This window comes from Burkholderia sp. SIMBA_062 (genome assembly GCF_046534765.1).
GTDB classification, from domain to species: Bacteria; Pseudomonadota; Gammaproteobacteria; order Burkholderiales; family Burkholderiaceae; genus Burkholderia; species Burkholderia ambifaria.
Map to the genome: position 1 here is coordinate 1 of NZ_JAWRYD010000042.1, position 56081 is coordinate 56081.

54 protein-coding genes and 1 pseudogene (1 of these 55 running past the window's edge) are annotated in these 56081 nt (G+C 68.8%); 28 read left to right on the forward strand and 27 right to left on the reverse strand.

Going from position 1 to position 56081, the window contains the following annotated elements; genetic code table 11:
- Positions 1–166 precede the first annotated feature (166 nt).
- The gene (locus SB786_RS31200; protein ID WP_006762342.1) at positions 167–487 is read right to left on the reverse strand and encodes a DUF3579 domain-containing protein; all 321 of its coding nucleotides are present in this window, start codon (positions 485–487) and stop codon (positions 167–169) included.
- A 411-nt stretch (positions 488–898) separates the two neighbouring features.
- On the opposite strand from SB786_RS31200, the gene argF reads away from it, so the two are divergent.
- On the forward strand, positions 899–1828 hold the full coding sequence (gene argF, locus SB786_RS31205) for an ornithine carbamoyltransferase (RefSeq protein ID WP_410730824.1): 930 nt from the start codon (positions 899–901) through the stop codon (positions 1826–1828).
- Between the two features lie 120 nt (positions 1829–1948).
- On the opposite strand, the gene murB is transcribed toward argF, so the two are convergent.
- Positions 1949–2998 (reverse strand): UDP-N-acetylmuramate dehydrogenase, encoded by a 1050-nt coding sequence (gene murB / locus SB786_RS31210; RefSeq protein ID WP_410730825.1) that lies wholly within the window; start codon positions 2996–2998, stop codon positions 1949–1951.
- Positions 2999–3134: 136 nt separating this feature from the next.
- On the opposite strand from murB, the gene SB786_RS31215 reads away from it, so the two are divergent.
- On the forward strand, positions 3135–3620 hold the full coding sequence (locus SB786_RS31215; protein ID WP_006762345.1) for a YajQ family cyclic di-GMP-binding protein: 486 nt from the start codon (positions 3135–3137) through the stop codon (positions 3618–3620).
- 84 nt (positions 3621–3704) lie between these two features.
- Here the strand turns inward: SB786_RS31215 and plsY are convergent, their stop codons facing one another.
- Positions 3705–4343: a glycerol-3-phosphate 1-O-acyltransferase PlsY gene (gene plsY, locus SB786_RS31220; protein WP_410730826.1), complete on the reverse strand. Its 639-nt coding sequence runs from the start codon at positions 4341–4343 to the stop codon at positions 3705–3707.
- Positions 4344–4525: 182 nt separating this feature from the next.
- On the reverse strand, positions 4526–5017 hold the full coding sequence (gene ybaK, locus SB786_RS31225; RefSeq protein ID WP_012364550.1) for a Cys-tRNA(Pro) deacylase: 492 nt from the start codon (positions 5015–5017) through the stop codon (positions 4526–4528).
- 264 nt (positions 5018–5281) lie between these two features.
- Here ybaK and SB786_RS31230 point away from each other — a divergent pair, with 264 nt between their 5' ends.
- Complete coding sequence (locus tag SB786_RS31230; protein WP_410730827.1) at positions 5282–6850, forward strand: class I adenylate-forming enzyme family protein; 1569 nt, start codon at positions 5282–5284, stop codon at positions 6848–6850.
- 69 nt (positions 6851–6919) lie between these two features.
- Here the strand turns inward: SB786_RS31230 and xerD are convergent, their stop codons facing one another.
- The 3 genes from xerD to queG all read right to left on the reverse strand — a co-directional run bounded on the left by xerD (position 6920) and on the right by queG (position 9654).
- A complete protein-coding gene (xerD, locus tag SB786_RS31235; RefSeq protein ID WP_410730828.1) occupies positions 6920–7888 on the reverse strand; it encodes a site-specific tyrosine recombinase XerD in 969 nt (322 codons plus the stop codon).
- Entirely contained in the window at positions 7885–8355 is a 471-nt protein-coding gene (locus tag SB786_RS31240; RefSeq protein ID WP_410730830.1) for a methylated-DNA--[protein]-cysteine S-methyltransferase, read from the reverse strand. Before SB786_RS31240 ends, xerD begins: the two co-directional genes overlap by 4 nt.
- 63 nt (positions 8356–8418) lie before the next feature.
- Entirely contained in the window at positions 8419–9654 is a 1236-nt protein-coding gene (queG, locus tag SB786_RS31245; protein WP_410730831.1) for a tRNA epoxyqueuosine(34) reductase QueG, read from the reverse strand.
- A gap of 17 nt (positions 9655–9671) precedes the next feature.
- On the opposite strand from queG, the gene tsaE reads away from it, so the two are divergent.
- Positions 9672–10223 (forward strand): tRNA (adenosine(37)-N6)-threonylcarbamoyltransferase complex ATPase subunit type 1 TsaE, encoded by a 552-nt coding sequence (gene tsaE / locus SB786_RS31250; RefSeq protein WP_410730832.1) that lies wholly within the window; start codon positions 9672–9674, stop codon positions 10221–10223.
- Positions 10205–11734, forward strand: a complete 1530-nt coding sequence (locus SB786_RS31255; protein ID WP_410730833.1) for an N-acetylmuramoyl-L-alanine amidase — start codon at positions 10205–10207, stop codon at positions 11732–11734. The genes tsaE and SB786_RS31255 overlap by 19 nt, the downstream gene beginning before the upstream one ends.
- Positions 11735–11786: 52 nt before the next feature.
- Here SB786_RS31255 and SB786_RS31260 read toward each other — a convergent pair whose 3' ends face one another.
- The gene (locus SB786_RS31260; protein ID WP_410730869.1) at positions 11787–12665 is read right to left on the reverse strand and encodes an EamA family transporter; all 879 of its coding nucleotides are present in this window, start codon (positions 12663–12665) and stop codon (positions 11787–11789) included.
- A gap of 254 nt (positions 12666–12919) precedes the next feature.
- Here SB786_RS31260 and SB786_RS31265 point away from each other — a divergent pair, with 254 nt between their 5' ends.
- Both SB786_RS31265 and trxA read left to right on the forward strand, forming a co-directional pair.
- Positions 12920–13801, forward strand: a complete 882-nt coding sequence (locus SB786_RS31265) for a pirin family protein (protein ID WP_410730834.1) — start codon at positions 12920–12922, stop codon at positions 13799–13801.
- Positions 13802–13853: 52 nt separating this feature from the next.
- Positions 13854–14702: a thioredoxin gene (gene trxA / locus SB786_RS31270; protein WP_410730835.1), complete on the forward strand. Its 849-nt coding sequence runs from the start codon at positions 13854–13856 to the stop codon at positions 14700–14702.
- A 108-nt stretch (positions 14703–14810) separates the two neighbouring features.
- Here trxA and tcdA read toward each other — a convergent pair whose 3' ends face one another.
- On the reverse strand, positions 14811–15668 hold the full coding sequence (tcdA, locus tag SB786_RS31275; RefSeq protein WP_011657760.1) for a tRNA cyclic N6-threonylcarbamoyladenosine(37) synthase TcdA: 858 nt from the start codon (positions 15666–15668) through the stop codon (positions 14811–14813).
- Between the two features lie 127 nt (positions 15669–15795).
- Here tcdA and pdxH point away from each other — a divergent pair, with 127 nt between their 5' ends.
- From pdxH to SB786_RS31290, 3 genes are all read left to right on the forward strand, one after another.
- On the forward strand, positions 15796–16440 hold the full coding sequence (gene pdxH / locus SB786_RS31280; RefSeq protein WP_410730836.1) for a pyridoxamine 5'-phosphate oxidase: 645 nt from the start codon (positions 15796–15798) through the stop codon (positions 16438–16440).
- A gap of 133 nt (positions 16441–16573) precedes the next feature.
- Positions 16574–17794, forward strand: a complete 1221-nt coding sequence (locus SB786_RS31285; protein ID WP_410730837.1) for a class I SAM-dependent methyltransferase — start codon at positions 16574–16576, stop codon at positions 17792–17794.
- Positions 17795–17817: 23 nt separating this feature from the next.
- The gene (locus tag SB786_RS31290) at positions 17818–19143 is read left to right on the forward strand and encodes a DUF72 domain-containing protein (protein WP_410730838.1); all 1326 of its coding nucleotides are present in this window, start codon (positions 17818–17820) and stop codon (positions 19141–19143) included.
- A gap of 49 nt (positions 19144–19192) precedes the next feature.
- Here the strand turns inward: SB786_RS31290 and msrA are convergent, their stop codons facing one another.
- Positions 19193–19753 carry a peptide-methionine (S)-S-oxide reductase MsrA gene (gene msrA / locus SB786_RS31295; RefSeq protein WP_126228397.1) on the reverse strand — a complete coding sequence of 187 codons (561 nt, stop codon included), beginning with the start codon at positions 19751–19753 and terminating at the stop codon, positions 19193–19195.
- Between the two features lie 569 nt (positions 19754–20322).
- Between msrA and SB786_RS31300 the strand changes: the two genes are divergently transcribed.
- The 3 genes from SB786_RS31300 to SB786_RS31310 all read left to right on the forward strand — a co-directional run bounded on the left by SB786_RS31300 (position 20323) and on the right by SB786_RS31310 (position 23175).
- Complete coding sequence (locus SB786_RS31300; protein ID WP_410730839.1) at positions 20323–21729, forward strand: selenium-binding protein SBP56-related protein; 1407 nt, start codon at positions 20323–20325, stop codon at positions 21727–21729.
- Positions 21726–22391, forward strand: coding sequence for a hypothetical protein (locus SB786_RS31305; RefSeq protein WP_410730840.1), 666 nt, complete (start codon positions 21726–21728; stop codon positions 22389–22391). Before SB786_RS31300 ends, SB786_RS31305 begins: the two co-directional genes overlap by 4 nt.
- 274 nt (positions 22392–22665) lie before the next feature.
- Complete coding sequence (locus tag SB786_RS31310; RefSeq protein ID WP_410730841.1) at positions 22666–23175, forward strand: flavin reductase family protein; 510 nt, start codon at positions 22666–22668, stop codon at positions 23173–23175.
- On the opposite strand, the gene SB786_RS31315 is transcribed toward SB786_RS31310, so the two are convergent.
- The gene (locus SB786_RS31315) at positions 23162–23662 is read right to left on the reverse strand and encodes an Lrp/AsnC family transcriptional regulator (RefSeq protein WP_006477992.1); all 501 of its coding nucleotides are present in this window, start codon (positions 23660–23662) and stop codon (positions 23162–23164) included. The two genes, SB786_RS31310 and SB786_RS31315, sit on opposite strands and share 14 nt — an antisense overlap.
- A 130-nt stretch (positions 23663–23792) precedes the next feature.
- Between SB786_RS31315 and kynB the strand changes: the two genes are divergently transcribed.
- The 3 genes from kynB (at position 23793) to kynA (ending at position 26721) form a co-directional block, all read left to right on the forward strand.
- A complete protein-coding gene (gene kynB / locus SB786_RS31320; protein ID WP_410730842.1) occupies positions 23793–24434 on the forward strand; it encodes an arylformamidase in 642 nt (213 codons plus the stop codon).
- A 25-nt stretch (positions 24435–24459) separates the two neighbouring features.
- Positions 24460–25713: a kynureninase gene (kynU, locus tag SB786_RS31325; RefSeq protein WP_410730843.1), complete on the forward strand. Its 1254-nt coding sequence runs from the start codon at positions 24460–24462 to the stop codon at positions 25711–25713.
- A gap of 81 nt (positions 25714–25794) precedes the next feature.
- Positions 25795–26721, forward strand: a complete 927-nt coding sequence (gene kynA, locus SB786_RS31330) for a tryptophan 2,3-dioxygenase (protein ID WP_034177043.1) — start codon at positions 25795–25797, stop codon at positions 26719–26721.
- Between the two features lie 21 nt (positions 26722–26742).
- Here the strand turns inward: kynA and SB786_RS31335 are convergent, their stop codons facing one another.
- The 4 genes from SB786_RS31335 to mdlC all read right to left on the reverse strand — a co-directional run bounded on the left by SB786_RS31335 (position 26743) and on the right by mdlC (position 32451).
- Positions 26743–28140, reverse strand: a complete 1398-nt coding sequence (locus SB786_RS31335; protein WP_410730844.1) for an MFS transporter — start codon at positions 28138–28140, stop codon at positions 26743–26745.
- Positions 28141–28404: 264 nt separating this feature from the next.
- On the reverse strand, positions 28405–29349 hold the full coding sequence (locus SB786_RS31340) for a ketopantoate reductase family protein (protein WP_410730845.1): 945 nt from the start codon (positions 29347–29349) through the stop codon (positions 28405–28407).
- A gap of 13 nt (positions 29350–29362) precedes the next feature.
- Entirely contained in the window at positions 29363–30814 is a 1452-nt protein-coding gene (locus SB786_RS31345; protein ID WP_410730846.1) for an aldehyde dehydrogenase, read from the reverse strand.
- Between the two features lie 29 nt (positions 30815–30843).
- On the reverse strand, positions 30844–32451 hold the full coding sequence (mdlC, locus tag SB786_RS31350) for a benzoylformate decarboxylase (RefSeq protein ID WP_410730847.1): 1608 nt from the start codon (positions 32449–32451) through the stop codon (positions 30844–30846).
- Positions 32452–32550: 99 nt separating this feature from the next.
- Here mdlC and SB786_RS31355 point away from each other — a divergent pair, with 99 nt between their 5' ends.
- The 4 genes from SB786_RS31355 to SB786_RS31370 all read left to right on the forward strand — a co-directional run bounded on the left by SB786_RS31355 (position 32551) and on the right by SB786_RS31370 (position 37736).
- Entirely contained in the window at positions 32551–33471 is a 921-nt protein-coding gene (locus SB786_RS31355) for a LysR family transcriptional regulator (protein ID WP_410730848.1), read from the forward strand.
- A gap of 175 nt (positions 33472–33646) precedes the next feature.
- A complete protein-coding gene (gene dalD / locus SB786_RS31360) occupies positions 33647–35041 on the forward strand; it encodes a D-arabinitol 4-dehydrogenase (protein WP_410730849.1) in 1395 nt (464 codons plus the stop codon).
- A gap of 131 nt (positions 35042–35172) precedes the next feature.
- The gene (xylB, locus tag SB786_RS31365; protein ID WP_410730850.1) at positions 35173–36654 is read left to right on the forward strand and encodes a xylulokinase; all 1482 of its coding nucleotides are present in this window, start codon (positions 35173–35175) and stop codon (positions 36652–36654) included.
- A 125-nt stretch (positions 36655–36779) separates the two neighbouring features.
- Positions 36780–37736 carry a sugar-binding transcriptional regulator gene (locus SB786_RS31370; protein WP_410730851.1) on the forward strand — a complete coding sequence of 319 codons (957 nt, stop codon included), beginning with the start codon at positions 36780–36782 and terminating at the stop codon, positions 37734–37736.
- Between the two features lie 136 nt (positions 37737–37872).
- Here the strand turns inward: SB786_RS31370 and SB786_RS31375 are convergent, their stop codons facing one another.
- From SB786_RS31375 to SB786_RS31410, 8 genes are all read right to left on the reverse strand, one after another.
- On the reverse strand, positions 37873–38982 hold the full coding sequence (locus tag SB786_RS31375; protein ID WP_410730852.1) for an ABC transporter ATP-binding protein: 1110 nt from the start codon (positions 38980–38982) through the stop codon (positions 37873–37875).
- Positions 38983–39049: 67 nt separating this feature from the next.
- Positions 39050–39763 carry an HAD family hydrolase gene (locus SB786_RS31380; protein WP_410730853.1) on the reverse strand — a complete coding sequence of 238 codons (714 nt, stop codon included), beginning with the start codon at positions 39761–39763 and terminating at the stop codon, positions 39050–39052.
- Positions 39760–40611 (reverse strand): carbohydrate ABC transporter permease, encoded by an 852-nt coding sequence (locus tag SB786_RS31385; RefSeq protein WP_410730854.1) that lies wholly within the window; start codon positions 40609–40611, stop codon positions 39760–39762. The genes SB786_RS31380 and SB786_RS31385 overlap by 4 nt, the downstream gene beginning before the upstream one ends.
- Positions 40608–41555, reverse strand: coding sequence for a carbohydrate ABC transporter permease (locus tag SB786_RS31390; RefSeq protein WP_410730855.1), 948 nt, complete (start codon positions 41553–41555; stop codon positions 40608–40610). The genes SB786_RS31385 and SB786_RS31390 overlap by 4 nt, the downstream gene beginning before the upstream one ends.
- 111 nt (positions 41556–41666) lie before the next feature.
- On the reverse strand, positions 41667–42992 hold the full coding sequence (locus tag SB786_RS31395) for an ABC transporter substrate-binding protein (protein WP_410730856.1): 1326 nt from the start codon (positions 42990–42992) through the stop codon (positions 41667–41669).
- Between the two features lie 110 nt (positions 42993–43102).
- Entirely contained in the window at positions 43103–44455 is a 1353-nt protein-coding gene (locus SB786_RS31400) for a D-tagatose-bisphosphate aldolase, class II, non-catalytic subunit (RefSeq protein WP_410730857.1), read from the reverse strand.
- Positions 44443–45399 (reverse strand): sugar kinase, encoded by a 957-nt coding sequence (locus SB786_RS31405; RefSeq protein WP_410730870.1) that lies wholly within the window; start codon positions 45397–45399, stop codon positions 44443–44445. The genes SB786_RS31400 and SB786_RS31405 overlap by 13 nt, the downstream gene beginning before the upstream one ends.
- Before the next feature lie 72 nt (positions 45400–45471).
- The gene (locus SB786_RS31410) at positions 45472–46248 is read right to left on the reverse strand and encodes an L-iditol 2-dehydrogenase (protein ID WP_228905490.1); all 777 of its coding nucleotides are present in this window, start codon (positions 46246–46248) and stop codon (positions 45472–45474) included.
- A 329-nt stretch (positions 46249–46577) separates the two neighbouring features.
- Between SB786_RS31410 and SB786_RS31415 the strand changes: the two genes are divergently transcribed.
- The 5 genes from SB786_RS31415 (at position 46578) to SB786_RS31435 (ending at position 50358) form a co-directional block, all read left to right on the forward strand.
- Positions 46578–47039: a Fur family transcriptional regulator gene (locus SB786_RS31415; protein ID WP_011657790.1), complete on the forward strand. Its 462-nt coding sequence runs from the start codon at positions 46578–46580 to the stop codon at positions 47037–47039.
- Between the two features lie 47 nt (positions 47040–47086).
- A complete protein-coding gene (locus SB786_RS31420; RefSeq protein ID WP_410730858.1) occupies positions 47087–48001 on the forward strand; it encodes a metal ABC transporter solute-binding protein, Zn/Mn family in 915 nt (304 codons plus the stop codon).
- Positions 48002–48014: 13 nt separating this feature from the next.
- Entirely contained in the window at positions 48015–48899 is an 885-nt protein-coding gene (locus SB786_RS31425) for an ABC transporter ATP-binding protein (protein WP_410730859.1), read from the forward strand.
- Positions 48892–49680, forward strand: coding sequence for a metal ABC transporter permease (locus SB786_RS31430; RefSeq protein ID WP_410730860.1), 789 nt, complete (start codon positions 48892–48894; stop codon positions 49678–49680). Before SB786_RS31425 ends, SB786_RS31430 begins: the two co-directional genes overlap by 8 nt.
- Before the next feature lie 492 nt (positions 49681–50172).
- Entirely contained in the window at positions 50173–50358 is a 186-nt protein-coding gene (locus SB786_RS31435) for a hypothetical protein (RefSeq protein WP_410730861.1), read from the forward strand.
- A gap of 25 nt (positions 50359–50383) precedes the next feature.
- On the opposite strand, the gene SB786_RS31440 is transcribed toward SB786_RS31435, so the two are convergent.
- Together SB786_RS31440 and SB786_RS31445 are read right to left on the reverse strand one after the other, a co-directional pair.
- Positions 50384–50995: a hypothetical protein gene (locus SB786_RS31440; RefSeq protein ID WP_410730862.1), complete on the reverse strand. Its 612-nt coding sequence runs from the start codon at positions 50993–50995 to the stop codon at positions 50384–50386.
- A gap of 449 nt (positions 50996–51444) precedes the next feature.
- Positions 51445–51974 (reverse strand): annotated as a pseudogene (locus tag SB786_RS31445) (alpha/beta hydrolase-fold protein); the annotation flags it as partial.
- Between the two features lie 198 nt (positions 51975–52172).
- On the opposite strand from SB786_RS31445, the gene SB786_RS31450 reads away from it, so the two are divergent.
- The gene (locus SB786_RS31450) at positions 52173–52559 is read left to right on the forward strand and encodes a DUF2778 domain-containing protein (RefSeq protein ID WP_410730863.1); all 387 of its coding nucleotides are present in this window, start codon (positions 52173–52175) and stop codon (positions 52557–52559) included.
- 68 nt (positions 52560–52627) lie between these two features.
- A complete protein-coding gene (locus SB786_RS31455; RefSeq protein ID WP_410730864.1) occupies positions 52628–52906 on the forward strand; it encodes a hypothetical protein in 279 nt (92 codons plus the stop codon).
- 28 nt (positions 52907–52934) lie between these two features.
- On the opposite strand, the gene fghA is transcribed toward SB786_RS31455, so the two are convergent.
- Together fghA and SB786_RS31465 are read right to left on the reverse strand one after the other, a co-directional pair.
- Positions 52935–53783: an S-formylglutathione hydrolase gene (gene fghA, locus SB786_RS31460; RefSeq protein ID WP_410730865.1), complete on the reverse strand. Its 849-nt coding sequence runs from the start codon at positions 53781–53783 to the stop codon at positions 52935–52937.
- Positions 53784–54075: 292 nt separating this feature from the next.
- Positions 54076–55527 (reverse strand): xylulokinase, encoded by a 1452-nt coding sequence (locus SB786_RS31465; RefSeq protein ID WP_410730866.1) that lies wholly within the window; start codon positions 55525–55527, stop codon positions 54076–54078.
- 434 nt (positions 55528–55961) lie between these two features.
- Here SB786_RS31465 and SB786_RS31470 point away from each other — a divergent pair, with 434 nt between their 5' ends.
- Positions 55962–56081 carry the 5' portion of a nucleobase:cation symporter-2 family protein gene (locus tag SB786_RS31470; protein WP_410730867.1) on the forward strand. It continues 1257 nt past the right edge of the window, so the window shows 120 of its 1377 coding nt (coding positions 1–120); it begins with the start codon at positions 55962–55964; its stop codon lies off the right edge, out of view.

The following is a 56081-nucleotide window of genomic DNA, read 5'->3' on the forward strand; positions in this document are numbered from 1 at the left end:
TGCCCCCGTGTGGTCAAAGCTCGCCCCAAGCGTTACGCCGTTCGGCACATCAAAGTTCCTTAACTGAACGGCATTACCGCCTAGGCGGGCTTTTTCGCGTGTCGTCCGCGCATCGCGCCGGACGAGCACCAGACGCGGGCGCGGCATGCGCCCTCGTCCGTCGATCTCACTTCTTCTCGTTGTAGTCCGGCAACTCGCACGCCTCGGTGACGACGAGGTTGTTGTCCTTCGCGAAATTCAACACGAAATCGAACGCCATCGGCTCGATGTCGCGCAGCCGGGAATCGAGGATCACGCATTTCAGGTCGCCGAGCATCGTCGGGCGCACGTACAGCGAATATTTCAGGCGCGCGTTCGGCCCGCTCGCACCGGGCCCGAAGCAGGCCATCACGCCGGCCAGACGCTCCGACCAGTCGCTCGGGCGAAACTTTTTCCCGTCTTTCGTGATGCCCTGGATGAAGAATTCGGTCGGAGGGGTTTCAGCCATGTGGTTACCCAAGTGACGGCCCGGCGATGTCCAGGCGACGGCGCCTGGATACGCGAACACAAAGCTGGAGTGGACGACACACGCGCTTCGATATCCCAAAAACAGGCCGTCGATGCGTGCCGCCGGCGCGCCGCACCGGATGTGTGCAGCGCATGGCTTGTGTCCGGCAGGGCGCGAAAAGCCTTGCCTGCCGGGCTGGAGAAAACTTTTGAATTATACCGCAGCGCGCCATCGCGCGTCGTCTCGCCGTCCCTCTTCCGGCGTCCTCCAGCAGGCGCCACGAGGCCGCCCCGGTTTGTGTCGCGGCTCGTCAAAGCACAGAAAATCCTTTATGCTGCTTTGAAGTTATCCACACCCGACGGCAGCGGCGTCCGGCTCCGCAGCCGGCTCCAACCCGCCGTATTTCGTTTCATGACCGCCAAAACCATTCGTCACTACCTGCAGTTCAAGGATTTCTCGCTGGAAGACTACGAGTACGTGCTCGAACGCACGGGTATCCTGAAGCGCAAGTTCAAGAACTACGAGACCTATCACCCGCTGCACGACCGCACGCTCGCGATGATCTTCGAGAAGAGCTCGACGCGCACGCGGCTGTCGTTCGAAGCCGGCATCTTCCAGCTCGGCGGCCACGCGGTGTTCATGAGCACGCGCGACACGCAGCTCGGCCGCGGCGAGCCCGTCGAGGATTCCGCGCAGGTCATCTCGCGAATGGTCGACATCATCATGATCCGCACGTTCGAGCAGGACGTGATCACGCGCTTCGCGCAGAACTCCCGCGTGCCGGTGATCAACGGCCTGACCAACGATTACCACCCGTGCCAAGTGCTCGCCGACATCTTCACGTACTACGAGCACCGCGGCCCGATCGCCGGCAAGACGGTCGCGTGGGTCGGCGATGCGAACAACATGCTGTACACGTGGATCGAAGCCGCGCAGATCCTCGGCTTCCAGCTGCGCCTGTCGACGCCGCCCGGCTATGCGCTCGACATGAAGCTCGTGTCGCCGGACAGCGCGCCGTTCTACGAAGTGTTCGACGATCCGAACGAAGCGTGCAAGGGCGCCGATCTCGTGACGACCGACGTGTGGACGAGCATGGGCTTCGAGGCCGAGAACGAAGCGCGCATGCAGGCGTTTGCCGACTGGTGCGTCGACGAGGAAATGATGGGCCACGCGAACGCGGACGCGCTCTTCATGCACTGCCTGCCCGCGCACCGCGGCGAGGAAGTGACGGCCGGCGTGATCGACGGCCCGCAGAGCGTCGTGTGGGACGAGGCGGAAAACCGCCTGCACGTGCAGAAGGCGCTGATGGAGTTCCTGCTGCTCGGCCGCCTGAAGCACTGAACGCAGCACTCGCGCGCCGCCCGAATTCGGCGGCATGCGAAAAAAAGCGCCGATCGATGATCGGCGCTTTTTTGTTTGCGCGGGCGAAAGCGCATGAAAGGTGCGGCACGAACGCCCGCGTTACACGCACACCGGCTCGGGTTCGAGCTCGACGCCGAACTGCTTGCGCACGTCGTCCTGGATCGCGCGCGCCAGTGCGAGCACGTCGGCGCCCGTCGCACCGCCGCGATTGACCAGCACGAGTGCCTGACGGTCGTGCACGGCTGCCGCGCCGAGCGTGCGCCCTTTCCAGCCGCAGCGGTCGATCAGCCAGCCGGCCGCGAGTTTCACCTGGCCGCCCGGCTGCGGATACGACACGACGTCCGGCACGCGCGCGCGCAGCGTTTCGAACCGCGCGGCGTCGATCACCGGATTCTTGAAGAAACTGCCCGCGTTGCCGAGCTCGAGCGGATCGGGCAGCTTTGCGCGGCGGATCGCGACGACCGCGTCGAACACGTCGCGCGGCGTCGCCGCGTCAGGCGCGACGCCGCGCGTGTCGAGCTCGCGCGTGACATCCGCGTAGCCGAGCCGCGGCGTCCAGTGCTTGGGCAGCCGGAACGTCACCGCGACGATCGCGAACCGGCCGCGCCCTTCCCGCTTGAAGAAGCTGTCGCGATAGCCGAACGCGCAGCGCGGGGCGTCGAAGCGCTCGCTGCGCCCCGTCGCGAGTTCGACGGCGACCAGCGAGTCGAAGTACGTCTTCATCTCGAGGCCGTACGCGCCGATGTTCTGGATTGGCGCGGCGCCGACGGTGCCCGGAATCAGCGCCAGGTTCTCGAGGCCCGGCATGCCGTGCTCGAGCGTCCACGCGACGAACGCGTGCCAGGTCTCGCCGCCGCCGGCCTCGACGTACCACGCGTCGTCGTCCTCGCGCACGACGCGGCGCCCGGCGATCTCGTCGAGCAGCACGACGCCGTCGAAATCGCGCGTGAACACGACGTTGCTGCCGCCGCCGAGCACGAGTTGCGGCAGGTGTGCGACGCGCGGATCGCGGTGCAGCGCCGCGAACTGCGCCGCTTGCGTGATGCGGGCGGCAAAGCGCGCGGTCGCGTCGATGCCGAACGTGTTGTGCGCGGCGAGCGGATGGTCGGGGAGCAGCGACAGGGCGGAATCGTCAGGTGGCATCGGCATTCGCGGTCACGTCCGCCGGGGCGGCACACGGCCGGCCTTGGGCAAACGCAGGGGCATCGGTAAAATGGCAAACAGTCCGCAATTATAGCGAGTGCCCGCGCGCAAGCCGGGCGCTTGCATCTCAAGGGAGAATGCCATGCCATCGTTCGACGTCGTTTCCGAAGCGAACATGATCGAAGTGAAGAACGCCATCGAGCAGTCGAACAAGGAAATTTCGACGCGCTTCGACTTCAAGGGCTCCGACGCGCGTGTCGAGCAGAAGGAGCGCGAGCTGACGCTGTTCGCCGACGACGATTTCAAGCTCGGCCAGGTCAAGGACGTACTGATCAACAAGCTCGCGAAGCGCAACGTCGACGTGCGCTTCCTCGACTACGGCAAGGTCGAGAAGATCGGCGGCGACAAGGTCAAGCAGATCGTCACCGTGAAGAAAGGCGTGACCGGCGACCTCGCGAAGAAGATCGTCAGGCTCGTGAAAGACAGCAAGATCAAGGTGCAGGCGAGCATCCAGGGCGACGCGGTGCGCGTGGCCGGCACGAAGCGCGACGATCTGCAGAGCGTGATCGCGATGCTGCGCAAGGACGTGACCGACACCCCGCTCGACTTCAACAACTTCCGCGACTGATCGACGCCGTCGACCGGCACTCCGCGCCGCCGGGCCCCGCATGCGGGATGCCCCGGCGGGCGGCGGACAGCAGCAACCCCTTCCTCAGAGCTTCCCGCCGTCCTGCGCGCCGCCGTCGGCCGCGGCCTTCTTCTTGTCGCCGATCCGGCTTTCCTGCCCCGCCAGCAGCTTCGAGATGTTGCCACGGTGACGCCATACGAGCAGCACGCTCATCGCGAGCACGGCCCACGCGACCGGGTTGTGGCCCGTGCCGAACAGGAACACGTCGAACAGCGGCGCGAACACCGCCGCCACCAGTGCCGCGAGCGACGAATAGCGGAAGAAGAACGCGACGATCAGCCAAGTCAGCGCGGTCGCGAGCCCGAGCACCGGGTGCACCGCGAGCAGCACGCCGGCCGCGGTCGCGACGCCCTTGCCGCCCTGGAAGCGGAAGAACACCGGATACAGGTGGCCAAGGAACACGGCGATCGCGACCCACGCAACGGCGACGTCGGGCAGCCCGAAGCGCCGCGCGAGCCAGACGGCGAGCCAGCCCTTGAACGCGTCGCCGACGAGCGTCAGGATCGCGGCCTTCTTGTTGCCGCTGCGCAGCACGTTGGTCGCGCCGGGATTCTTCGACCCGTACGAACGGGGATCGGCCAGGCCCATCGCGGCGCTGACGACGACGGCGAACGACACCGAACCGATCAGGTAGGCAACAAGTGCGGCGAGCAGGATCTGCATGCGGAGAACTCTTCTTTCAACGTATCGGTGAAGGGGCGGCCGGGTGCGACATGCCGGCCGGTTGCGGCAGGCGCCGTCGCGGCGAACCGCCGGCAGGCCATGGCGGCCGGCCGTGCGGGCCGACCGGCCGAAACGGCGCCCATTCTACCGAACGAGCACGGCCTGCCACGAAGGTGAAACCCTCAGTCGACGCTCGCGCACTGCACGGGCGTCGCGCCGAGCAGCGTCGTGAGCACCGCCGGCGCGAGGCTGACGAGATAGCCGCGGCGGCCGCCGTTCAGGTAGATCGTCGGCAATTCGAGGATGGTCGACTCGACATACACGGGCATCGGCTTGCGCGTGCCGAACGGCGACGTGCCGCCCACCAGGTAGCCGGAATGGCGGTTCGCGACATCAGGCTTGCACGGCTCGACGCGCTTCGCGCCGATCTGCCGCGCGAGGTTCTTGGTCGACACCGTGCGGTCGCCGTGCATCAGCACGATCAGCGGCTTCGCATGCTCGTCCTCCATCACGAGCGTCTTCACGACGCTGTGTTCGTCGACGCCGAGCTGGCGCGCCGACTCGCCGGTGCCGCCGTGCTCGACGTAATCGTACGGATGCTCGCCGAATGCGACGCCGTGGCGGCGCAGCAGCTGGGTCGCGGGTGTCTCGGACACGTGTCTGGATTTGCTCATGGCGGCATTTTAATGGCGAACGACCAGCGGGCGCGCGCCATCGCCCCCGGCGCGTGCTCGCGACGGGTTGCTGCGCGCCGGCGGTATACTCGCGGCCCTTTTTCCCGGACGGGCGCGCCGTCGCCGCAGCGCGCCCGTCCATCATCATTGCGGACTTCGCGAAGTGCCATTGCCCGAATGGCCGATTGTGGCGCGCCCGCCGCCATGGCACGATCGTTCGTAAAACTCGCCGCGCCACCGCCCGGCCCTTCTTCTGGAGACGCCATGTCCTCGCCTGCCCGCTCATCCGCGCCGCTCGACGTCGCCGCACTGCTCGCCGCGCTGCCCGGCCGCATCGCCGACGTGCCCGCCCGCTGGGCCGCGCACGCGCCCACGCATCCGGCGCTGATCGAGGACGCGCGCTGCCTGTCGTATGGCGAGCTGTCGCAAGCCGTCGATGCTGCGGCCGAGCGGCTCGCGCGCCTGGGCGTGCGCGGCGGCGATCGCGTGATGATCGTCGCGGAAAACAGCGTCGCGCAGATCGTGCTGCTGTTCGCGGTCGCGCGCGTCGATGCATGGGCGCTCGTGTCGAACGCGCGGCTGTCGGCCGCCGAACTCGATGCGATCGCCGCGCACGCGCGCCCGAAGCTGATCGCGTTCGCAACGGAAGCGTCGCCCGACGCGCGCACGCACGCGGCGCGCCACGACGCGACGCCCGCCGACGCGCTGCCGGTCGACATCGGCGCGTGGTCGCACCGCGTCGATTCGAGCGCGCCCGGCGAACCGGTGGCGGCCGACGGCGCCGCCCAATGCGCGGCGCTGATCTACACGACGGGCACGACGGGCACGCCGAAAGGCGTGATGCTGTCGCATCGCAACCTGCTGTTCATCGCCGCGATGTCGAGCACGCTGCGCCGCGTGTCGCCCAACGACGTCGTCTATACGGTGCTGCCCGTGTCGCACGTGTACGGGCTCGCGTCGGTCTGCCTCGGCAGCCTCTACGCGGGCGCGACGCTGCGGCTCGCGCCGCGCTTCTCGCCGGAGGCCGTGCGCGTCGCGCTGGCTGACGAAGGCGTGACGATCTTCCAGGGCGTGCCCGCGATGCACGCGAAGCTGCTCGAGCACCTGCACACGCACGCGCACGCGCACGCGTGGCGCGCGCCGCGGCTGCGCTTCGCGTATTCGGGCGGCTCGCCGCTCGACGCCGACCTGAAGGCGCGCGTCGAGCGCGTATACGGCGTGCCGCTGCACAACGGCTACGGGATGACCGAGAGCAGCCCTACGATCACGCAGACGCCGCTCGACGCACCGCGTACCGACTGCTCGGTCGGCGTACCGATCCCGGGCGTGGAAATCCGGATCGTCGCGCCGGACGGCACCGACGTGCCGCGGGGCGAAGTGGGCGAAATCCGCGTGCGCGGGCCGAACGTGATGCTCGGCTACTACCGCGACGCGGACGCGACGCGCGCGGCCGTGTCGCCCGACGGCTGGCTCGGCACCGGAGACCTCGCGCGCCAGGAAGCGGGCGGCTCGGTGACGATCGCGGGCCGCAGCAAGGAGTTGATCATCCGCTCGGGCTTCAACGTGTATCCGGTCGAGGTCGAACAGGCGCTGAACGCGCACCCGGACGTCGTGCAGGCGGCCGTCGTGGGCCGCGCGGTCGAGGGCAACGAGGAAGTGCTCGCGTTCGTCGAGCTGGTGCCCGGCGCGAGCGCGACCGAGGCCACGCTACAGGCTTGGTGCGCGCAACGGCTCGCGCCTTACAAGCGCCCTGCGCGGATTCGCGTGCTCGATGCGCTGCCGGCCGCATCGACGGGCAAGGTGCTGAAGCACAAGCTGCGCGAACTTGCATGACGCGAGACGCGCGGCGCCGGTCGCCTGCCGCGCATGGGCACGGCGCACGGGCCCGGCGCACGCTCCGCGCTAGCCGCGCGGATGATGCGTCGCGTGCAGCGTCTTGAGCCGCTCGCGCGCGACGTGCGTGTAGATCTGCGTGGTCGAGATATCGCTGTGACCGAGCAGCAGCTGCACGACGCGCAGGTCGGCGCCGTGGTTCAGCAGGTGCGTCGCGAACGCGTGCCGCAGCGTATGCGGCGACAGGTGCGCGCGCACGTCGGCCTGCCGCGCGTGGCGCTTGATGATGTTCCAGAACTGCTGGCGCGTCATCCCGTCGCCGCGCGCGGTCACGAACAGCGCGTCGGCCGCGCGTGCGCCGAGCAGCGCCGGCCGCGCGTCGCGCAGATAGCGCTCGATCCAGCCGTGCGCGACTTCGCCGAACGGCACGAGCCGTTCCTTCGAGCCCTTGCCCATCACGCGCACGACGCCCTCGTTGAGCCCGACCTCGACGGTCTTCAGCGTGACGAGCTCGCTCACGCGCAGCCCGCTCGCATACATCAGCTCCAGCATCGTGCGATCGCGCAGGCCGAGCGGCGTGCCGATGTCGGGTGCACCGAGCAGCGCCTCGACCTGCGCCTCGGACAGCGTCGACGGAAACCGCGCTGCCTGCTTCGCCGACGTGATCCGCAGCGTCGGGTCCGCGCTCGCGTGATGCTCGCGCACGGCCCAGCCGTAATAGCGACGGAACACCGACAAGCGCCGGTTCGACGATGTCGCCTTGCCGTCGCTGCGCGCGGCGATGTAGCCGATCAACATCGCTTCGTCGGCCGAGTCGAGCGGCGCGTCGTGCGTCACGGCCAGCCATTGCGAAAACAGCACCAGATCGCGCCGGTATGCATCGAGCGTATTGCGCGCGAGCCCGTGCTCGAGCCACAGCGCATCGCAGAACACGTCGATCGACGCGCGGCTCGCGAGCAGCGCCGGCGATGCGGCGGCCGCGTCGCTAGCGGTATCGGTGTCGGACGCGGAGTCGGGGGAAAGCAACGGTTCACTCATCGGTACGGCACGCCCTCGTGCGCCAGCAGCCAGCGCTTTACTTTCTGGTAATAGCCATTGTCGTCGTGGTTCGCGAAGCCGCCGAGGCCGCCCGCCGCGACGACGCGATGGCAAGGAATCACGAGCGGGAAATAGTTCGCGCCGCACGCCTGGCCCACCGCGCGCGGCGCGCTGCCGATCCGCTTCGCGACCTGTCCGTAGGTCAGCACCGTGCCCGGCGCGATGTCGCTGATCACGTTCCACACGCGATGCTGGAATGCGCTGCCGACGTCGGCGAGCGGTAGGTCGAAGCGCGCCGATGCGCGCTCGAAATAGCGTTCGATCTGCTCGACCGCGCGCCGCGCGAGCGGCGAGTCCGGCTCGACCGACTTGACGGAGTCGGGCAAATAGACGATCTCGCCTACCACCGTGGCATCCGTGCGGATGCCGACCTTGCCGAACGGTGCGTCGATGACTGCGTTGAACATGAACTTCTCCTCACCGGTGAAACGCGCGCCGCCGCCGCGCGCCGCCGCTACTTTACGCCGCGTTCATGCGGCACGCAGCGCCCATTCGACATGCTCGCGCACGATCGGCGACGGATCGTCGGCCCGGGCGCGCAACGCGGCGACGATCGCGTCGCGCGCATCGGGCGCGAGCCGGTCGGCCGGCGCGCGCAATGCGTTGCCGAGCCCGACCGCGAGATTGCGCAGCCAGCTTTCATGGCCGATGCGCCGGATCGCGCTGCCCTGCATCCGCGTATCGAACGTGTCGGCATCCCAGCCGAACAGCTCGACGAGCGTCGCGCGGTCGAGCCCGTGCCGCACGTCGAAATCGGCGACGGGCGCGGCCTGCGCGAACTTGTTCCACGGACACACGAGCTGACAGTCGTCGCAGCCGTACACGCGGTTGCCGATCATCGGCCTCAGCGGCTCCGGGATGCAGCCTTTCAGTTCGATCGTCAGGTACGAGATGCAGCGGCGCGCGTCGACTCGATACGGCTCGACGATCGCGCCGGTCGGGCATGCATCGATGCAGCGCGTGCAGCTGCCGCAGTGCGCGCCGGGCGTCTCGGGCGCGACGTCGGGCGCCGTTTGCGCGTCGGTCGGCAGCGGCACGTCGACGTAGATTTCGCCGAGGAAGAACAGCGAACCCGCGTCGCGCTGCAGCAACAGCGTGTGCTTGCCGCGCCAGCCGACCCCGGCCTTCTGCGCGAGCTCGACCTCGAGCACCGGCGCCGAATCGGTGAACACGCGGTAGCCGAATGCGCCGATCTCGTGCTCGATGCGCTCCGCGAGCGTCTGCAGCCGGTTGCGCAGCACCTTGTGATAGTCGCGGCCGCGTGCGTAGATCGACACGACGGCCGCCTGCGGATCGTCCAGGCGCGCGCGCTCGCGGGCACGCCAGTCGTGCGGCACGAGTGCGCCGGGGGACGCATCGGGCGCGTCGGCCGCGAGCGTCTGGGCCGGCAAATAGGCGAGTCGCGCGGAGATCACGCGTCGCGTACCGGCCACAAGTTCGGCCGGCCGCGCGCGTTTCGTCCCGTGTTTCGCCATATAATCCATTTCGCCGTGGTACCCGGCTTCCAGCCAGGCGGCGAGGCCTGCTTCGGCATCCGAGAGATCGGTATCGCTGATGCCGATCGCCCCGAAACCCAATTCGCGCCCCCACGCCTTGATGCGAGTGGCGAGCGCAGTCAACGCCGCATCATCGAGCGCGCACGGCGCCGCGCCTTCGGTACGAGTCGAAGGCCTGTCGGATGCGGCGAGTTCCGGTAATCGGTTCATCGCACTATTTTACGAGAATGCCAGCCACGTCCCATACGCGTCATGCCGACACGCTGCCCGCCCCGCTCGCGGAGCGCGTGATCGCACTCGCCGACGAAGCGGCGACCGAGGCCTTCGGCGCCCGCTTCGCGCACGCGCTCGACGCGGCGCGCGGCGAACTCGCCCGCGCGCACGCGTTCGACGGGCTGCAGATCCAACTGATCGGCGACCTCGGCGCGGGCAAGACGACCCTCGTGCGCGCGATCCTGCGCGGCCTCGGCCACCCGGGACGCGTGCGCAGCCCGACCTATACGCTCGTCGAACCGTATGCATTCGCACGCGACGATGGGGAACTCGAGGTCTATCACTTCGATCTGTATCGATTCAACGATCCGGCCGAATGGTCCGACGCGGGCTTTCGCGAATATTTCAATTCCAGCGCGGTCTGCCTCGTCGAATGGCCGCAACAGGCGGGCACCCTGCTCGGCGTGCCCGATCTGGTTTTCTCGCTCGACGTGGACGGCGACGGTCGCGCCCTCACCGTCCGGGCGTTCAGCGCTTCAGGAAAGGCATGTCTCGAAAGATGTTGATCAAACCGTTCCGCTCGATCGAATCGGCGGCCACCGCGACGCACAACTGGCGGCGCCGCCAGATCCTGCGCGCGGGCGCGTCGACGCTGGTGCTCGGTCTCGCCGCGCCGCGGCTCGCGCACGCGTCGTCGGTGCTCGGCGTGCGCGTGTGGCCCGCGCGCGATTACACGCGCGTCACGATCGAATCCGATCAGCCGCTGCAGAATAGCCAACAGCTGTTGCAGGGCCCCGACCGGCTCGTCGTCGACCTGAGCGGGCTCGATCTCGATCAGGCGCTGCGCGACCTCGTGTCGAAGATCGCGCCGAACGATCCGCAGATCCAGTCGGTGCGCGTCGGCCAGTACCAGCCGCACGTCGTGCGGATGGTGTTCGACCTGAAAGGCTCGGTGAAGCCGCAGGTGTTCACGCTGCCGCCGGTGGGCACCTACAAGTACCGGCTCGTGTTCGACCTGTATCCGGCCGTCGCGCCCGATCCGCTGTCCGACCTGATCGCGCAGACGGAACGCAAGGAACAGGCGCTCAACGACACCGCGCGCGCACAGCAGATGCAGCCGCCGACCTCGCTCGCGGGCCCGGCCGCGCCGTCGGCGCCCGCCGCGGGCGACAACACCGACGCGTTCTTCCAGCGCTTCGCGCAGAACACGCCGGCCACGCCGCGCACGCCGCCGGCCGCCGCGACGCCCTCCACGCCCGCGAAGCCGGCCGTCAAGCCGCCGCCCGTCATCGCGCGCCGCGACGACGGCGACGACGACGGCGACACCTACAAGTTCACCGCACCGAAATCCGGCAAGGGCGGCACCATGCGCCTGCTGACGGTCGCGATCGATCCCGGCCACGGTGGCGAGGATCCGGGCGCGATCGGGGGCGGCGGCACGTACGAGAAGCACATCGCGCTAGACATCGCGAAGAAGCTGCGCGCGAAGATCGACGGCGCGCCGAACATGCGCGCGATGATGACGCGCGACGCCGACTTCTTCGTGCCGCTGAACGTGCGCGTGCAGAAGGCGCGCCGCGTCGGCGCCGACCTGTTCGTGTCGATCCACGCGGATGCGTTCACGACGCCGTCCGCGCGCGGCTCGTCGGTGTTCGCGCTGTCCGACCACGGCGCGACGAGCGCCGCGGCACGCTGGATGGCGAACAAGGAAAACTCGTCGGACCTGATCGGCGGCATCAACATCAAGACGCAGGACGCGGCCGTGAGCCGCGCGCTGTTCGACATGTCGACGACCGCGCAGATCCGCGATTCGCTGCGCTACGGCGGCTACGTGCTGAAGGAAGTGGGCGGCATCAACAAGCTGCACAAGGGCTCGGTCGAGCAGGCCGGCTTCGCGGTGCTGAAGGCGCCCGACATTCCGTCGATCCTGGTCGAGACCGCGTTCATCAGCAACCCGGAAGAAGAGAGCCGGCTGAACGACGAAAGCTATCGCGACCAGATGGCCGACGCGATCTTCCGCGGCATCAAGCGTTACTTCGCCGCGAACCCGCCGCTCGCGAAGAACCGGATGGCCTGACGCACGGCCGCCTCGTCTTCCCCACCGCCGGCACGCGCTGCGTGCCGGCCCGTCACGACGCCGCGAAGCGGCGCACCAGCTTCCCGCCGAATACGTTCACCGCGAGCCCGCCCATCACGAGCGCGGCGCCCGCCAGCTGCGCGCGCGTCAGGTGTTCGTCGAGCAGCAGCGCCGACGACGCGAGCCCGACGATCGGCACCAGCAGCGAGAACTGCGCGACCTGCGCGGCCGGATAGCGCGACATCAGGTGGCTCCACAAGCCGTAGCCGAGCAGCGTCGCGACGAACGCGAGATAGACGACCGCGAAGATCGACGCGCCGTCCAGCCCGGCCAGCGCGGCGCCAATCCGCTGCGGCCCCTCGAACCACAGCGACAGCAGGAAGAACGGCACGGGCGGCACGAGGCTCGCCCACACGACCAGCGACACGAGGTTCGCGCGGCCGACCTTCTTCGTGACGATATTGCCGACCGCCCACATCGCGGCCGAGCAGATGGTCAGCAGGAAGCCGGCGAGCGTCATCGCGCGGCCGCCCTGCGCGGCGATCACGACGAGCCCGGCCGCGGCGATCGCGAGCCCGATTAGGTTCTGCATGCGCAGCCGCTCGCCAAGGAACAGCATCGCGAACACGAGCGTGAAGAACGCCTGCGACTGCAGCACGAGCGACGCGAGACCGGCCGGCATGCCGACGTACATGCCGGTGAACAGGAACACGAACTGGCCGAGCTGGATGGTCGCGCCGTACAGGATCAGCATGCGCCACGGAATCTGCGGCCGGCGGACGAAGAACACCGCGGGCACGGCCGCGAGCGTGAAGCGCAGCGCGCCGAGCAGCATCGGCGGCATGCCGTGCAGCCCGACCTTGATCACGACGAAGTTCACGCCCCATGCCAGGATCACGACCAGCGCGAGCAGCAAGTCCTTCGGGGCCATCATCGGTGTCTCCTCGTTTTGAATGATTGTTCCGAAGCGGCTCAGTCTACCGGGTTTCGCCGCCCGGCCCGATACCCGCGCGGCGCGCATGGAATCGGCCGCGGGCGCAGCCGCGCATCGACCGGAAAGCCGCATTGTGCGTGCCCGCTGCCGCCGGCACCGCCGGCCGGCGCATCGCCATGCCCGGTGCGCGCGTCGCCATCGCGCCGCCAGTACAATGACCGGCATCCCCGCCGTTCGCCACGAGGCCTGTCATGACCGAACCGATCAAAGCCTTGCTGAAGCCGCACATTCGCGACATCGGCAACCTGCAGGTGCGCCGCACACTGCCCGCACTCGCCGCACGCCTCGTCGGCCCGTTCATCTTCTTCGATCACATGGGGCCCGCGGCGCTGCCGGCCGGCACGGGGCTCGACGTGCGCCCGCACCCGCATATCGGGCTCGCCACCGTCACCTACCTGTTCGACGGCGCGATCCTGCACCGCGACAGCCTCGGCTCGCGGCAGGAGATCGTGCCGGGCGACGTGAACTGGATGACGGCCGGCCGCGGCATCGTCCACTCGGAGCGCACGCCGGACGCGCAGCGCGCGAGCGGCCATACGGTGCACGGGATCCAGACCTGGGCCGCGCTGCCCGTCGCTCACGAGACCACCGAGCCGTCGTTCGAGCACCATGCGGCCGACACGCTGCCCAGGCGCAACGAAAGCGGCGTGACGCTGACGGTAATCGCCGGCGACGCGTTCGGCCTGCGCTCGCCCGTCACGACGTTCTCGCGCACGCTGTACGTCGCCGCCGAATTCGCGGCCGGCGGCCGCCTCGAACTCGACGCGTCGCACGAGGAGCGCGCGGTGTACGTGGTCGACGGCGACCTGACCATCGACGGCACGCCGGTGCCGGCCGAGCAGATGGCCGTGCTCACACCGGGCGCGACGGTCACGCTCGCGAGTGGCAACGGCACGCGCGCGATGTTGCTGGGCGGTGACAAGATCGACGGCGAACGCTTCATCGAATGGAATTTCGTCGCCAGCAGCCGCGACGCGATCGAGCGCGCGAAAGCGGCGTGGACGAACCAGGAAATGGGCAAGGTGCCCGGCGAAACCGAGTGGATTCCGCTGCCCGAATCGAAGCCGCGTTGAAAAAGGCGCGCGCCGCCCCCATCCTGACGACATTCGACTGAAAGAGAACGACATGGACACCACGCTTGCCACTTTCGAGAAAGACGTCATCGAGGCGTCGCTGGACGCCCCCGTGCTGGTCGACTTCTGGGCGCCGTGGTGCGGCCCCTGCAAGACGCTCGGTCCGCTGCTCGAAAAGCTCGAAGCCGACTACCAGGGCCGCTGGAAGCTCGTGAAGGTGAACGTCGACGAGAACCAGGAGCTCGCCGCGCACTTCCAGACGCGCAGCATCCCGCACGTGATCGCGTTCGCCGACGGGCGCCCGGTCGACCAGTTCATCGGTGTGCTGCCGGAAGGCCAGTTGCGCGCGTTCCTCGACCGGCTGCTGCCGGCGCCCGAGGAAGCCGAACGCCGCGCCGCGCAATACGCGATCGCCGAGTCGCGCTACGACGATGCGCTCACCCACCTCGAGGCGGCGCTCGCGCTGAACCCCGGTTTCGACGATGCACGGCTCGGCCTGATCGAACTGCTGCTCGCGAACAACCAGGTCGATGCCGCGCGCACCGAGGCCGAGCGCCTGTCGCCGCAGACCGTGCAGGGCGCCGATCCGCGCTACCAGGCGATCAAGACCCGTTTCGATGCGCTCGACGCCACCGCCGACCTGCCGCCGACCGACGCGCTCGAAGCGCGTATCGCGGCGAACCCGGCCGATCTCGACGCACGCTTCGACCTCGCGCAGAGCCTGATCGCGCGACGCGCATACGAAGGCGCGCTCGAGCAGTTGCTGGAAATCGTGTTGCGCGACCGCGCGTATGGCGACGATCTTGGCCGCCGCACGATGCTGTCGGTGTTCGAAATGGCGGGCGACAGCCCCGAGCTCGTCGCCGCGTGGCGGCGCAAGCTGAGCATGGCGCTCAACTGACGAACGGGCGACCGGGCTGCAATGGCCCGGCTGCCGCGCCATCGCGCGCGGCGGATCTGCCGCGCCGCGGCAGCGCAGCACGCTTCCGCGCGTCGCTCGATTTCCCGATCAGCCCGCGGCCCGCGCCGCGAGCGCGCGCAGCGCATGCGCGGCGGCCGCGAAACCGAAGCTCGCGGTCACGCACACGCTGGAACCGAATCCCGCACAGTTGAGCCCCGCGACATGCGCGGCCGTGGACGGCTCCGCGCCATCCTCGATGTCGCAAGCGGCCGCTTCCGGATAGATCAGCGGCTCGTCCGAATACACGGCGCTGACCTTGAAGCGCGCCTTCGGCCCGCGCGGAAAGCCGTGCTGCTTGCGCAACTGCGCGCGCACCTTCGACAGCAGCGGATCCTGGATCGTCAGCGCGAGATCGTCGATCCGGATGCGCGTCGGGTCGAGCTGCCCGCCCGCGCCGCCGACCGTGACGAGCGGCTGCCCTTTCGCGACGCACCACGCGATCAGCGCGACCTTCGTACGCACGCTGTCGATCGCGTCGATCACGTAGTCGAAGCCGCCGCCGAGCAGCGCGTCGAAGTTGTCGGGTTCCACGAAATCCTCGATCCGGTTCACGCGGCACGCGGGATCGATAAGCGCGATCCGCTCGGCCATCGCATCGACCTTCGGCTTGCCGTAATTGCCGTCGAGCGCGTGAATCTGCCGGTTCGTGTTGCTTTCCGCAACGTTGTCGAGATCGATCAGCGTCAGCGTGCCGATCGCGCTGCGCGCGAGCGCCTCGGCCGTCCACGAACCGACGCCGCCGATGCCGATCACGGCGACGTGCGCGCGCTCGAACGCAGCGAGCGCGGGGGCGCCGTACAACCGCGCGATGCCGCCGAAACGGCGTTCGCGATCCACGTCAAGCTGGATTGTCGGGCTCGGGGTAAGATCAGAAGAACTGGGCGGGGCAGCGTCGGGGGCGGACATGGCAGCAAGGAAAACGTAAGCGTACAGCCCTCTATTTTGCCTGAACTCGCCGCCCACACGCGCCGCCGTGCACGCACGATTCTCGCGCGTTCGCTATACTGGCCCCGGATTGAAGCGTTTGCATAACATGACAACTCTCGCCGATCTTCGCATCAACTATTCGCGTGCTTCACTCGATGAAGCCGATGCCGCCCCCGACCCTTTCGCCCAGTTCGATCGCTGGTTCAAGGAGGCGCTCGCCGCCAAGCTTCCCGAGCCGAACACGATGACGCTCGCCACCGTCGGCGACGATGGCCGGCCGTCGGCCCGAATCGTGCTCATCAAGGGTGTGGACGAACGCGGGTTTGTCTTCTTTACCAATTACGAAAGCCGCAAGGGCCGCGATCTCGCCGCCCATCCGTACGCGGCGCTGCTGTTCTACTGGATCGAGCTCGAGCGCCAGGTGCGCATCGAAGGCCGGATCGAGAAAACCAGCGCCGACGAAAGCGACCGCTATTTCGCGTCGCGCCCGCTCGGCTCGCGCATCGGTGCGTGGGCGTCCGAGCAGAGTGCCGTGATCGACAGCCGCGCGACGCTCGAAGCGCGCGAGAAGGCCGTGGCCGAACGCTACGGCGAGAATCCGCCGCGCCCGCCGCAGTGGGGCGGCTATCGCGTCGTACCCGACGCGATCGAGTTCTGGCAGGGCCGCCCGTCGCGGCTGCACGATCGCCTGCTCTACACGCGCGACGCCGCGGCGGCGCCGGGCTGGACCATCTCGCGCCTGTCGCCGTAAGCCAGGCTGCGGCAGCGGCGCCGGCGCATGCCGGTCGTGTCTCGTGTTGCATCCGGGCGCGCGCCTCGCGAGGAGCGGGCGCCGGTCAAGATACTTGGCTGTATTCGATTCAACGAACAAACGGAGAATCCAAATGTTCTGGGAAAAGAAGCTGGCACAGTGGGCGGATGAAGTACGGGCGAAGGCGAACATACCGGCGCGCCTCGTGCTGTGGAACGGCGATCAACTCGATTTCGGCACCTTCACCGCGCCGCAGGTCACGCTGAAAGTCAACAGCGCGTCCGCGTTGCCGCTCCTGCTCGAACCGAGCCTCGACAATCTCGGCGAGGCGTACGTGAAGGGCAAGATCGACATCGAGGGCAGGCTGTCGGACATCATCAACATCAGCTACTCGCTCGCTCGCAGCACGGTCACGAGCGCCAGCAAGCTCGCGCGCGTGAAGCGCTACTTCAATCATACGAAGAACACCGACAGGAAGGCGATCCAGTATCACTACGACGTCTCGAACGAGTTCTACCAGCTGTGGCTCGACGAGAACATGGTGTACTCGTGTGCGTACTTCGAGAACGGCGACGAGGATCTCGCCACCGCGCAGATCAAGAAGATCGACCATATCCTGACGAAGATCCAACTCGAGCCCGGCCAGCGCCTGCTCGACATCGGCTGTGGCTGGGGCGCGCTCGTGCTGCGCGCCGCGCAGAAGTTCGGCGCGACCTGTCTGGGCGTGACGCTGTCGCAGAACCAGTTCGATCTCGCGACCGCGCGCGTGAAGGCCGCCGGGCTCGAGGACAAGATCGAGATCCGCCTGCAGGACTATCGCGAGATCGACGGCCAGTTCGACCGCATCACGAGCGTCGGGATGTTCGAGCACGTCGGCCGCAAGAATCTCCCGCTCTATTTCTCGCGCGTGCATGACCTGCTCACCGACGACGGCATCGCGATGAATCACGGGATCACGTCGACCGACGCCGAAAGCGGCGAGACGGCGCTCGGCGGCGGCGAATTCATCGACCGCTACGTGTTCCCGGACGGCGAGCTGCCGCACATCAGCCTCGCGCTCGAAGCGGCGCAGCGCGGCGGGCTCGAGGCGATTGACGTCGAAAGCCTGCGGCGGCACTATGCGCGCACGCTCGAGATCTGGACCGAGAACTTCGAGACGAAGGCGGAACAAGCGCGCGCGCTCGTCGACGACGAAAAATTCCGCATCTGGCGCGTGTACCTCGCCGGTTGCGCGTATGCATTCGAGCACGACGACGTGTCGATCTTCCAGATCGTGTGCCGCAAGGCCGGACGCAGCGCGAAAACGCTGCCGTGGTCGCGGCGCTATATGTACGAACACACGCTGCCGCGCTAGGCGGCACTTCACGCTGGGCACGCATGGGTGACGGCAGGACGCGGCGCACCACGCCGCCGCAACGACAGCAGCGCGACGAACCGGACGGGTCGCACGCCGACGGGCAGTTCGACCTGTTCGGCGCGTCGCCCGACGACGCACGCGCGGCGGCTCCGCCCTTGGACGACGACACGGCTACCGGTGCCAGCGACCGCGTGACGCCGAGCGAGCACGATGCTGCGCCACCGGCAAAGTCGCCTGCGCGCGCGGGCCGTGCGTCGCCTCGCCCTTCCTCCGACGACCAGGCACCGGAACCATCCGCCGCCTCGGGCCTGCTGTGGGACGAACCGTCTCTGCCGGCCGCACCGCCGAAGAAGAGCACGCGCCGGCGCGGCGTGCCGCCCGCACCGGTTTCCGCGGAAGTCGCCGACGCGGCTGCCGCCCTGCCGCCGAATGTGCGGCTCGGCACGTCGTCGTGGTATTTCCCCGGCTGGGACGGCATCGTCTACGACGGCGATTTCGCGCAGACGAAGCTGTCGCGCGAGGGGCTCGAGGCGTACGGCGCGCATCCGCTGCTGAAGAGCGTGAGCCTCGACCGGTCGTTCTACGGCCCGCTGTCGGTGGCCGACTACCTGCGCTACGCACAACAGGTGCCGGACGACTTCCGCTTCGTCGTGAAGGCGCCGGCGTCCGTCACCGACGCGGTCGTGCGCGGCCGGCGCGGCGAGCCGTCGGGCCCGAACCCGACCTTTCTCGACGCGCAGCTCGCCACCCGGGAATTCGTGCAGCCGTGCATCGAAGGGCTCGGCAAGAAGGCCGGCGTGCTGGTGTTCCAGTTTTCGCCGATGCCCGATCAACTGCTCGTCGAACCGGCCGCGCTGATCGACCGGCTGTCGGCGTTCTTCGCGGCGCTGCCGCCGCTGCCGCCGGACGCCGACGGCACGCGCTACGCGATCGAGATCCGCGACGCGTGCCTGCTGACGCCGCGCTTCATCCGCGCGCTCGCGACGCTCGGCGTGCGCTACTGCGTCGGCCTGCATGCGCGGATGCCCGACCCGTTGCGCCAGGCCGCCGCGCTCGCGCTGCTCGACGGCGACGCGCCGGGGCCGCTGATCGTGCGCTGGAGCCTGCATGGCGGATTCAAATACGAACAGGCCAAGGCGAAGTACGAGCCGTTCGACAAGCTCGTCGACGAGGATCCGGCCACGCGCTCGGCGCTCGCCGAGCTGGCCGCGCGCTACGCGCTGGCCGGACAGCCGGTGATCATCACGATCAACAACAAGGCGGAAGGCTCCGCGCCGCTGTCGTGCGTCGCGCTCGCGCGCGAGATCGCCGCCGCGTGCGCGCAGTGGCGCAGCGAGGCGGCGTAGGGTTCGGCGGCGGCCGGGTAACGCCGCCGCCTGCGGGCTTGCCGGCCGATTACGCGCCGCGCAGCGACTTCAGCCGGTGCGAGAACTTCTGGCGGAATTTCGCGAGCTTCGGCCCGATCACGACCGAACAGTAGCCCTGCCCCGGATTGCGCGCGTAATAGTTCTGGTGATAATCCTCGGCCGGCCAGTAGTTGTCGTCGAGCGGCACGACCTGCGTGACGATCGGCTGCCCGAACACCTGCTCGCGCTCCAGTTCGCGGATCACGTCCAGCGCGACGTCGCGCTGCTCGTCCGAATGCGTGAACACGACCGAACGGTACTGCGTGCCGACATCGTTGCCCTGCCGGTTCAGCTGGGTCGGATCGTGCGTCGCGAAGAAGATCTCGAGGATCTCGCGATAACCGATGCGCGCCGGATCGAACGTCACGTTCACGACCTCCGCGTGACCGGTGTCGCCTTCGCACACGTCGCGATAGCCGGGATTGCGCATATGGCCGCCCGCATAACCCGACTGGACGGCCGTCACGCCGTCGACATCGAGAAACACAGCCTCCGTGCACCAGAAGCACCCGCCGCCCACGGTCGCGGTTTCAAGCATCTCGTTCACCATGAAATCATCACCTCGTTGATGACGGCGACCGCACGCAAGCGCGCCGGCGCCGCCGGTCCGTATCGCCGCTGCCCGGTTGCCCGGCGCGAAGCGGCACGCGTTCAAGTATCTCACTCGCGCGCGAATCGGGCAGAAACGCGCGCGTGCCACGCACCACCCGCGGTGCGTTTCTCGACTACACTTAGGCACGCTTGCCCGCGACGGCACACCGTCCCGGCTGCACGCAGCGTCCGATGCATGCCCGCCCCGATGCCAACATCATCCGCCGGAACATCGATATGCACGCCCCGACAGAAGTCGTCCGGATTGCCGCTCCGACCGCCGGTGCCCCGCGCGCCGGCACTTCCATCGCACCATTGCACCGCCATGCGTCCGTTGCGTCCGTTGCGCCACCTGCTTGGCGAGCCGGCGCACCGCGTTTCCCCGCTGTCCCGATCTGATGCACCGCACCGCGCGTCCTGCCACGCGTGCGGCCGCCGGTGCATGCGCATCACGCAACTGTTCGACCCGCACGTCCGCAACGAACGGCCGTGCGCCCGTGATCCGATACAACCGAGAGAGGCACCACGATGAGCATGCGGCCTGACCCGACATTTCACGCTTCGCCGGAACTCGCGATGCAGGCGCCGGCGGAAGCGTTCGCCTATACATTGTTGCTGAGCCCCGATTTTTCCAGACCCGACGCGCTCGCCGTGATCGACGTGAAGCCCGGCTCCACGACCTACGGCAAGATCGTGCACACGGTGACGATGCCGAACACCGGCGACGAGTTTCACCACTTCGGCTGGAATGCGTGTTCGTCGTCGCTGTCGCCGCTGACGGGCCACGCGTTTCTCGAGCGCCGCTTCCTGATCATCCCCGGCCTCCGCTCGTCGCGGATCTACGTGATCGACACGAAGCCGCACCCGACGCAGGCGCGCATCCACAAGATCATCGAACCCGACGAGATCTTCGCGAAGACCGGCTATTCGCGGCCGCATACGGTCCACTGCGGCCCCGAGGGCATCTACGTGAGCACGCTCGGCGGCGCGGGCAAGGACGGCACCGACGGCGCGCCCGGCATCTTCATCATGGACTGCGAGACGTTCGACGTGCTCGGCCGCTGGGAAATCGACCGCGGCCCGCAGGACAAGCATTACGATTTCTGGTGGAACCTGCCGCGCGACTACATGGTGTCGAGCGAATGGGCGCTGCCGCCGCAGTTCGAGAACGGCATCGTGCCGGAGGACCTGCTCGCGAACCGTTACGGCCACCGGCTGCATTTCTGGGACCTGCGCGCGCGGCGCAACGTGCAGACGATCGATCTCGGCGCGCAGCACCAGATGGCGCTCGAGGTGCGGCCCGCGCACGATCCGGTGCGCGAATACGGGTTCGTCGGCGTCGTGGTCGACACGACCAATCTGGAAGGGTCGATCTGGACCTGGTGGCGCGAGGACGGCCAGTTCCATGTGAAGAAGACCGCGACGATCCCGCCGGAGCCGGCCGCGGCCGACGAGTTGCCGCCGCTGCTGCAAGGGTTCGGCGCGGTGCCGCCGCTCGTGACCGACATCGACCTGTCGCTCGACGACCGTTTCCTGTACGTGTCGTGCTGGGGCACGGGCGAGATGCGCCAGTACGACGTGTCGGATCCGCATCACCCGGTGCTCGCGGGGTCGGTGCGCATCGGCGGCATCGTGCGCCGCGCGCCGCACACGAACGGCCGTGCATTCGCGGGCGGCCCGCAGATGGTCGAGATCAGCCGTGACGGCCGGCGCGTGTACTGGACCAACTCGCTCTACTCGACGTGGGACGATCAGTTCTATCCGGACGGCGTGCCAGCCGCGCAGGTGCTCGCGCATGTCGGGCCGGAGGGTGGGCTGACGCTCGCCGACGACTACTGGGTCGAGTTCCCCGACGGCTATCGCGCGCACCAGATCCGGCTCGAGGGCGGCGACTGCTCGACCGACTCGTTCTGCTATCCGTCGGTCAAGCGTTGAGCGCCAGCCTCTCCGCGCCGCTCGCGCTGTGGGCGGCCGTGCTCGCGAGCGGCGTCTATCACGGACTCAACCCGGCGATGGGCTGGCCGCTCGCAGTGTCGAACGCGCTGATGACGCGCCGCGGCGGCGCACTGCTCGCGGCGCTCGGCTATCTCGCGCTCGGCCACGCGCTCGCTGTCTTCATGGTGATGCTGCCGTTCGGGCTGCTCGCCGCAATGCTCGCGTGGCAGTCGGCGATCCGGATCGGCGCGAGCGCGCTCGTGATCGGCTTCGGCGCGGTGCTGCTGATCCGTCGTCGCCACCCGCGTGCGCTTGCGCGGATTGCGCCCGCGCGGCTCGGGCTGTGGTCGTTCGCGATCGCGCTCGCGCACGGCGCGGGACTGATGCTGGTGCCGATCTATCTCGGGCTCTGCGGGCTCGACCGGGATGCCGGCCATCGCGCGGCGGCCGCGCTCGTCGACGCGCATCTCGGGATGGCCCTCGTCGTCGCGGCCGTGCACGCAGCCGCGATGATCGGCGCGGGCGGCGCGCTCGCGTGGCTCGTGTATCGCTATCTGGGGCTGAAGTTCGTCGCGCGGAGCTGGTTCAACCTCGACGCGGTGTGGGCGTCGAGCCTGATTCTGACGGGTGCGCTGTCGCTCGGGCTGGCGGCGGCGCGCTAGCATCGGGCGCACGGCGCAGCCGCGAATCACGCGCGGCAAAACGCGACGGAACCGGCGCTCCGCCTTGATCGCTACGCCGCGCGACAGTGTTCGCTACCTCACGCTCGCCCCGCAAGGCGCCGTCCGCACGGGCCCGGCGGTCGCGATTCCGCTAAAATCGGACCATGCGCACCCCTTCCCAACCAGCCGCCCCGGCCTTGTCGCCTTTCGTCCGCCGCGCCCGTTGCATCCGCCGCGCGCCGCGCCCGTCCGTTTCGTTCCGGATGGCCGCCCGATGAACCACGCCAACCCGCCGGATTTCGATTCCGCCGCATTCCGCCAGGCGCTCGCCCAGTTCGCAACGGGCGTCACCGTCATCACGACGCAGGCGCCGTCCGGGCAGTTGATCGGCATCACCGCGAGCTCGTTCAACTCGGTGTCGCTGGATCCGCCGCTCGTGCTGTGGAGCCTCGCGCACAAATCGGCGTCGACGCCGGTGTTCCGCAGCAACAGCCATTACGTGGTGAACGTGCTTGCGGCATCGCAGATCGACCTGTGCAAGCGCTTCTCGACCTACAAGGGCGACCGCTTCGAAGGCATCGCGCACGTGGCCGGCAACTCGGGCATGCCGGTGCTCGACGGTGCGCTCGCGTGGTTCGAATGCCACAACCGCAGCCGCTACGACGAAGGCGACCACGTGATCTTCGTCGGCGAAGTGGAACGCTGCGGCGTGCGCGCGGTGTCGGATACCACGCCGCCGCTCGTGTTCCACGGCGGCGGCTTCCACGGCCTCACACCGCTTTGATCGCCCCGGTGCGCGCCAATCCGACCGGCGCGCCCGCTTCGTCCTTCAGCGTCTGCAGCACGATGTTCGAACGGATGTCCATCACGCCCGGCGCCTTGTAGAGCCGGTTCAGCACGAAATCCGAATAGTGCTTGAGGTTGTGCGCGAGCACGCGCAGCAGATAGTGGCTCTCGCCCGTCACGACGAACGCGCCGACCACCTCCGGCCATTCGCGCAGCGCTTCCGCGAAGCGCTCGTGCCATTGATTCTCTTCGTTGCGCATCGACACCTGCACGAACGCCTCGAGCTCGAAGCCGAGCTTCTCGCGGCTCAGGCACGCACGATAGTGTTCGATGACGCCCTGCTCCTCGAGCAGGCGCATCCGGCGCAGACAGGCCGACGGCGAAAGCGAGATGCGTTCGGCCAGGTCGAGATTGCTGATTCTGCCCTCCTCCTGCAGTACCGCCAGAATCCTGCAGTCGGTGGCGTCGAGCGTGATCGCGTGCATTTTTGGTCCCCGTTTTCCCTCTCATTCGAATTATCTGCCAATCCGGCGGATTGTCCATGTTTATTTCGCAAGCACTTTCTGCGAGCGTCCACCTATCATTCGAAGGATCGATTCACCGATTCGTCATGCCATGGACACACTCTGGGACATCTCGCCGCCCGTCAGCCCCGCCACCCCCGTGTGGCCGGGCGATACGCCCGTTTCCGTCGAACGCGTGTGGCGGATGGAGGCCGGCTCGCCGGTCAACGTCGCACGCCTGACGCTGTCGCCGCATACGGGCGCGCACTGCGACGCGCCGCTCCACTATGACGCCGACGGCGCGCCGATCGGCGCGGTGCCGCTCGATACCTATCTCGGCCCGTGCCGCGTGATCCACTGCATCGGCGCAGCGCCGGTCGTGCGCCCGGCCGATATCGAGGCCGCGCTCGACGGCGTGCCGCCGCGCGTGCTGCTGCGCACCTATGCACGCGCCAGCGTCGAGCAATGGGACAGCGGCTTCTGCGCGGTCGCGCCCGAGACCGTCGACCTGCTCGCCGCGCGCGGCGTGAAGCTGATCGGCATCGACACGCCGTCGCTCGACCCGCAGGAATCGAAGACCATGGATGCGCATCATCGCGTGCGCGCACACCGGATGGCGATCCTCGAAGGGATCGTGCTCGACGACGTGCCGCCCGGCGACTACGAGCTGATCGCGCTGCCGCTGAAGTTCGCGACGCTCGACGCGAGCCCCGTGCGTGCGGTGCTGCGCGCACTGCCCACCCATTCCTCCTGATTACCCGATCCACTGACCCGACATCATGATCAAGACCCGTGAAGACGCGCTCGCCCTCGACCGCGACGACCCGCTCGCCGCGCTGCGCGACCAGTTCGCGCTGCCCGACGGCGTGATCTATCTCGACGGCAACTCGCTCGGCGCACAGCCGCGCGCATCCGCCGCCCGCGCGCAACAGGTGATCGACGCCGAATGGGGCGAAGGCCTGATCCGCAGCTGGAACACCGCCGGCTGGTTCGCGCTGCCGCGCCGCCTCGGCGACAAGCTCGCGACGCTGATCGGCGGCGCACCGGGCGAGACCGTCGTGACCGACACCATCTCGATCAACCTGTTCAAGCTGCTGTCGGCGATGCTGCGTCACCAGGCCGGGCGCGCGCCGGAGCGCCGCGTGATCGTGTCGGAGCGCTCGAACTTCCCGACCGACCTGTACATCGCGCAAGGGCTGATCGAGCAGCTCGGCGGCGGCTACGAGCTGCGCCTGATCGACGATCCGGCCGACCTTCCCGACGCGCTCGGCGCGGACACGGCCGTCGCGATGATCACGCACGTGAACTACCGCACCGGCTACATGCACGACATGTCGGCCGTCACGCAGCTCGTGCACGACGCGGGCGCGCTGATGCTGTGGGATCTCGCGCATTCGGCCGGCGCGGTGCCGGTCGACCTGAACGGCGCGCATGCGGACGGCGCGGTCGGTTGCACGTACAAGTACCTGAACGGCGGCCCCGGTTCGCCGGCGTTCGTGTGGGTGCCGCAGCACCATCACGCGCATTTCTCGCAGCCGCTGTCGGGGTGGTGGGGCCACCGCGCACCGTTCGCGATGCAGCCGGGCTTCGCGCCCGATCCGGGCATCGCGCGCTTCCTGTGCGGCACGCAGCCGATCGTGTCGATGTCGATGGTCGAATGCGGGCTCGACGTGTTCCTGCAGACCGACATGCAGGCGATCCGCCGCAAGTCGCTCGCGCTCACCGATGCGTTCATCGCACTCGTCGAAGCGCGCTGCGCGGGCCTGTCGCTGAAGCTCGTCACGCCGCGCGCGCATCACCAGCGCGGCTCGCAGGCGAGCTTCGAGCATCCGCACGGCTACGAGGTGATGCAGGCGCTGATCGCGCGCGGCGTGATCGGCGACTACCGCGAGCCGTACGTGCTGCGCTTCGGCTTCACGCCGCTCTATACGCGCTTCGCCGACGTGTGGGATGCCGTCGAGACGCTGCGCGACATCCTGACCACCGATGCGTGGAAGGCACCCGAGTTCGCCGAGCGCGGCGCGGTGACCTGATCGGCGTCGACCGGCGCGCGCAGGCCGCGCGCGCCGCGCCCCCGTCATTCAAATCTGGAGAGAGTCGTGAATTCTGGTCATATGCAGCCACCCGGCGACAATGCGCCGGCGGGCTGCCCGTTCTCGGGCGCACGCGCGGCCCAACCCGCTCATGAAGCGCCGCACGTGCCCGGCGATGCGGCGGGCGAAGCCGGCTGGCACGACGCGCAGCTCGATTTCTCGAAGTCGATGAGCTACGGCGACTATCTGTCGCTGAATTCGATCCTCGACGCGCAGCACCCGCTGTCGCCCGATCACAACGAGATGCTGTTCATCATCCAGCATCAGACGAGCGAGCTGTGGATGAAGCTCGCGCTGTTCGAGCTGCGCGGTGCGCTCGACGCGGTGCGCGGCGACGCGCTGCCGCCCGCGTTCAAGATGCTCGCGCGCGTGTCGCGGATCCTCGAGCAGCTCGTGCAGGCGTGGAACGTGCTGTCGACGATGACGCCGTCCGAGTATTCGGCGATGCGGCCGTATCTCGGCCAGTCGTCGGGCTTCCAGTCGTACCAGTACCGGCAGCTCGAATTCCTGCTCGGCAACAAGAACGTGCAGATGCTGCAGCCGCATGCGCACCGGCCCGACATCCTCGAGCAGGTGCGCGCGACGCTCGAGGCGCCGTCGTTCTACGACGAGGTCGTGCGCCTGCTCGCGCGGCGCGGTTTCCCGATCGCGCCCGAGCGGCTCGAGCGCGACTGGACGCAGCCGATGCGTCACGACGAAACGGTCGAGGCCGCATGGCTCGAGGTCTACCGTCACCCGCAGCAGCACTGGGAGCTGTACGAGATGGCCGAGGAACTCGTCGATCTCGAGGATGCGTTCCGCCAGTGGCGCTTCCGTCACGTGACGACCGTCGAGCGCATCATCGGCTTCAAGCAGGGCACCGGCGGCACGAGCGGCGCGCCGTATCTGCGCAAGATGCTCGACGTCGTGCTGTTCCCCGAGCTTTGGCACGTGCGCACGACGCTGTAACGCACGCCATGCGAGCGCGCGTCACGACGACGTGCGGGCCAGCTCCTCCCCGTCACGCGGCAACGCCCGTTCGTGCGCGAACCGCGGAATGTGCCGCCGCATCGCGAGCAGTGCGACGCACACCACGCCCATCGCGGCGGCCAGCATCGTCAGGTACGCCGTCGCGCCGCCCGCGGTGATCACGATCGCGCCCGCGAACGCGCTGAGGATCGCGCCGAGCCGGCCGAACGCAAGCGCGCCCGCAGTGCCGGTCGCACGCACCGCCGTCGGATAGATGTACGCGCAGAGCGCATACATCGTCGACTGCACCGCGTTGACGAACAAACCGTGCAGGCCGAGCCCGACGATCAGCCAGCCCGTGTGGCGTCCCGCATCGACACCCATCAGCCATATCGCGCTCGCCGCGCCGCCGACGCTGCACAGCGCGAGCGGCCAGCGCGAACCGGCATGCGTGATCGCCCACGCGCACAGCAGCGCGCCGATCACGCCGCCCAGGTTGTACGCGGTCAACCCCGAGCCCGCGACCGACACGCTCAGCCCGCTCGCGGCCAGCATCGTCGGCAGCCAGCTGAATGCCGCATACACGGCGAGCAGGCACATGAAAAATGCGCACCACAGCGCGATCGTGTCGCGCGCCTGGTGGCCGGCGAACAATGCGCCGAACCCGCCGCGTGCGCCGGGTGAGCGCGCATCGCGCAGATCGGTGAACACGGTGCCCGGCTCGACCGGCCGCTGCATGCGCGCGAGCAGCGCGCCGAGTTCCGGCCAGCGCGCGGGGCGGCGCGCCAGATAGCGCGGCGATTCGGGCAGCGCGCGCACCAGGACGAAACCGAGCACGAGCGGCAGCGCGCCGCCGGCGAAGAACAGCCCGCGCCAGCCGTAGCGCGGCAGCACCTCGTGCGCGAACAGTCCGGCCAGCATGCCGCCGAGCGGCACGCAGACGATCGTCGCCGTCACCATCATCGTGCGGCGCCGCGCGGGCGTGTATTCGGCCGTCATCGTCGTGGCGGTCGGCAGCGCGCCGCCGATCCCGAGCCCCGCGCAGAAGCGCAGGATCGCGATCGTCGCGACATCCGGCGCGAAGCCGATCGCGCAGGTCGCGACGCCGAACAGGAACACGCTGCCGATCACGGCCTGGCGGCGGCCGAAGCGATCCGCGACGATCCCCGCGCACGCGCTGCCGATGCCCATGCCGATCAGCCCGGCGGCCACCGCCGGCGCGAATGCACCGCGCGTGATCCCCCATTCGCGGATCAGCACCGGAATCGCGAAGCCGATCAACTGGCCGTCGAAGCCGTCGAGCACGATCGCGAGCGCGGCGAGCAGCACCACGCAACGCTGCATCGTCGTGAACGGCCCGTCGTCGAGCGTCGCGCCGATGTCGACCGCCGGCGGCTGCAATCCGTCGCGCGTGCTCATGCGGCCTCCCGGGTGCCGCGCATCGGCGGCAAGGTGCGCGAGCGGCGCGCGGCAAGACAACGGTATTCGATGCGTTTCATGGCGTCTCCTGTTGCCCGGGCTGACGCGCTGGCGCGTGCCCGGATCTCGTGCTGCGCGGCCGGTCGACGTCAATGCATCGGCGCCGGCCCCGGCATCCTGTCCAACCCATCCCGATCCGGCGGCGTCGCGTCACGCGGCGCGCGCGGATCGTCGTGCGGCGCAAGCCGGCCGCCGGCCCGATGCTCAGTCGAGCTGCGCGTCGATCAGCCGGACCAGCGCGAGCAGCGTCTCGACGTGCGGCACCGCGACGCCCGTCTCGCGCGCGGCCGCGACGACCTGACCGTTGATCGCGCCGATCTCCGTGCGGCGGCCCGCGAGCACGTCCTGCAGCATCGACGGCCGGTGGCCGCGATGCTCGCGGATCGCGTGCTCGACACTGCGCGCGATACGCTCGCCATCCACGGCGACGCCTTTCGCGCGCGCGACGGCAGCCGTCTCCGCGGCGATCGCGAGCGCGAGCCGCGGACCTTCGGGATCGCGGCCGAGCTGGTCGACCCTGCAGCCCGTCACCGCGCACAGCGTGTTGAGCGCCGCATTGAACGCGACCTTCTCCCAGATCGCGGCCCAGACGTCCGCATCGAGCGAACACGCGAGCCCGGCGCGCGACAGCGCGTCGGCCACGGCCGCCGCGAACGGGCGCGACGCGCCGTCCGCCGTCATCATGCGGATCGTGCCGTCCCCGTGCGAGCGCACGTGCCCGGCGCCCGCGAAGTCGGCCGGCCACGTCGTGACGCCGACCAGAATGCGCTCGAGCGGCACGAACGCGTTCAGCGCCTCAACGTTGCCGAGACCGTTCTGTAGCGTGAGCACGGATGTCCGCGGCGTCAGCAATGCGTGCACGCCTTCGAGCGCCGCGCAGGTGTGCAGCGATTTCGTGAACACGATCAGCAAGTCGAACGGGGCATCGGGCGCGGCGCCTGCCGCCGCATTCGCGGCTTCCGGCCGCACGGCCTGCAGCGTGCGGATGCGGCGTTCGCCGCGATCGTCGTCGATGCGCAGCCCGTCGCGGCGGATCGCATCGAGATGCGCGTCGTTCACGTCGATCAGCGTCACGGCTTCGCCGTGCTCGGCCAGCCGCGCGCCGAACAGCGAGCCCATCGCGCCGGCACCCAGAATCGCAATCCTCATCGTCGGTCGCCTCTCAGAACGGATAGTGGCGCGGCGTGGTCTGCACGGTGATCCAGCGCAGGTCCGTGAACGCGGCGATGCCGGCCTTGCCGCCGAAATGCCCGAAGCCGCTGTCCTTCACGCCGCCGAACGGCATCTGCGCCTCGTCGTGCACGGTCGGGCCGTTCACGTGGCAAATGCCCGACTCGATGCGCGCCGCGACGCGCATCGCGCGCGCGACGTCGCGGCTGAACACCGCCGACGACAGCCCGAACGCGTTGTCGTTCGCGCAGTCGATCGCGGCCGCCTCGCCGTCGACCCGTACGATGCCCTTCACCGGCCCGAACGACTCCTCCGCATAGATCCGCATCGCGGGCGTCACGCGATCGAGCAGCGTCGCCGGGAACAGCGTGGTGTCGGACTTGCCGCCGCACAGCAGCGTCGCGCCGTGCGCGAGCGCATCGTCGATCAGCGTGTTGCAGCGCTCGACGGCCTTCATGTCGATCAGCGAGCCGAGCACGACAGGCCCCTCGCGCGGGTCGCCGAGCGGCAGCGACGCGGCCCGCGCGGCGAGCTTCGCGACGAACGCATCGGCGATCGATGCGTCGACGACGATCCGCTCGGTCGACATGCAGATCTGCCCGGAATTCGCGAACGCGCCGAACGCGGCCGCCGCGACCGCCGCGTCGAGATCCGCATCGTCGAGCACGACGAACGGCGCCTTGCCGCCGAGTTCGAGCACCGACGGTTTCAGATGACGCGCGCACGCTTCGGCGATGATCCGCCCGACGCGCGTCGATCCGGTGAAATTCACGCGGCGCACGGCCGGATGCGCGATCAGTGCGTCGACGACGGCGCTCGCGTCCTCGGGCGCGTTCGTCACGAAGTTGACGACGCCCGGCGGCAGCCCGGCCTCCTGCAGCGCCTCGACGACCAGCCCGTGCGTGACGGGGCACAGTTCGGAGCCCTTGAGGACGATCGTGTTGCCGCACGCGAGCGGCAGCGCGAGCGCGCGCGTCGCGAGGATCACCGGCGCGTTCCACGGCGCGATGCCGAGCACGACGCCGGCCGGCTGTCGCACGCCCATCGCGAGCGAGCCAGGCACGTCGGACGGGATCAGCTCGCCGCCGATCTGCGTGGTCAGCGACGCGGCCTCGACGAGCCCGCTCGCGGCAAGCTGCACGTTGAAGCCGGCCCACAGCGCCGACGCACCGGTTTCGGCCGCCATCGCGGCGACGAACTGCTCGTGCTTCGCTTCGAGCGCGGCGGCCGCCTTCAGCAGCAGCGCGCGGCGCGCGCCGGGGCCGAGCGCCGCCCATTCGGGAAATGCGCGCGCGGCCGCATCGGCCGCCGCACGCGCATCGTCGACCGTGCACGCAGGCGCGGCCGACGCGACTTCGCCGTCGAGCGGATTGCGGCGCACGAAGGTCGCGCCGCTGGACGAGTGGCGGCGTTGGCCGCCGATCAGCATCGATACCGTTTGCATGAATTCTCCGGGACGACGCGCGATGCGCGTCAGGCAACCTCGACGTCGACGACGACGGGCGTACCGGCCCGCAGCGCATCCGTCAGCGTGTCGCGCAAGTGTGCGGCATCGGTGACGCGAATGCCGCGGCATCCCATCCCTTGCGCGAGCGCGACGAAGTCCAGGTCGGGCAGATCGGTGCCCTGCACCGGATCGTCGGGACCGAAACCGAACACGGGCGCGAAATCCTGCAGCGCCGCGTAGCGGCGATTGTTCAGGATCACGAACGTGATGGGCAGCTTCTGCTGCGCGGCGCTCCACAATGCCTGGACCGAATAGAGGCTCGAGCCGTCGCCGATCAGCCCGATCACGCGCTGCCCCGGCTGCGCGAGCGCGACGCCGACCGCGGCCGGCATCCCGTAGCCGAGCCCGCCGCTGTCCATCGTGTAGAACGTGCCGCTGCGCGTGAACGGCAGGTGCGTTTGCATCACCGGCCGCGCGCTCGGTGCCTCCTCGACGACGATGTCGTGCGCGTCGCGCAACTCGGCGAGCGTCTGCAGCGCGAACGCCACCGACATCCGCTCGCCGGCGGCCGGCGCTTCAGCGCGCGGGCGCGGCGGCCGCGGCGCGGGCATCGGCCGCTCGGGCGGCGCCGTCCGGGCCAGCAGCTCGCGTGCCGCGAGCCGCAGGTTGCCGACGACCGCGTCGCCCGACGGCGTCCACGCGGCGATACCCGGATCGTCGACGAGCTGCACGAGCGTGGCGCCCGGCGGCACATGCGGGCCGAAGCCTTCGACGTGATAGGTGAATGCGGGCGCACCGAACGCGAACACGAGGTCGTGCCCGTCGAGCCGCGCGACGATCTTCTCGCGGATCGCGGGCAGGAAGCCGGCGAACAACGGATGGTCCTCGGGAAAGCTGCAGCGCCCCGACATCGGCGCGGCGTACACGCTTGCGCGGTGCCGCTCGGCAAGCCGCACCACGTCGTCCCACGCACCAGCCCGATCGACGGCCGCGCCGACCACCAGCGCGGGACGCCGCGCGGCATCGAGCGCGTCGCCGAGCCGCGCGAGCGCGTCGGGATCGGGCCGCACGACGCTGCTCACGGCGCGGCGCGGCAGCAGCTCGGCCGGCTGGTCCCAGTCGTCCACCGGGATCGACACGAACACCGGCCCGCGCGGCTCCTGCATCGCGATCCGGTATGCGCGCGCGATCGCGGCCGGCACGTCCTGCGCACGCGCGGGCTCGATGCTCCATTTCACGTACGGCTTCGGCATCTCGGCGGCCTGCGTCGCGCCGAGGAACGGATCGAACGGCAGGATCGCGCGTGCCTGCTGGCCCGCGGTGACGATCAGCGGCGTGCGGTTCCTGAACGCGGTGAACAGGTTGCCCATCGCGTTGCCGACGCCGGCCGCCGAATGCAGATTGACCACCGCCGCATTGCCGGTGGCCTGCGCATGACCGTCCGCCATCCCGACCACGACGGCCTCCTGCAGGCCGAGCACGTAGCGGAAATCGGCGGGGAAATCGCGGAACATCGGCAGCTCGGTCGAGCCGGGGTTGCCGAACACGCGATCGATGCCGAACTGGCGAAACAGGTCGATGACCGCGTCGCGGACGGTGATCGGGGCGGCGGATTGGGACGGGGTGCCGGACATGCTCGGGCGTCTCCTCGGTGGCTTGGCGGTTTCCACAGTATCGAAGCGCGGGTCATTCTCGGATACTGTATTTTCTGCGAAAAGCCATTACGATTCGGCATGACTTTCGATCTCCGTCAATTGCGTGCTTTCACCACCATCGTCACGTGCGGCAGCCTGGGCCGCGCGGCCGACGCGCTGCACGTCACCCAGCCGGCCCTCAGCCGGATCCTGAAACGGCTCGAGGATCAGGTCGGCGCGCCGCTGTTCGAGCGCCACTCGAAAGGCATGCAGCTGACCGCGTTCGGCGAGGCACTGCTGCCGCACGCGACGCTGCTGCAGCACGAGGCCGAGCACGCCCGCGAGGAACTCGATGCGCTGCGCGGCTTCGCGAAGGGCACGATCAAGGTCGGCACGGTGGGCAGCATCGCGAGCCTCGTGCTGCCGGTCGCGGTCGGCCGCGTGCTCGACCGCTGGCCGAACCTGCGCGTCGAGATTCTCGAAGGCGTGTGGGACCGGCTCGCGGAGGGGCTGAACAAGCACGAGATCGATCTCGCGCTGTCCGCGCACGGGCCCGACACCGACGAGATCGTCGCGATTCCCGAGTGCCGCTGGGAGGATCGCAGCCATATCGTTGCGGCGCCGCACCATCCGCTGCGCGCGCTCGGACGCGCGCCGACGCTCGCCGACACGCTGCACGGGCGCTGGGCGGTTCCGCCGCGCGGCACCGCGCCGTTCGACCACATGCGCGCGACCTTCGACGCGCACGGGCTCGCGCTGCCCGACATCGCGGTCGAGACGCGCTCGGTCACGACGCTGAAGAGCCTCGTCGCGCATGCGGGCTTCCTGAGCTGGATGGCCGAACCGATGTACGGCGCCGAACGGCGCGCCGGCACGATCGACACGCTGCCGGTGCGCGAAGTGGTCGCGGTACGCACGCTCACCGCGTTTCGCCGCCGCCACGGAATCCTGCCGGGGCCGGCCGGCAAGCTGCTCGACGAACTCGTCGCGCTCACCCGCGCTGCGCGCGACGCACGCTGACGTCCGTCCTCCCGCCCCGCAGCGCACCATCGAAATGCGGCGTCGCCGCCTTGACTTTCGTTCGCCCGAATACGATCATTCGCTCACATGATGAGCAAATGATCGTATTCGACGGCGGGGCTCGCGGGTGCTGCAGCCAGGCCGCCCGGAATCCGATCGCGACAGGAGACACCGGATGACCGAATCGCCCTCCGCCCGCACGCCCGTGCTGCTGCACATCGGCGCAGGCTCGTTCCACCGCGCGCACCAGGCGTGGTATCTGCATCGCGTGAATGCGGCCGTGCCGGCCGGCGAGCGCTGGTCGCTGACGGTCGCCAACATCCGCGACGACATGCGCGCGACGATGGACGCGCTCGCCGCGCAGCACGGCGCGTACACGCTCGAGACCGTCACGCCGCAAGGCGAGCGCGCGTACGAGACGATCCGCGCGATCTCGCGCGTGCTGCCGTGGTCGATCGACCTCGCCGCGCTGATCGACGCCGGCGCCGACCCGGCGTGCCGCATCGTGTCGTTCACCGTCACTGAAGGCGGCTACTACCTGGACGAACACAACCGACTCGATCTCGCGAACGCCGATCTCGCGGCCGACCTGCAGGGCGCGCGCACGACGCTGTACGGCGCGCTCGCGGCGCTGCTCGCCGAACGCGTGGCGCGCGGCGCGGGCCCGCTCACGCTGCAGAGCTGCGACAACCTGCGCAACAACGGCGCGCGCTTTCGCGCGGGCATGCGCGAATTCCTCGAACGGCGCGGCGAGGCCGGCCTGCTCGCGTGGTTCGATGCGAACGTCGCGACGCCGAGCGCGATGGTCGACCGCATCACGCCGCGCCCGACCGCCGACGTGCGCGAACGCGTGCGCGCGGCCACCGGCGTCGACGATGCGTGCCCGGTGATGGGCGAATCGTTCATCCAGTGGGTGATCGAGGACCGCTTCGCGGCCGGCCGGCCGCGCTGGGAGCTGGCCGGCGCGGAACTGGTGGACGACGTGCACCCGTACGAGGAAGCGAAGATCCGCATCCTCAATGCGACGCACAGCTGCATCGCGTGGGCCGGCACGCTCGCGGGCCACACGTACATCCATGAGGGCACGCACGACGCGGCGATCCGCCGCTTCGCGCACGACTACGTGACGCAGGACGTGATCCCGTGCCTCAGCCCGAGCCCGCTCGACCTCGAACGCTATCGCGACGTCGTGCTCGAACGCTTCGGCAACCCGTACGTGCTCGACACGAACCAGCGCGTCGCGGCCGACGGCTTCTCGAAGATTCCCGGCTTCATCGCGCCGACGCTCGTCGAATCGTTCGCGCGCGGCGCGGTGCCGGTCGCCACCGCGGTGCTGCCGGCGCTGTTCCTGCGCTTTCTCGAACGCTGGGCGCGCGGGCTGCTGCCGTATGCGTACCAGGACGGCGTGATGGATGACGGCACCGCGCGGGCGATTGTCGAAGCGGACGACCCGGTCGTCGCGCTGTGCGCGAGCCGCGCGCTGTGGGGCTCGCTTGCCGGCAACGCCGCGCTGTACGACGCGCTGCGCGCCGGGCTCGCGCGCGTCGACGCGTGGCTCGCGCAGCGCTGAGGCGCGGCCCCCCCGGCCCTCTCCCGGCGGCCAGCACGCGCAAGCAGCCGCGCATCCGGGCGAACCTGCGTTGGCATGCGCGCGTGCGTGCGGCTAAAGTAGCGGCTCCTCACTGACGGAACGGATCGCTCATGTATCTCGGCATCGACCTCGGCACCTCGGAAGTGAAGGTGCTGCTGCTGGCCCCGGACGGCACCGTGGTCGGCACCGCGGGCACGCCGTTCGGCGTGTCGCGGCCGCACCCGCGCTGGGCTGAACAGCATCCGGACGACTGGTGGCAAGGCACGCTCGCCGCGCTCGCGGCGCTGCGCGAACGGCACCCCCAGGCGTTCGCGCAGGTGCGCGGGATCGGCCTGTCGGGCCAGATGCACGGCGCGGTGCTGCTCGGCCGCGACGACCGCGTGCTGCGCCCGGCGATCCTGTGGAACGACATGCGCAGCGCCGACGAATGCGCGCTGCTCACCGAACGCGCACCCGATTTGCACGCACTGGCCGGCAACCTCGCGATGCCCGGCTTCACCGCGCCGAAACTGCTGTGGGTCGCGAAGCACGAACCCGACGTGTTCGCCGCGACCGCGTGCGTGCTGATGCCGAAGGACTACCTGCGCTTCCGGCTCACCGGCGCGAAGGTGTCGGATCCGTCCGACGCGGCCGGCACGCTGTGGCTCGACGTCGCGCGCCGCGACTGGTCCGACGCGCTGCTCGCCGCGTGCGACATGACGCGCGAGCAGATGCCGCGCATCGTCGAAGGCAACGCGCCGTCCGGCACGCTGCGGGCGGACGTCGCGCGCGAGCTCGGGCTGTCGGAGGCCGTCGTGGTGGCCGGCGGCGGCGGCGACAACGCGACGAGCGCGCTCGGCATCGGCGCGATCCACGCGGGCGACGGCTTCGTGTCGCTCGGCACGTCGGGCGTGCTGAGCGTGGTCGGCGACCGCTTCATGCCGAATCCCGCATCGGCCGTGCACGCGTTCTGTCACGCGATTCCCGACCGCTGGCAGCTGATGAGCGTCGTGTTGTCGGCCGCGAGCTGCCTGCGCTGGGTCTGCAAGCTGACCGGCACCGACGAGCCGGCGCTGCTCGCCGAAGTCGAGGCGCTCGACGCGGACGCGCTCGCCACGGCGCCGCTGTTCCTGCCCTACCTGTCCGGCGAACGCACGCCGCACAACGATCCGTATGCGCAGGGCGTGTTCTTCGGGATGACGCACGCGACCGAACGCGCGCATCTCGGCTACGCGGTGCTCGAAGGCGTGACGCTCGGCCTCGCGGACGGCCTCGACGCGCTGCGCACGGCCGGCGTCGAAACCGACCGGCTGTCGCTGATCGGGGGCGGCGCGCGCAGCGCGTTCTGGGCGCAGTTGATCGCCGATGCGCTGAACGTGCACACGCGCCAGCACGGCGGCGGCGAAACCGGTGCGGCGCTCGGTGCGGCGCGCCTGGGCTGGCTCGCCGTCGGCGGCGATCCGCAGGCGGTGCTGACCAAGCCGCCGGTGCGCGCCGAATACACGCCCGACGCCGCGCGCCATGCGCTGCTGCGCGAGCGCCTCGACACGTTCCGCGCGCTGTATCGCCACGTACGCCCGCTTTACGAACCGTCGCGCGCGCGGCTCGCATAAGCGCCGCCGCGGCGACGCGCAGCGGCCGTCGGCCGCGCGCCCGGCATGCGTTACAGTGAACGCCGTCGGCGCCGCCTGACGGCCCGCCCGCGGGGCGGCCCCCAGATCCAAACCGAACCGCTATCGTGTCCAAGTCCTCAGAAAAACTCGATCTCGCCACGCGTGCCGCGTGGCTCTACTACGTCGCGGGCGACACGCAGAACGAAATCGCCGAGAAGCTGCAGGTGTCGCGCCCGGTCGCGCAGCGCCTCGTCGCGTTCGCGGTCGAGAAGAACCTGATCCGCGTGCGCGTCGATCACCAGCTCGCCGACTGTCTCGATCTCGGCGCGCAATTGTCGAAACGCTACGGGCTCGCGATGTGCGAAGTCGTGCCGGTCGATGCCGACGCGCCCGAAGCGATCGACCGCAAGCTCGCGGTCGCAGGCGCGCAGGTGATGGAGCGCTACCTGAACGAAACGCGGCCGATGGTGATCGCGATCAGCAGCGGCCGCACGCTGAAGGCGGCGGTCGCGCAGATCGCGCAGATCGAGCGGCCGCAGCACCGGCTCGTGTCGATGGTCGGCGCGATCGCGGCCGACGGCTCGTCGAACCGCTACGACGTCGCGCAGTACATCTCCGAGAAGACGGGCAGCAAGCACTTCCTGCTGCCCGCGCCGCTGTTCGCCGACAGCGACGCCGAGCGCGCGCAATGGTGCAATCACCGTCTGTACCGGATCGTCGATGCGCTGTCGGCGCAGGCCGACGTCGCGTTCGTCGGGATCGGCAACATCGGCCCGCACTGCCCGCTCTACGAGGACGGCTTCATCACCGAACAGGAACGCGACGAGATGACCTCGCTCGGCGCGGTGGCCGAGCTGCTCGGCGTGCCGATCGATGCGCGGGGCAGGCTGGTGGATGTGTCGACGAGCGCGCGCGTGACGAGCGTCGCGCTCGACGCGCCGCCGAAACGTCCGACGATCGCGTTCGCGGGCGGCCCGAAGAAGCGCGACGCGGTGATCGCCGCGCTGCGCGGCGGCTGGTTGTCGGGGCTCGTCACCGACGAGACCTGTGCGCGCGCGGCACTCGACGCGAAGGCGGCCTGAGGCCGCCGAACGCGCATACGGCCGCGCACGGCGCCGGGCGCGCCCGTCATCCGCCGCACCCGGCGCCCCACCCTTCACCTCACCCGGCAGCGCACGGCAGGCGCGACGGGCGCGCGCACTGCCCGGCGTTCGTGCATCATGCAGCCTTCGCGTGCACGCTCAACCGCCGGAACGCCTGCCCGTTTTCGTCGAACAGATGGCAATGCTCGGGCTGCGCATGCACGAGCAGCGCCTCGCCGGTACGGTACGTGTCGAGCGGCGGAATCCGCGCGATCAACCCGTCCGGCGCGACTGCAGACTCCGCATACAGATACGCGGCATCGCCGAGCGATTCGACGGCCATCGTCCGCGCGGCGACCCCGGCGCCCGCCGCGCCCACCAGCAGATGCTCGGGCCGCACGCCGACGGTCACGGCCGCGCCAGGCTGCAGCCCCGCCGCATCGACCGCGACGCGCTGCGTCTCGCCGCTGTCGAAGCGCACCAGCACGCCGGTCGCATCGGCCGACTCGACCGTGCCCTTCAGGAAGTTCATCTTCGGCGAGCCGATGAAGCCCGCGACGAACTGGTTCGCCGGCGCGTGATACAGCGTGTTCGGCGTGCCGACCTGCTGCACCGCGCCGCCCGACAGCACGACGATCTTGTCGGCGAGCGTCATCGCCTCGACCTGGTCGTGCGTCACGTAGATCATCGTCGTCTTCAGCTCGTCGTGCAGCCGCGCGAATTCCAGCCGCATCTTCACGCGCAGCGCCGCGTCGAGGTTCGACAACGGCTCGTCGAACAGGAACACCTTCGGCTTGCGCGTGATCGCGCGGCCGATTGCGACGCGCTGCCGCTGGCCGCCCGACAGCTGCTTCGGCTTGCGCTCGAGCAGGTGATCGATGTGCAGGATTTTCGCGGCCTGCTTCACCGCCTGGTCGATCTCGGGCTTCTTCGCGCCGGCGAGCTTCAAGCCGAACGCCATGTTGTCGTACAGCGTCATGTGCGGATACAGCGCATACGACTGGAACACCATCGCGATGCCGCGCTTCGCGCTCGGCACGTCGTTGACCTTCGCGCCGTCGATCAGCAGCTCGCCGCTCGAGATGTCCTCGAGCCCGGCGATCATCCGCATCAGCGTGGATTTGCCGCAGCCGCTCGGGCCGACGAACACGACGAATTCGCCGTCGGCGATGTCGAGGTTCACGTTGCGCAGCACTTCGGTGTCGTCGTAGCGCTTCGCGATGTTGCGCAGGAGCACGCTTGCCATGGTCTGTCTCCGTTCGTTCGTGATGCGCCGCGTTCGGTGCGGCGCGCAATCGTTCGTGGTGAGGGTCCTAGCCCGGCAGCACCGCGCCCGTCGCCTGCCAGCGCGCGACGTAACCGGGCAGCTCGTGCATGTCGTCGAATACGTGACGCGCGCCGATCCCGCGCAGCGCGTCGATCTGCGCGGCCGACGCATGCCCGCCGCCGACGAAGCCGAGCACGGTCATGCCGGCCGCGGCCGCCGCGGTGATGCCCGTCATGCTGTCCTCGACGACGAGGCATTGCGCGGGCACCGCGCCGAGCGCGTGGGCGGCCGCGAGATACACGTCGGGCGCGGGCTTCGGCCGCGCGACGGCGTCCGCGCAGAACAGCCGGTCGCCGAAGAAGCGTGCGAGGCCGGTGCGCGCGAGCGCCGTCTCGACATACGCGCGGTAGCTGTTGCTCGCGCACGCCGTCGTCAGCCTGATCGCCGCGAGTGCCGTCTCGATGCCGTCGACCATCGGCGCGTTGACGGCCGCCGCCTCGACCGCGCGACGGATCGCGCCGACGTCGTCGGCCGACAGCGTGCGGCCGACGGCCTCGCTCGCGCCGGCCAGCACGCGCTCGATGCGCAGCCCCAGCAGCGGCATTACGGCCGGCCGCGCGTCGACGCCCGGCCAGCGCGCATCGAGTTCGCGCACGATCACGTCGGCGGCGACGGCCTCGCTGTCGATCAGCACGCCGTCGCAATCGCAGATCAGGACATTCGCACCGTGACCGTTCGCGCCTTTGCCGGCCGCGCTCATTTGACCGCCCCGAACGTGAGCCCGCGCACGAGCTGCTTCTGCGACAGCCAGCCGACGATCAGGATCGGCGCGACCGCGAGCAGGGAAGCCGCGGACAGCTTCGCCCAGAACAAGCCCTCGGGGCTCGAGTACGACGCGATGAACACGGTGAGCGGCGCAGCGTTCGAGCTCGACAGGTTGATGCTCCAGAACGCCTCGTTCCACGACAGGATCACGAGCAGCAGCGCGGTGGACGCGAGACCCGGCAGCGCCATCGGCATCAGCAGGTAGACGATCTCCTGCCACGTCGACGCGCCGTCGATGCGCCCCGCTTCGAGGATGTCCTTCGGAATCTCGTTGAAGTACGTGAAGGTCATCCATACCGCGATCGGCAGGTTGATCAGCGTGTACACGATCACGAGGCCCGACACGGTATCGAGCAGCCCCGCGTTCTTCCACAGCAGGTAGATCGGCACGAGCACGCCGACCGACGGCATCATCTTGGTCGACAGCATCCACAGCAGCACCTTCTGCGTGCGCCGGTTCGGGAAGAACGCCATCGCGTAGGCGGCCGGCACCGCGAGCAGCAGCGAGATCACCGTGACGCCCGCCGAGATCAGCACCGAGTTCCACGCGAAGCCGAAGTAGTTGCTGCGCGCGAACACTTCGCGGAAGCTGTCGAACGTCGGCACGAAGAACAGCGTCGACGCGTAGGCCTGCTGCTCGGTCTTGAACGCGGTGATCGCCATCCAGAAGATCGGGAAGAACAGCAGCAGCGCGATCAGCCACGCCAGCGCGCCGGGCAGCGCGCGCCGCACGAGGTCGAATGCGGCCGGCGCGCGCCGGCCTGCGAAAGTCAGGTCGCTCATTTCTCGTACTCTCCCTTCAGGTTGCGCGCGAGCATCCGCACCAGGAAGAACGACACGACGTTCGCGACCACGACGGCGATGATCCCGCCCGCGGACGCGAGGCCGACGTCGAACTGCTGCAGGCCGAGCGCGTAGATCAGGTACGACAGGTTGGTCGTCGCATTGCCCGGGCCGCCGCCCGTCGTCGTGTAGATCTCCGCGAAGATCGACAGCAGGAAGATCGTCTCCATCATCACGACCACGGCGATCGCGCGCTTCAGGTGCGGCAGCGTGATGTAGAAGAACATCGCGATCGGTCCCGCGCCGTCGATGCGGGCGGCTTCCTTCTGCTCCTGGTCGAGCGACTGGATCGCGGTGAACAGGATCAGGAACGCGAACGGCAGCCACTGCCACGCGACGATCATGATCACGGCGGTGAGCGGGTAGTCGGCGAACCAGTCGACCGGCGTCATCCCGAGCGCGCGCATCGCGTTCGCGACGAGCCCGTACACCGGATGCAGGATCATGTTCTTCCAGATCAGCGCGGCGACCGTCGGCATCACGAAGAACGGCGCGATCGCGAGCAGCCGCGCGATGCCCTGCCCGTAGAACTTGCGATCGAACAGCACGGCCATCAGCACGCCGCCCACCACCGTGATCGCGAGCACCGCGCCGATCAGCACGAGCGTGTGCCAGATCGCGGGCAGGAACGACGGATCGGTCGCGAGGAAGCGGTAGTTGTCGAGCCCGGCGAAGCCCTTCACGTCCGGGTTCAGCAGGTTGTAGCGCGAGAACGAATACCAGATCGTCATCGCGAGCGGAATCGACATCCACAGCAGCAGCACGGCGACGGACGGCGACACGAGCCAGCTGGGGCCGCGGCGCGCGCGGCGCGGCGCGCCCGGCGGCGACGACGCGTCGCCGACCGACGGCGCGTGGCTCAGGGGAAGACGCAAGTGACGCATGATCGGAGTCCCTCCGGTTGAGGCGCGGACGCGAACGGCCGTCCCGCGTTGTTGCTTCGGCCACGTGCACCGTGCGCGGTGCCGCGCACGGTGCGGGCGGTGCGGGCCGCGTTACTTCCTGTAGCCGGCCTGCCGGACCGCGCGGTCGGCGGCAGCCTGCCCGGCGGCCAGCGCCTGGTCGACCGTCGTCTGGCCCGCAACCGCCCCCGCGATCGCCTGGCCGACCACCGTGCCGAACGACTGGAATTCAGGAATCCCGACGTACTGCACGCCCGTGTACGGCACCTTCTTCAGCGACGGATCGTTCGGGTCGGCCGTCTCGATCGCCTTCAGCACGAAATCCGAGAACGGCGCGGCGGCCTTGTACTCGGGACGCTGGTAGGTCGACGTGCGGGTGCCCGGCGGCACCGACGCCCAGCCTTCGTCCTTGCCGGCCATCTCGATGTACTGCCTGGACGTCGCCCACGCGATGAACTTGCGCGCGGCGTCCTGCTGCTTCGACGTCTTCGGCACGGCCAGCGCCCACGCCCACAGCCAGTGCGAGCCCTTCGGCGTGGCGGCCACAGGCGCGGCCGCGAAACCGATCTTGTCGGCGACCTGCGACTGCTGTTTGTTATAGAGCATCCCGGCCGCGACCGTCGCGTCGATCCACATCGCGCACTTGCCCGACGCGGTCAGGGTGAGGTTCTCGTTGAAGCCGTTCGAGCTCGCTCCCGGCGGCCCGTCCTTCTTCAGCAGGTTCACGTAGAAGCCGATCGCCTTCTTCCATTCCGGCGACGTCAGCTGCGCGTTCCAGTTCTCGTCGAACCAGCGCCCGCCGAACGTGTTCACGAGCGTCGACACGTACGCCATGTTCTCGCCCCACCCGGCCTTGCCGCGCAGGCAGATCCCGTAGGTGCCCTTCGCCTTGTCGGTGAGCTTGTCCGCGAACTCGGCGATCTGGTCGTAGGTCGGCTGGTCGGGCATCTTGAGTCCCTTCGCCGCGAACAGGTCCTTGCGGTAGAACGTCATCGAGCTCTCGACGTAGAACGGCAGCGCATATAGCTGGCCGTTGTACGACAGGCTGTCGCGCGCGGTCTTCACGATGTCGTTCAGGTCGTAGTCGGCGGGCAGCCCCGTCATCGGCGCGAGCCAGCCGCGCTTGCCCCACTGCGGCGTCTCGTAGGTGCCGATCGCCATCACGTCGAACTGGCCGCTGCCGGTCGTGATGTCGGTGGTCGCGCGCTGGCGCAGCACGTTCTCCTCGAGGATCACCCAGTTCAGCTTGATGTCGGGGTTCGCCTTCTCGAACGCCGGCGACAGCTTCTTCAACTCGATCATGTCCGGGTTGTTCAGCGTCGCGATCGTCAGCGTGCCGGCGGACGCCGCGCACGCGGCCGTCGCGAGCGCGGCTCCGGCGAAGCAGCGTGCGGCGGCATCGAGCATCTTTCGTTGCATGGCATGTCTCCTGTGATTGTTCGAACTGTCGTCGGTGTTGCGTATCGTGTCCTGCGTATTACTGATTACGTATTGCGTGTGTCGCGTTGCCGCGTTTCCTTCCCGGCCCGTCACGCCGGCCGCTGCATGCCGCACGCGCGCGCATAGTGCGCGATCACCTCGCGGATCCGGTGGCGCACCCACGCGCGCGGTTCCTTCGCGAGGCCGCCCGCGCGGCACGCCGCGTACACGTCCGGCAGCCACTGCGCGACGAGCGTCTCGGGCACCGGCTGCCGCGCGAGGTTGTCGAACAGCTGCTCGACCGCCGCCGCGACGGCCGGCTGCAGCCAGTAGTAGCGGATCCGGTCGCTGTAGCTGAACTGGCGCGCGAGCCGCTGCTCGGTTTCGTCGCCGCGGTAGTACGGCGCCCAGTGTTCGGGCTGCGCGCGCATCGCGGCGTCGACCACGTCGCGCAAACGCGAGCGCTGCGCGACGTCGCCGATCAGCGCGTCCTCGATGAAGGTGAGCGCGAACAGCGCCTCGCGCAGCGCGAAGGTCAGCGCGGGGCCGACCTTCAACACCGCGAAGTGGTCGCGCACGAGCGCCGCGAGCGCGCCTTCGGTCTGGTAGTCGGTCGAATGCGCTTCGAACACGAGCCGTGGCGTGCGCAGGATGCTCGCGCCGAGCGACGCGGCCTTCGCGCTGTCGTAGTCGAGCACGTGGCGATCGTCGAAGTCGACGCCCGGCTGCGCGACGATCGCGATCACGCGGGCCCACGCATCGTCGAGCCCGGCCGCCGCGAATGCGCCGCGGTGCGCATCGAGCGTCGCGGCGATGCTGTCGCTGCGCGTGACCGCGATCCGCGCGATCGCGTCGCCCTCCGCGCCGCCGGCCACTTCGCCGCCCGGCGTCGGCACTTCGGTGCCGATCACGTAGACGGGCGCGACGCCGGCGCGCGACGCCGCGTCCTCGGCCGCGCGGCACAGCTCGGCCGCACGCGCGGCGATCGTCCGGTCGTCGAGCCGCGGCGGATCGTCCGCGCACGCCATGCTCGCATCGAGGTGGATCTTCTCGAACCCGGCTTCGACATACGCGGCGACCATCGCGGCCGCTTCGCGCATCGCGTCGGCCGCACGGCGGTGCCGCCACGGGTTCGGGCCGAGGTGGTCGCCGCCGAGCACGAGCGCGGATGGCGCAAGCCCGCGGCGCTGCGCGATCGCATCGACGTCGCGCCGGAAATCGGCCGGCGTCATGCCCGTATAGCCGCCGAGATGGTTCACCTGGTTGCAGGTCGCCTCGATCAGCAGCGGCGAGCCGTCCGCGCGCGCCGCTTCGCACGCGGCCTCCAGCACGAGCCGGTGCGCGCTGCAGATCGAATAGATGCCGCGCTGCGCATCCGCGCGGTTCGCGTCGAAGATCATTCGCAGCACGGCGTCGGCGTGCGCGTGGCGCGGGCGTTCGGCGGTGGAGCTCAGGCCGGACATGCGACACCTCGTTCGGTCAGGAAGCCATCGATCTCGGCCGCGCTGCTGTTGCCCTCCATCGGACCGCGCCGCGTGACGGCGATCGCACCGGCCGCATTCGCGCGGCGCAGCGCGATGTCGATCGGCATGCCCGCGACGAGGCTCGCGACCAGCGTGCCGCCGAAGCAGTCGCCGGCGCCGGTCGGATCGAGTTCGTCGACGGGCCAGGCCGGCGCGTCGACGCGGCTCGCACGATCGAATGCGGCGCTGCCGGCCGCGCCGCGCTTGAGCACGACGCGCTCGAGCAGCGGATGCGTCGCGAGCAGCCCGGCGATCGCACGCTCGGCCGGCTGCGGCCCGCAGAAGAACGGCAGGTCGGCCTCGCTCGGCAGGAACAGGTGACACGCGGCGAGCATCGCGTCGAGTGCCGCGCGCATCGGCCGGAAGCTCAGCATCTCCGGCCGAACGTTCGGGTCGAACGACACCTTCGCGCCGACGCGCGCCGCTTCGATCACGCCGCGCTGCACCGCCGCGATCGCCGATTCGCTCGTCAGCGACGAGCCCATCACGTGGAAGTAGCGACAGCCGTCGAATATCGCGGTGTCGACGTCGGATGCGTCGACGCACGCGGCCGCGCTGGTGGACAGGCTGAAGACGAAGCTGCGCGAGCCGTCGTCGCGATACGCGACGAACGCGGTGCCGGTCGGGCGCGCGACGCGACGGATGCGCGCGACGTCGACGCCGTCGCGCGCGAGCCGCGCGACGATCGCGTCGCCGAACGCATCGCGGCCGACGCAGCCCGCATACGCGACGCGCGCGCCGAGCCGCGCGGCCTGGTCGGCGAAGATCGCCGGCGCGCCGCTCGGAAACGGGCCCGCGAACAGGCCCGGCGTATCGAAACCCTGGCCGCGCTCGGCGGCGACGAATTCGGCCAGCAGTTCGCCGGCGACCACGATCTCGGCCATCATGCGGGCCCTCGTGCGGCGGCGGCCGCGCGCGGCGGCTCCGCATCGGTTGCGCGTGCGAGCGTCGTCAAGTCAGCTCATCCAGTTGCCGCCGTCGACGTTCAGCGTCTGGGCGGTGATGTAGTCCGCGTCGGCCGACGCGAGGAACAGCGCGGCGCCCGTCAGGTCGCCCGGCACGCCCATCCGGCCGAGCGGCACGGCCTCGCCGACGAGCCGCTTCTTCTCGCCGGGCGGACGCTGCTCGTAGCGCGCGAACAGCGCATCGACCTGCTCCCACATCGGCGTGTCGACCACGCCCGGCGCGATGCCGTTCACGTTGATCCGGTGCGGTGCGAGCGCGAGCGCGGCCGACTGCGTGTAGCTGATCACCGCGGCCTTGGTCGCGCAGTAGTGCGAAACGAGCGCCTCGCCGCGACGCCCCGCCTGCGACGACATGTTGACGATCTTGCCGCCGCGGCCCTGCTCGACCATCCGCTGCGCCACGGCCTGCATCAGGAAGAACAGCCCTTTCACGTTGACCGCGAACAGCCGGTCGAACACGTCCCAGGATTCGTCGAGGAGCGGGCGCATGTCGAACAGCGCCGCGTTGTTGAACAGAATGTCGACGCCGCCGAAGCGCTCGACCGCGGTGGCGACGATCCGCTCGATGTCGTCGCGGCGCGTGACGTCCGCGGTGACGGCCACCGCGCGGCCGGGACTGGCCTCGATCAGCCGTGCGAGCGAGCCGCCAGCCGGCTTCACGTCGACCAGCACGCAGCGCGCGCCTTCGTCCAGATAGCGTTGCGCGACCGCCTCGCCGATTCCGCTTGCCGCGCCCGTCAGGATCGCGACCTTCTGTTCCAGTCTCACTGGTTGTCTCCGGTTCGTTCTGCTGCTCGAAGGTCGCGAGGTGAGCGAACGCTCGCCGACCGATCAATTGCTCTGTTGTTGATCGAATGATCGGATACGCGATTCGCGCTGTCAAGGCGACACGGCGGCTTTCGATGATGCGCTGCGGCACGGCGCAATGCAGCGCGGGCCCGCGACCCGCGTCCGGCAAGGCGCGGCGCACCGGGTGCGGCGCGGCTGAAACCGCGCTGAAGGGGACGGAGCGTATGCGCGGGACGGAATTCGGGCTGCACGGTGGGGAGATACGTTATATCATCGCCATACTTCGTTTCTCTTGCCTGCTTCACGCCATGGCCACCTCATCGCCCATCGACGCCCGGCTGTCCCGGGCCGACGCATTCGCCGCCGAGCACGGGCTCGCGTGGACGCCGCTGCGCCGCCAGGTCTACGAACGCGTGCTGGCCGCTCAGCGCCCGATCGGCGCGTACGACCTGCTCGCCGAGCTCGAGCCGCAGCGCGGCCGCGTGCCGCCCACGACCGTCTATCGCGCGCTGGATTTCCTCGTCGAGCACGGCTTCATCCACCGGATCGAATCGAAGAACGCGTTCTTCGCGTGCTGCGAGATCGGCGTGCCGCACGAAGGCCAGTTCCTGATCTGCGATTCGTGCGGCGAGACCGTCGAGATCCCGGGCAGCGACCTCGCGAAGCAGCTGTCCGCGAGCGCGCCCGCGCACGGGTTCGAAGTCCACCACCAGGTCGTCGAGCTGAACGGCCTGTGCGGGCACTGCAAGGGCAAGCCCGCGCACCGCTGACGCCCCGCGCGGCGCTCGGCGCCGCCCCCCTTCCAACGAGGAGTTCCATGTCCATTGCCCTGAAGCGCGCGCCACGACGCGCGCTGCCGCTTGTACGCCTGCTGGCCGCCTCGGCTGCCGTGCTGTCGATCGCGGCGCCCGCCTTCGCGAACGCCGCGACCGTCAACGTCGTCGCCGCCGAGAATTTCTATGGCGACGTCGCATCGCAGATCGGCGGCCGCCATGTCGCGGTGACCAGCATCCTCAGCAATCCCGACCAGGATCCGCACCTGTTCGAAGCGAGCCCGAAGACCGCACGCGCGCTGCAGCATGCGCAGGTCGTGATCTACAACGGCGCGAACTACGATCCGTGGATGGGCAAGCTGCTCGGCGCGTCGAAGCAGGCGAAGCGCGCGACGATCGTCGTCGCCGATCTCGTCGGCAAGAAGGCCGGCGACAATCCGCACCTCTGGTACGACCCGGCGACCATGCCGGCCGCCGCGCGCGCGATCGCGGCCGAGCTCGGTCGTGCCGATCCGGCGAACAAGGCCGACTACGACGCGAACCTGCAGAAGTTCGTCGCGTCGCTCAAACCCGTCGACGACAAGGTCGCCGCGCTGCGCGCGCAGTACAAGGGCGTGCCGGTGACGGCCACGGAGCCTGTGTTCGGCTACATGTCCGACGCGATCGGCCTCGGCATGCGCAACCAGCGCTTCCAGCTCGCGACGATGAACGACACCGAAGCCAGCGCGCAGGACGTCGCCGCGTTCGAGAACGACCTGCGCAAGAAGCAGGTGCGCGTGCTGATCTACAACAGCCAGGCCGAAGCGCCGATGACCAAGCGGCTGCTGAAAGTGGCGCGCGACGGCGGCGTGCCGAGCGTGAGCGTGACCGAGACGCAGCCGGCCGGCAAGACCTTCCAGCAATGGATGGCCGGCCAGCTCGATGCGCTCGCGGCCGCGCTTTCCGCCAGCAAGAAATGATCGACGCAACGCAATGACCGCCACTCCTCACGCACTCGCACTCGATCGCGTCACGCTCGAACTGGGCGGGCGCACGATCCTGCGCGACGTCAGCTTCTCGATCGAACCCGGCGAATTCGTCGGCGTGCTCGGGCCGAACGGCGCGGGCAAGACGACGCTGATGCGCGCGGTGCTCGGCCTCGTGCCCGTCTCGGGCGGCACGCTGTCGGTCGGCGGCGTGCCGGTCGTGCGCGGCAACGCGTCGATCGGCTACATGCCGCAGATCAGGAGCGGCCTCGCGAATCGCCGGATGCGCGGCTACGACTTCGTCGCGATGGCCGCCGACGGCCATCGCTGGGGGCTGCCGCACACGAACGCGGCGACGCGGCGCGACGTCGAGCGTGTGCTCGAGCTCGTCGGCGGCCCGGCGCTCGCGCGCCGGCCGCTGTCGGAACTGTCGGGCGGCGAGCGGCAGCGGCTGCTGCTCGCGCAGTGCCTGCTCGGCAGCCCGAAGCTGCTGCTGCTCGACGAGCCGCTGATCAGCCTCGACCCGAACCACCAGCGCGGCGTCGTCGAACTCGTGCGCAACGTGCAGCGCGAGCTCGGCATCACCGTGCTGTTTTCCGCGCACGAACTGAATCCGCTGCTGAACGCGCTCGATCGCGTGCTGTATCTCGGCAACGGCGTCGCCGCGCTCGGCACCGTCGACGAGGTGATCACCAAGCCGGTGCTGTCGCGACTCTACGGCTCGCCGATCGACGTGATGCGCGTGAACGGCAAGATCTTCGTGATGTCGGGCGACGTCGAAGTCGAGAAGCACGATCACGAACACGAGGACGACAACGGCCACTCGCATGGCGGCGGCCACGGCCATCATCACCACGGACACGCTCATCCCGGGCATTCGCACGATGTTTGAATACGACTTCATGATCAACGCGTTCGCCGCGTCGGGGATCGTCGCAGTGCTCGCGGGCATCGTCGGCTACTTCCTGGTGCTGCGCGGACAAACCTTCGCCGGCCACGCGCTGTCGCACGTCGGCTTCACCGGCGCGACCGGCGCGGTGCTGGTCGGCATCTCGCCGATGTGGGGGATGGTCGGCTTCACGCTCGCGGCCGGAATCGGGATGGGCGCGCTCGGCGAACGGCTCGCGGGCCGCGACGTCGCGATCGGCGTGGTGCTGTCGGGGGCGCTCGGCTTCGGGCTGCTGTTCCTGCACTTCTACACGTCGTTCGCGACGCAGGTCACCGCGCTGCTGTTCGGCAACGTGCTCGCGGTCAGCCGCGACACGCTCGCGGTGCTGGCCGGCATCGGCGCGGTGAGCCTCGTCGCGCTCGCACTGATCGCGCGGCCGCTGCTGTTTGCGTCGCTGCAGCCCGAACTGGCCGAAGCCAAGGGCGTGTCGCTGCGCACGGTGTCGATGCTGTTCCTCGCGGTATGCGCGCTCGCGGTGGCCGCGGCGACGCAGATCGTCGGCGTGCTGCTGGTGTTCACGCTGCTGGTCGGGCCGGCCGCGGCCGCGCAGAACGTGTCGACGCGGCTGTCGACCGGCGTGCTGCTCGCCGCGTTGTTCGCGCTGTTCGAAGCGTGGCTCGGGATCGCGCTCGCGTATCACACCGACTGGCCGACGAGCTTCTGGATTACGGCGCTGTCGGCGACGGTGTATGGGGCGAGTTTGCTCGTGAAAGCTCGAAACTAAATGCAGTGAACAGTCCCGCGACGACCATCGCGGGACTCGACAGAATGGATCACCACGGCGCGCTTGACCGTTGCAAGTAGCGTGCATTCTCTGCCTTGCATTTTTCCAGGGTCAGTGAACTGCGATCGGCCATTCCGAATCGATATTTGTCCTACAAGGGTGTCGATAAAGAAAAACTTCTGCAGAATTCCGACGAATTTCGCTAGCGATCGCGCCTGCTTTCTGGAAGTGCCTGACGTTGTCTGTATCCAATTGCGTCGAGAATTCGGCGTACGGCAGCGACGCCCGATCTGCATCTGTATCTCCTGCATTTGACCGCCCATTGACTGCCCGAGGATGGGGCGAGCCTGTTGCGCAGGCCTGGGTGACGCGCCGGGCCTGCCGCTGAAGTCACAGGCTCGCTCTCCATGCGCATGCGCCCGTTGCCGCGAGAATCAGGAAGTTGACCCAAGGTCTGCGACCGACGCCCCCGGATCTCGCGAGCAACACGACTTGGGTGATGGCAACGACGATCAGGAGCACATATGCGGCGAGCCTCCGGTCGCCTGCCTCGTCGTTGATTGCGCCGATCGCGACGGATGGATCGATTTGATGCATCCACGCGTACTGGTTCCCGGTGATCGCGACGACGACAAGCAAGCCGACGACACACGCGGCATGAATGGCGAAATGGATTAGGCGAGTCATGTTGGTACCCTAAGCATTACTGCATGAGCCGAACGAAACGCTGCCAGTGCTTAACGATAAAATCGCCGTAGCTGGTATTTTGTCTGATCTGCTCAAGAGACAATCCACTCCCTCGATTGTATCGAGCACCGATGATCCGAAGCTGATCGACCGAAAATGGAAATTCGAATCCGTCACGCTCCGCCAATTGCCGGAGATGACGCGCAACCAGATCGATATTGAAGATATCGCGCTGAAGGCAATAGGCCAGACCTCGGAATTGCGGGGCTGACATTTTAAGCGGGTCCATTCCGAGTGTTTGTGCTGCCGTGCGAAGCTGCATGCTGACGGGACCAAATGACGTCATCGCGGGATGACGCGTGAGCGTCAGATGCTTGTCGACGAATGGCGGGCCGGTCCAGTCGAACGCGCGCACCTCGAATGCAACGCGATCGATGAATTCCGGATCTCCGCCAACCTCGATCCAGCATACGCCTGCGAGCATTTCCGGGGGCAAGCTGTTTCGTCCCGCTGCCGCCCTGATGTACGGCTTGTTGTGCACGACCCACGCATCTTTGAACGTCTGGATATGCTTCACACCACCATTCCATCGTTCAGGCACAAGTTTCCACGCAAACAGATTGATCAATCTCCAGCTCGGGGAATTATTTGATACGTCGCAACCCATTTCCGCCATCCGAATCAGCCCTTGCTCGAGTAAATGCCTCAACGATTAAATTGTTGGCCATTATTGAGCGAGACCATTCGATTGGCCATCGAACCGGTACGAATTTTCAGCGATATGCGATGTTTGATGGCTGACGCTATTCATGCCTGTCATACGCATGCCGTCGGCGTGGAGATCGACGATGCGTTAAAGTGTTTGCATGACCTTCCGGAAAGCGCAGGTCTGCGCCGTTCATGCTTGTAAATGGTTTCCGTAAGAGCAAGGCCCGCAGACGATTTCTGCTCGTCGTCGCGCGTTTGCTGCTTGCTTATGCCATCCCATCCCGGCGGTATGGCTGGCCTTTCGTATCTGGCGACGAATGACACGCCACGTCGCCCCCGCCGGGGCGGTACGACATGGCGTCCGACAGCTCAGCGCCCGAGCACTCGCGCGTGATGCTCAATGTGCTCCGCGATGAACGTCGAGATGAAGTAGTAGCCGTGGTCGTAGCCTGCGTGTCGGCGCAGCGTCAGCGGCTGGCCGGCCTTCGCGCATGCGGCCTCGAACACGTCGGGGTTCAGTTGGTTCGCGAGGAACGGGTCGGCGAGACCCCGGTCGACGAGGATGCCGTCGGCGAACTTCGGCGCATCCTCGCGCGCGACGAGTTCGCTCGCGTCGTGCTGCTTCCACGCGTCGCAGTCGGCGCGCGCAGCTCGCCCGTCACGTACGACTCCATCCGGGAATGCGTCGACCACGGCGCTTGGGTCGCGTCGACATAGAAGCCCGCACCGACGCCGAAATCCCACGCATCGGCCTCGCCCGGCACGTCCGCGCCGCGCGGGCTCGTATCGGGCATCACGAGCGCGAGGCCATACTGCTGCGCGCCGTCCTTGATCGCGAACGTCTCCTCCGTGCACGTGAGCCCCGCGAGGTAGAACAACGCCGGCACTGACCGACGAGCTTCCGGATCACCGCGCTGTCCGCGCTCGTGTACGGCGCGAGCCTGTTGCGGCGTCACACATGACATTCAGCCGACTCTCGGTAAACGCGTCGCCGCGCTTGTCGACGCACCCGATATATTTCGTATCAGTCAAATTGTGCGCACTGCATTGACCATGGCAGCATTCTCGGCACTCAATCATGCTGAGCGATACCTGCCATGCTCGAATGCAAATTCGAACTGAACGATCAGAACATGAGCGTTCTGCAATGCGGTGCCATGTCCTTTCCAGCCTTTTCAGGCAGCGCGCGTCACCGTAATCGACGGTCGTCGTCATGCCTCGCTGGCGAAGGGGCCATTCCGCCGGGCCGGTACTACATTGTCGATCGGCCAACCGGCGGCATGCTGGGCCCGCTGCGAGCGTTCTTCAGCGACAAACGGGACTGGTTTGCCCTTTATGCCGCCGACAGCAACATTGACGATTACGTACTTTGCGACGACGTCAAACGTGGCAATTTCCGGCTTCACCCCAAAGGCATACAGGGAATCAGCAGGGGATGCGTAACAATCGAATCGACGATCGAATACGCGCGCCTGAGAGGCTAGCTGATCTCGCAGAAGCCCTTTTCGATCCCCGGCTCCTCGCTGCAGGTATACGGCATGGTTACAGTCAGATGAAGCGAGTCGTGTACCGAGCCGCAGTAACCGCATGGGTACTTGTAGCGTCAGCGCTGCTTGCAAGGCTGTGCCTGACCCACGAGTCGTTCGCACTACCGATACCTGAGCATGCGTGGGCCTGGCTCGTCACGCACACTCCCGGATTCTGGGATGGCGAGGCCGGCGACGATCTCGTGATCGTCGTGCATTGGCTGATAGCACTGGCGGTCGTGATGTCGGTGACATGGCTCGCCTTGCGCATGCTGCGAAAGGCGAAGCACCACGCCACCCGATGACGCGAACTGGCGCGGCCAGTTTGTCGCACTAACGCGCCAGCACGCGCGCATGATGCGCGATGTGATCGGCGATGAACGTCGAGATGAAGTAGTAGCCGTGGTCGTAGCCCGCGTGACGGCGCAGCGTCAGCGGCTGGCCGGCCTTCGCGCACGCGGCCTCGAACACGTCGGGGTTCAGCTGGTTCGGGAGGAACGGGTCGGCGAGGCCCTGGTCGACGAGGATGCCGTCCACGAACTTCGGCGCATCCGCGCGCGCGACGAGTTCGCTCGCGTCGTGCTGCTTCCACGCGTCGCGGTCGGCGCCCAGGTAACCCGAGAACGCCTTCTCGCCCCACGGGCAGCGCGTCGGCGCGGCGATCGGCGCGAACGCCGACACCGAGCGGTACAGGTCGGGATGGCGCAGTGCGAGCGTCAGCGCGCCGTGCCCGCCCATCGAGTGGCCGAAGATCCCGAGCCGCGCGCCGTCGATCGGCAGTTCGGCCGCGACGAGTTCGCGCAGCTCGCCCGTCACGTACGACTCCATCCGGTAATGCGTCGACCACGGCGCTTGCGTCGCATCGACATAGAAGCCCGCGCCGACGCCGAAATCCCACGCATCGGCCTCGCCCGGCACGTCCGCGCCGCGCGGGCTCGTATCGGGCATCACGAGCGCGAGGCCGTGCTGCGCCGCGTACTGCTGCGCGCCGCCCTTGATCGCGAACGTCTCCTCGGTGCACGTGAGCCCCGCGAGGTAGAACAGCGCCGGCACGCGGCCGTGCGCCGCCTGCGGCGGCAGGTACACCGAGAACTTCATCGACAGGCCGATGGCCTTCGAATCGTGGCGATAGAAGCGTTGCTCGCCACCGTGGCAAGCATGCGAAGAAACGAGTTCGAGCATGGGGTTCCCTTCCGTTCAATACAGCACGATCGGGCGAATCGATTCGCCCGTCTTCATCGAGTCGAAGCCGTCGTCGAGCTTCCCCGGCGGCAGCGTGTTCGGACCAGGTCGCCGGCGTTCACCTTCGCCGTGTCGCCCGTATACAGGCCGTGCCGTGCGGCATCGCATGCGGCACGGCGAAACCGTATCGCGCTCGCCATGATCGCCGATCACACTGCCCGTCGCGCGCGCGAAAGAGCCGCCAGCTTGCCGCGATGCGTCACCGCCGTCGCAACCGGACAAGTGCCCGAGTTTAAACGCCGGTCGTGAACCAAGCATCCGTTCGCGCATACAGATCGACGAAACGCGCATGGCGTGCGGCCAGCGCGCGATCGTCGCGCGGCGCGGCGACCGGCGACGCAGCGGGCGCCAGCGTGCGCAGCGCGTCTTCGCGCCAGTGTCCGATCGCGACTCCCGCGAGCAGCGCGGCGCCCCGCGTCGCGGCGTTCGGGCAATCGACCGCGTCGAGCGACGCGCCGAGCGCATCCGCGAGCAACTGGCGCCAGCGCGGATCGACCGAGCCGCCGCCGGCAAGGCGCAGCGTCGTCACCGGATCGGCCGGGTTCGCGTCGCGGATCGCATCGAGCCCCGCGCGCAACGCGAACGCGACGCCTTCGAATGCGGCGCGCATCATCGCGCCGCGCGTGTCGCCGAGCCCGAGACCGAGCCAGCCGCCGCGCGCATCGGGATTCATCCACGGCGAGCGCTCGCCCGTCAGGTACGGCAGGAAGCAGAGCCGCTCGGACGGCGGCTGCGCGAACGCGTCGTCGTACGCTGCCGGCCAGCCCGGATAGCCGAGCCAGCCGCGCACCGCTTCGAGCGCGATCCCCACGTTCTGCATCGCGGCCATCGTGTAATAGCCGCCGCCGGCCGCCGTGCGATAGCGATGCAGCCCGCGCCGCGCGGGCGGCAAGCAATCCGCGAGCACGACGATCTGGCCGCCGCTGCCGGTGGTCAGCAGCGCGTCGCCGGTCGCGACGAGCCCGCTGCCAAGCGCCGCGCACGCGGTATCGGCCGCCCCGGTCGCGAGCGGCACGCCGGCCGGCAGCCCGAGTGCCGCCGCCGCCGTCGCGGCGAGCACGCCGCAGCGCGCGCTCGACGCCCGCACCGGCGCGAAGCGGTCGGCCGACAGGCCCAGCGCGTCGATCAGCGCCGTATCCCACGCGCCGTCCGGCGTCGCGAGCGCGGTCGCGCACGCATCGCTCGGATCGGCCGCGACCTCGCCGCCCAGTGCAATGCGCAGCCAGTCCTTCGGCTGCACGGCACGGCGCGCGGCCCGCAGCGCCTGCGGTTCGTGAGCGGCCAGCCAGCGCAACAGCGGGCCCGCCATGCCGGGCGCGACGGGATTCGGTGGGACGGGCGATCCGGCGACGGGCCAGTCGGCCGCGTCCGCTTCACGCACCGCGCGCGTGTCGGGCCACAACAACGCGGGCCGCACCGGCTGCCCGGCCGCGTCGATCAGCACGACGCCATGCATCTGGCCCGAGAAGCCGATCGCGGCGACCTGCTCGCGCTCGGCTGCCGGCAGCCGCGCAGCGGCACGCACCAGCGCCTGCCACCACACGTCGGGCGCGATTTCGGCCCAGCCGGGCTGCGGCGAAGACAACGCATAGGGTTCGCTCGCAACCGCACGCTCGACGCCGTCGGCATCGAGCGTGACGAGTTTGACGGAGCCGGTACCGAGATCGATTCCGAGCAGGCGCATGACGGGATGGCGTATTCGAGTAAACGGATGTCGATGATAGCGGGATCGCGACACGCGCCGCGATTTGCGCGGCGCGTTTGCCGCCGCGGCAACGCGAAAACGCGGCCGGCGCGCGCTGCATCTTGCGCGTGAAAACGGGCGCTCGCGGGTTAACCCGGCGCGATTTTTCGCCCGTCGTTTTTGCCACTATGCCGCAGTGCCGATACACACCATAAAGCCGACGATATTTGACATGGGGGCCCGCACTATTTTGAAGGGCTATAAAACCGGGGAACCTCACTCCAGCGGCGTTTCCCGATGATCTTCCCCCTGTTGCATGCCGAAACGGCATATCGAACCAGCAAAGAGCGGAATAGAACCCAGTGCTCTTGTTGCGATGGTGCATTCCGCATAACTTCGTACCACCCCGAAAACAAGATCATGGAGTGAGACAGATGCAATCGAACACGGTCCATCCGTGCGATGAGGTGCTGCCGACCGGCAAGCTTGTAACGCTTGGTCTCCAGCACGTCCTCGTCATGTACGCCGGCGCCGTCGCCGTGCCGCTTATCGTC

Excerpts from the sequence above, each read along its gene's own strand:
- SB786_RS31200 (WP_006762342.1), bottom strand. The coding sequence starts at position 487 with ATGGCTGAAACCCCTCCGACCGAATTCTTCATCCAGGGCATCACGAAA.
- argF (WP_410730824.1), top strand. The coding sequence starts at position 899 with ATGACCGCCAAAACCATTCGTCACTACCTGCAGTTCAAGGATTTCTCG.
- murB (WP_410730825.1), bottom strand. The coding sequence starts at position 2,998 with ATGCCGATGCCACCTGACGATTCCGCCCTGTCGCTGCTCCCCGACCAT.
- SB786_RS31215 (WP_006762345.1), top strand. The coding sequence starts at position 3,135 with ATGCCATCGTTCGACGTCGTTTCCGAAGCGAACATGATCGAAGTGAAG.
- plsY (WP_410730826.1), bottom strand. The coding sequence starts at position 4,343 with ATGCAGATCCTGCTCGCCGCACTTGTTGCCTACCTGATCGGTTCGGTG.
- ybaK (WP_012364550.1), bottom strand. The coding sequence starts at position 5,017 with ATGAGCAAATCCAGACACGTGTCCGAGACACCCGCGACCCAGCTGCTG.
- SB786_RS31230 (WP_410730827.1), top strand. The coding sequence starts at position 5,282 with ATGTCCTCGCCTGCCCGCTCATCCGCGCCGCTCGACGTCGCCGCACTG.
- xerD (WP_410730828.1), bottom strand. The coding sequence starts at position 7,888 with ATGAGTGAACCGTTGCTTTCCCCCGACTCCGCGTCCGACACCGATACC.
- SB786_RS31240 (WP_410730830.1), bottom strand. The coding sequence starts at position 8,355 with ATGTTCAACGCAGTCATCGACGCACCGTTCGGCAAGGTCGGCATCCGC.
- queG (WP_410730831.1), bottom strand. The coding sequence starts at position 9,654 with ATGAACCGATTACCGGAACTCGCCGCATCCGACAGGCCTTCGACTCGT.
- tsaE (WP_410730832.1), top strand. The coding sequence starts at position 9,672 with ATGCCAGCCACGTCCCATACGCGTCATGCCGACACGCTGCCCGCCCCG.
- SB786_RS31255 (WP_410730833.1), top strand. The coding sequence starts at position 10,205 with ATGTCTCGAAAGATGTTGATCAAACCGTTCCGCTCGATCGAATCGGCG.
- SB786_RS31260 (WP_410730869.1), bottom strand. The coding sequence starts at position 12,665 with ATGGCCCCGAAGGACTTGCTGCTCGCGCTGGTCGTGATCCTGGCATGG.
- SB786_RS31265 (WP_410730834.1), top strand. The coding sequence starts at position 12,920 with ATGACCGAACCGATCAAAGCCTTGCTGAAGCCGCACATTCGCGACATC.
- trxA (WP_410730835.1), top strand. The coding sequence starts at position 13,854 with ATGGACACCACGCTTGCCACTTTCGAGAAAGACGTCATCGAGGCGTCG.
- tcdA (WP_011657760.1), bottom strand. The coding sequence starts at position 15,668 with ATGTCCGCCCCCGACGCTGCCCCGCCCAGTTCTTCTGATCTTACCCCG.
- pdxH (WP_410730836.1), top strand. The coding sequence starts at position 15,796 with ATGACAACTCTCGCCGATCTTCGCATCAACTATTCGCGTGCTTCACTC.
- SB786_RS31285 (WP_410730837.1), top strand. The coding sequence starts at position 16,574 with ATGTTCTGGGAAAAGAAGCTGGCACAGTGGGCGGATGAAGTACGGGCG.
- SB786_RS31290 (WP_410730838.1), top strand. The coding sequence starts at position 17,818 with ATGGGTGACGGCAGGACGCGGCGCACCACGCCGCCGCAACGACAGCAG.
- msrA (WP_126228397.1), bottom strand. The coding sequence starts at position 19,753 with ATGGTGAACGAGATGCTTGAAACCGCGACCGTGGGCGGCGGGTGCTTC.
- SB786_RS31300 (WP_410730839.1), top strand. The coding sequence starts at position 20,323 with ATGAGCATGCGGCCTGACCCGACATTTCACGCTTCGCCGGAACTCGCG.
- SB786_RS31310 (WP_410730841.1), top strand. The coding sequence starts at position 22,666 with ATGAACCACGCCAACCCGCCGGATTTCGATTCCGCCGCATTCCGCCAG.
- SB786_RS31315 (WP_006477992.1), bottom strand. The coding sequence starts at position 23,662 with ATGCACGCGATCACGCTCGACGCCACCGACTGCAGGATTCTGGCGGTA.
- kynB (WP_410730842.1), top strand. The coding sequence starts at position 23,793 with ATGGACACACTCTGGGACATCTCGCCGCCCGTCAGCCCCGCCACCCCC.
- kynU (WP_410730843.1), top strand. The coding sequence starts at position 24,460 with ATGATCAAGACCCGTGAAGACGCGCTCGCCCTCGACCGCGACGACCCG.
- kynA (WP_034177043.1), top strand. The coding sequence starts at position 25,795 with ATGCAGCCACCCGGCGACAATGCGCCGGCGGGCTGCCCGTTCTCGGGC.
- SB786_RS31335 (WP_410730844.1), bottom strand. The coding sequence starts at position 28,140 with ATGAGCACGCGCGACGGATTGCAGCCGCCGGCGGTCGACATCGGCGCG.
- SB786_RS31340 (WP_410730845.1), bottom strand. The coding sequence starts at position 29,349 with ATGAGGATTGCGATTCTGGGTGCCGGCGCGATGGGCTCGCTGTTCGGC.
- SB786_RS31345 (WP_410730846.1), bottom strand. The coding sequence starts at position 30,814 with ATGCAAACGGTATCGATGCTGATCGGCGGCCAACGCCGCCACTCGTCC.
- mdlC (WP_410730847.1), bottom strand. The coding sequence starts at position 32,451 with ATGTCCGGCACCCCGTCCCAATCCGCCGCCCCGATCACCGTCCGCGAC.
- SB786_RS31355 (WP_410730848.1), top strand. The coding sequence starts at position 32,551 with ATGACTTTCGATCTCCGTCAATTGCGTGCTTTCACCACCATCGTCACG.
- dalD (WP_410730849.1), top strand. The coding sequence starts at position 33,647 with ATGACCGAATCGCCCTCCGCCCGCACGCCCGTGCTGCTGCACATCGGC.
- xylB (WP_410730850.1), top strand. The coding sequence starts at position 35,173 with ATGTATCTCGGCATCGACCTCGGCACCTCGGAAGTGAAGGTGCTGCTG.
- SB786_RS31375 (WP_410730852.1), bottom strand. The coding sequence starts at position 38,982 with ATGGCAAGCGTGCTCCTGCGCAACATCGCGAAGCGCTACGACGACACC.
- SB786_RS31380 (WP_410730853.1), bottom strand. The coding sequence starts at position 39,763 with ATGAGCGCGGCCGGCAAAGGCGCGAACGGTCACGGTGCGAATGTCCTG.
- SB786_RS31385 (WP_410730854.1), bottom strand. The coding sequence starts at position 40,611 with ATGAGCGACCTGACTTTCGCAGGCCGGCGCGCGCCGGCCGCATTCGAC.
- SB786_RS31390 (WP_410730855.1), bottom strand. The coding sequence starts at position 41,555 with ATGCGTCACTTGCGTCTTCCCCTGAGCCACGCGCCGTCGGTCGGCGAC.
- SB786_RS31395 (WP_410730856.1), bottom strand. The coding sequence starts at position 42,992 with ATGCAACGAAAGATGCTCGATGCCGCCGCACGCTGCTTCGCCGGAGCC.
- SB786_RS31400 (WP_410730857.1), bottom strand. The coding sequence starts at position 44,455 with ATGTCCGGCCTGAGCTCCACCGCCGAACGCCCGCGCCACGCGCACGCC.
- SB786_RS31405 (WP_410730870.1), bottom strand. The coding sequence starts at position 45,399 with ATGGCCGAGATCGTGGTCGCCGGCGAACTGCTGGCCGAATTCGTCGCC.
- SB786_RS31415 (WP_011657790.1), top strand. The coding sequence starts at position 46,578 with ATGGCCACCTCATCGCCCATCGACGCCCGGCTGTCCCGGGCCGACGCA.
- SB786_RS31420 (WP_410730858.1), top strand. The coding sequence starts at position 47,087 with ATGTCCATTGCCCTGAAGCGCGCGCCACGACGCGCGCTGCCGCTTGTA.
- SB786_RS31425 (WP_410730859.1), top strand. The coding sequence starts at position 48,015 with ATGACCGCCACTCCTCACGCACTCGCACTCGATCGCGTCACGCTCGAA.
- SB786_RS31430 (WP_410730860.1), top strand. The coding sequence starts at position 48,892 with ATGTTTGAATACGACTTCATGATCAACGCGTTCGCCGCGTCGGGGATC.
- SB786_RS31450 (WP_410730863.1), top strand. The coding sequence starts at position 52,173 with ATGCTCGAATGCAAATTCGAACTGAACGATCAGAACATGAGCGTTCTG.
- SB786_RS31455 (WP_410730864.1), top strand. The coding sequence starts at position 52,628 with ATGAAGCGAGTCGTGTACCGAGCCGCAGTAACCGCATGGGTACTTGTA.
- fghA (WP_410730865.1), bottom strand. The coding sequence starts at position 53,783 with ATGCTCGAACTCGTTTCTTCGCATGCTTGCCACGGTGGCGAGCAACGC.
- SB786_RS31465 (WP_410730866.1), bottom strand. The coding sequence starts at position 55,527 with ATGCGCCTGCTCGGAATCGATCTCGGTACCGGCTCCGTCAAACTCGTC.